This is a genomic window from uncultured Ruthenibacterium sp. (assembly GCF_963558415.1).
Taxonomy (GTDB): Bacteria; Bacillota; Clostridia; order Oscillospirales; family Ruminococcaceae; genus Ruthenibacterium.
In genome coordinates this window covers 1-43,525 of sequence record NZ_CAUWGY010000017.1, presented here as the reverse complement: position 1 = coordinate 43,525, position 43,525 = coordinate 1, and the positions used below count along the sequence as shown (strand labels likewise).

At 58.3% G+C, this 43,525-nt stretch carries 41 protein-coding genes, 1 riboswitch and 1 other annotated feature; of the genes, 27 read left to right on the top strand and 14 right to left on the bottom strand.

All coding sequences use genetic code 11. The features are described 5' to 3' along the window. The 8 genes from AB5H98_RS04830 to AB5H98_RS04795 form a co-directional block, all read left to right on the top strand. The coding region (locus AB5H98_RS04830; protein WP_367924792.1) for a phosphoribosylformylglycinamidine synthase subunit PurQ at positions 1-644 on the top strand (644 nt) is incomplete at its 5' end. A 28-nt stretch (positions 645-672) separates the two neighbouring features. Continuing rightward, positions 673-2,109 carry an adenylosuccinate lyase gene (gene purB, locus AB5H98_RS04825; protein ID WP_367924791.1) on the top strand — a complete coding sequence of 479 codons (1,437 nt, stop codon included), beginning with the start codon at positions 673-675 and terminating at the stop codon, positions 2,107-2,109. A gap of 108 nt (positions 2,110-2,217) precedes the next feature. Continuing rightward, the gene (locus tag AB5H98_RS04820) at positions 2,218-3,210 is read left to right on the top strand and encodes an AraC family transcriptional regulator (RefSeq protein WP_367924790.1); all 993 of its coding nucleotides are present in this window, start codon (positions 2,218-2,220) and stop codon (positions 3,208-3,210) included. Positions 3,211-3,305: 95 nt separating this feature from the next. Then, entirely contained in the window at positions 3,306-4,709 is a 1,404-nt protein-coding gene (locus tag AB5H98_RS04815; protein WP_367924789.1) for an MFS transporter, read from the top strand. Continuing rightward, positions 4,706-6,976, top strand: a complete 2,271-nt coding sequence (locus tag AB5H98_RS04810; RefSeq protein WP_367924788.1) for a glycoside hydrolase family 2 protein — start codon at positions 4,706-4,708, stop codon at positions 6,974-6,976. Before AB5H98_RS04815 ends, AB5H98_RS04810 begins: the two co-directional genes overlap by 4 nt. A 35-nt stretch (positions 6,977-7,011) precedes the next feature. Continuing rightward, positions 7,012-7,266 (top strand) — a binding site (T-box leader). A 51-nt stretch (positions 7,267-7,317) separates the two neighbouring features. Beyond that, the gene (locus AB5H98_RS04805) at positions 7,318-8,061 is read left to right on the top strand and encodes a methionine ABC transporter ATP-binding protein (protein ID WP_367924787.1); all 744 of its coding nucleotides are present in this window, start codon (positions 7,318-7,320) and stop codon (positions 8,059-8,061) included. A 3-nt stretch (positions 8,062-8,064) separates the two neighbouring features. Then, positions 8,065-8,733, top strand: coding sequence for a methionine ABC transporter permease (locus AB5H98_RS04800; RefSeq protein ID WP_367924786.1), 669 nt, complete (start codon positions 8,065-8,067; stop codon positions 8,731-8,733). Positions 8,734-8,755: 22 nt separating this feature from the next. Beyond that, positions 8,756-9,574: a MetQ/NlpA family ABC transporter substrate-binding protein gene (locus tag AB5H98_RS04795; RefSeq protein ID WP_367924785.1), complete on the top strand. Its 819-nt coding sequence runs from the start codon at positions 8,756-8,758 to the stop codon at positions 9,572-9,574. 40 nt (positions 9,575-9,614) lie between these two features. On the opposite strand, the gene aroF is transcribed toward AB5H98_RS04795, so the two are convergent. Continuing rightward, positions 9,615-10,628 carry a 3-deoxy-7-phosphoheptulonate synthase gene (gene aroF / locus AB5H98_RS04790; protein WP_367924784.1) on the bottom strand — a complete coding sequence of 338 codons (1,014 nt, stop codon included), beginning with the start codon at positions 10,626-10,628 and terminating at the stop codon, positions 9,615-9,617. 972 nt (positions 10,629-11,600) lie between these two features. On the opposite strand from aroF, the gene uxaC reads away from it, so the two are divergent. The 13 genes from uxaC to AB5H98_RS04725 all read left to right on the top strand — a co-directional run bounded on the left by uxaC (position 11,601) and on the right by AB5H98_RS04725 (position 24,817). Then, a complete protein-coding gene (gene uxaC / locus AB5H98_RS04785; protein WP_367924783.1) occupies positions 11,601-13,016 on the top strand; it encodes a glucuronate isomerase in 1,416 nt (471 codons plus the stop codon). A gap of 17 nt (positions 13,017-13,033) precedes the next feature. After that, a complete protein-coding gene (locus tag AB5H98_RS04780) occupies positions 13,034-14,527 on the top strand; it encodes a tagaturonate reductase (RefSeq protein ID WP_367924782.1) in 1,494 nt (497 codons plus the stop codon). 64 nt (positions 14,528-14,591) lie between these two features. Further along, positions 14,592-16,061, top strand: a complete 1,470-nt coding sequence (locus AB5H98_RS04775; RefSeq protein ID WP_367924781.1) for a UxaA family hydrolase — start codon at positions 14,592-14,594, stop codon at positions 16,059-16,061. Between the two features lie 125 nt (positions 16,062-16,186). Next, positions 16,187-17,203 carry a sugar kinase gene (locus AB5H98_RS04770; RefSeq protein ID WP_367924793.1) on the top strand — a complete coding sequence of 339 codons (1,017 nt, stop codon included), beginning with the start codon at positions 16,187-16,189 and terminating at the stop codon, positions 17,201-17,203. Positions 17,204-17,270: 67 nt separating this feature from the next. Further along, complete coding sequence (locus tag AB5H98_RS04765; RefSeq protein ID WP_367924780.1) at positions 17,271-18,176, top strand: sugar MFS transporter; 906 nt, start codon at positions 17,271-17,273, stop codon at positions 18,174-18,176. Next, the gene (locus AB5H98_RS04760) at positions 18,169-18,408 is read left to right on the top strand and encodes a hypothetical protein (protein WP_367924779.1); all 240 of its coding nucleotides are present in this window, start codon (positions 18,169-18,171) and stop codon (positions 18,406-18,408) included. The genes AB5H98_RS04765 and AB5H98_RS04760 overlap by 8 nt, the downstream gene beginning before the upstream one ends. 1 nt (position 18,409) lies before the next feature. Continuing rightward, positions 18,410-19,264 (top strand): EamA family transporter, encoded by an 855-nt coding sequence (locus AB5H98_RS04755; protein WP_367924778.1) that lies wholly within the window; start codon positions 18,410-18,412, stop codon positions 19,262-19,264. A 50-nt stretch (positions 19,265-19,314) separates the two neighbouring features. Continuing rightward, positions 19,315-19,419, top strand: a riboswitch (TPP riboswitch). A gap of 62 nt (positions 19,420-19,481) precedes the next feature. Continuing rightward, a complete protein-coding gene (thiM, locus tag AB5H98_RS04750) occupies positions 19,482-20,303 on the top strand; it encodes a hydroxyethylthiazole kinase (protein WP_367924777.1) in 822 nt (273 codons plus the stop codon). Next, complete coding sequence (gene thiE, locus AB5H98_RS04745; RefSeq protein WP_367924776.1) at positions 20,290-20,931, top strand: thiamine phosphate synthase; 642 nt, start codon at positions 20,290-20,292, stop codon at positions 20,929-20,931. Before thiM ends, thiE begins: the two co-directional genes overlap by 14 nt. After that, positions 20,928-21,578: an HAD family hydrolase gene (locus AB5H98_RS04740; RefSeq protein ID WP_367924775.1), complete on the top strand. Its 651-nt coding sequence runs from the start codon at positions 20,928-20,930 to the stop codon at positions 21,576-21,578. Before thiE ends, AB5H98_RS04740 begins: the two co-directional genes overlap by 4 nt. Before the next feature lie 81 nt (positions 21,579-21,659). After that, positions 21,660-22,469 (top strand): bifunctional hydroxymethylpyrimidine kinase/phosphomethylpyrimidine kinase, encoded by an 810-nt coding sequence (gene thiD, locus AB5H98_RS04735; RefSeq protein WP_367924774.1) that lies wholly within the window; start codon positions 21,660-21,662, stop codon positions 22,467-22,469. Further along, entirely contained in the window at positions 22,466-23,638 is a 1,173-nt protein-coding gene (gene cytX, locus AB5H98_RS04730; protein ID WP_367924773.1) for a putative hydroxymethylpyrimidine transporter CytX, read from the top strand. Before thiD ends, cytX begins: the two co-directional genes overlap by 4 nt. Positions 23,639-23,875: 237 nt before the next feature. Then, on the top strand, positions 23,876-24,817 hold the full coding sequence (locus AB5H98_RS04725; RefSeq protein ID WP_367924772.1) for a site-specific DNA-methyltransferase: 942 nt from the start codon (positions 23,876-23,878) through the stop codon (positions 24,815-24,817). Between the two features lie 35 nt (positions 24,818-24,852). On the opposite strand, the gene AB5H98_RS04720 is transcribed toward AB5H98_RS04725, so the two are convergent. From AB5H98_RS04720 to metA, 3 genes are all read right to left on the bottom strand, one after another. After that, complete coding sequence (locus AB5H98_RS04720; protein ID WP_367924771.1) at positions 24,853-25,404, bottom strand: hypothetical protein; 552 nt, start codon at positions 25,402-25,404, stop codon at positions 24,853-24,855. Between the two features lie 105 nt (positions 25,405-25,509). Next, complete coding sequence (locus AB5H98_RS04715) at positions 25,510-25,974, bottom strand: hypothetical protein (RefSeq protein ID WP_367924770.1); 465 nt, start codon at positions 25,972-25,974, stop codon at positions 25,510-25,512. 12 nt (positions 25,975-25,986) lie between these two features. Beyond that, on the bottom strand, positions 25,987-26,907 hold the full coding sequence (metA, locus tag AB5H98_RS04710) for a homoserine O-succinyltransferase (protein ID WP_367924769.1): 921 nt from the start codon (positions 26,905-26,907) through the stop codon (positions 25,987-25,989). A gap of 108 nt (positions 26,908-27,015) precedes the next feature. Between metA and AB5H98_RS04705 the strand changes: the two genes are divergently transcribed. Further along, positions 27,016-27,633 carry a flavodoxin family protein gene (locus tag AB5H98_RS04705; RefSeq protein ID WP_367924768.1) on the top strand — a complete coding sequence of 206 codons (618 nt, stop codon included), beginning with the start codon at positions 27,016-27,018 and terminating at the stop codon, positions 27,631-27,633. Between the two features lie 6 nt (positions 27,634-27,639). Next, a complete protein-coding gene (gene aac(6'), locus AB5H98_RS04700) occupies positions 27,640-28,083 on the top strand; it encodes an aminoglycoside 6'-N-acetyltransferase (RefSeq protein WP_367924767.1) in 444 nt (147 codons plus the stop codon). Between the two features lie 12 nt (positions 28,084-28,095). On the opposite strand, the gene AB5H98_RS04695 is transcribed toward aac(6'), so the two are convergent. After that, on the bottom strand, positions 28,096-29,466 hold the full coding sequence (locus AB5H98_RS04695) for an MATE family efflux transporter (protein ID WP_367924766.1): 1,371 nt from the start codon (positions 29,464-29,466) through the stop codon (positions 28,096-28,098). 182 nt (positions 29,467-29,648) lie between these two features. On the opposite strand from AB5H98_RS04695, the gene AB5H98_RS04690 reads away from it, so the two are divergent. The 4 genes from AB5H98_RS04690 to AB5H98_RS04675 all read left to right on the top strand — a co-directional run bounded on the left by AB5H98_RS04690 (position 29,649) and on the right by AB5H98_RS04675 (position 33,425). Beyond that, positions 29,649-30,350, top strand: coding sequence for a zinc metallopeptidase (locus AB5H98_RS04690; RefSeq protein ID WP_367924765.1), 702 nt, complete (start codon positions 29,649-29,651; stop codon positions 30,348-30,350). 128 nt (positions 30,351-30,478) lie between these two features. Beyond that, positions 30,479-32,083 carry an ABC-F family ATP-binding cassette domain-containing protein gene (locus AB5H98_RS04685; protein ID WP_367924764.1) on the top strand — a complete coding sequence of 535 codons (1,605 nt, stop codon included), beginning with the start codon at positions 30,479-30,481 and terminating at the stop codon, positions 32,081-32,083. Positions 32,084-32,095: 12 nt separating this feature from the next. Next, positions 32,096-32,932 carry a Cof-type HAD-IIB family hydrolase gene (locus tag AB5H98_RS04680; protein WP_367924763.1) on the top strand — a complete coding sequence of 279 codons (837 nt, stop codon included), beginning with the start codon at positions 32,096-32,098 and terminating at the stop codon, positions 32,930-32,932. Position 32,933: 1 nt separating this feature from the next. Continuing rightward, a complete protein-coding gene (locus tag AB5H98_RS04675) occupies positions 32,934-33,425 on the top strand; it encodes a hypothetical protein (RefSeq protein ID WP_367924762.1) in 492 nt (163 codons plus the stop codon). Between the two features lie 42 nt (positions 33,426-33,467). On the opposite strand, the gene AB5H98_RS04670 is transcribed toward AB5H98_RS04675, so the two are convergent. From AB5H98_RS04670 to AB5H98_RS04630, 9 genes are all read right to left on the bottom strand, one after another. Continuing rightward, the gene (locus AB5H98_RS04670) at positions 33,468-34,412 is read right to left on the bottom strand and encodes a GTP-binding protein (protein WP_367924761.1); all 945 of its coding nucleotides are present in this window, start codon (positions 34,410-34,412) and stop codon (positions 33,468-33,470) included. 2 nt (positions 34,413-34,414) lie between these two features. Further along, the gene (locus tag AB5H98_RS04665) at positions 34,415-35,491 is read right to left on the bottom strand and encodes a GTP-binding protein (RefSeq protein ID WP_367924760.1); all 1,077 of its coding nucleotides are present in this window, start codon (positions 35,489-35,491) and stop codon (positions 34,415-34,417) included. Between the two features lie 63 nt (positions 35,492-35,554). Further along, complete coding sequence (locus AB5H98_RS04660; RefSeq protein ID WP_367924759.1) at positions 35,555-35,836, bottom strand: hypothetical protein; 282 nt, start codon at positions 35,834-35,836, stop codon at positions 35,555-35,557. 156 nt (positions 35,837-35,992) lie between these two features. Continuing rightward, entirely contained in the window at positions 35,993-37,597 is a 1,605-nt protein-coding gene (locus AB5H98_RS04655) for a DUF3825 domain-containing protein (protein WP_367924758.1), read from the bottom strand. Positions 37,598-37,734: 137 nt separating this feature from the next. Beyond that, a complete protein-coding gene (locus AB5H98_RS04650) occupies positions 37,735-38,538 on the bottom strand; it encodes a glycosyltransferase family 2 protein (protein ID WP_367924757.1) in 804 nt (267 codons plus the stop codon). Between the two features lie 64 nt (positions 38,539-38,602). After that, positions 38,603-39,229, bottom strand: a complete 627-nt coding sequence (locus AB5H98_RS04645) for a bifunctional precorrin-2 dehydrogenase/sirohydrochlorin ferrochelatase (protein WP_367924756.1) — start codon at positions 39,227-39,229, stop codon at positions 38,603-38,605. A 51-nt stretch (positions 39,230-39,280) separates the two neighbouring features. After that, positions 39,281-41,044, bottom strand: a complete 1,764-nt coding sequence (locus AB5H98_RS04640; RefSeq protein ID WP_367924755.1) for an ABC transporter ATP-binding protein — start codon at positions 41,042-41,044, stop codon at positions 39,281-39,283. 56 nt (positions 41,045-41,100) lie between these two features. Further along, positions 41,101-42,555 (bottom strand): nicotinate phosphoribosyltransferase, encoded by a 1,455-nt coding sequence (locus AB5H98_RS04635; RefSeq protein WP_367924754.1) that lies wholly within the window; start codon positions 42,553-42,555, stop codon positions 41,101-41,103. A gap of 53 nt (positions 42,556-42,608) precedes the next feature. Continuing rightward, positions 42,609-43,525 (bottom strand): D-alanyl-D-alanine carboxypeptidase family protein (locus AB5H98_RS04630; protein WP_367924753.1); only part of this gene is annotated, 917 nt, incomplete at its 5' end.

Sequence of the window (43,525 nt, the reverse complement as noted above, 5' to 3'; positions counted from 1 at the left end):
TCGGGCGCAGCCAGATGATCTTCCTGCCGGGCGGCTTCTCCGGCGGCGACGAGCCCGAAGGCAGCGCCAAGTTCATCACAGCGTTCTTGCGCAACCCGGCGCTCACCGAGGCAGTCCACAAGCTGCTGGACGAGCGCGACGGCCTGATGCTGGGCATCTGCAACGGCTTCCAGGCGCTGATCAAATTGGGCCTTGTGCCCTTCGGCCACATTGTCGAGACCGACCGAAGCTGCCCCACCCTGACCTTCAACACCATCGGCCGCCACCAGAGCATGCTGGTGCGCACCCGCGTGGCCTCCAACATGAGCCCGTGGCTGTCCCGCTGCAAGGTGGACGACGTGCACACCGTGGCCATCAGCCACGGCGAGGGCCGGTTCGTGGCCAGCGACGAGACGCTAAAGCCCCTTGTGAAAAACGGTCAGGTGGCCACCCAGTACGTGGATTTGGCGGGCGAACCCACCATGGACGTGCGCTTCAACCCCAACGGCAGCTATCTTGCCATCGAGGGCATCACCAGCCCGGACGGCCGCATCTTCGGCAAAATGGGCCACTCCGAGCGCTCGGGCGACAATCTGTACAAGAACGTGGACGGCAACAAACTGCAGCAGATCTTTGAGGGCGGCGTGGACTACTTCAAGATTTGAGCATCATCGATGTAAAGGAAGGTTTTTTATGGCACAACACGACCGTTATATCTCTCCCTTCGAGACGCGCTACGCCTCAAAGGAGATGCAGTATATCTTTTCCGAGGACAACAAATTCCGCACCTGGCGCCGGCTGTGGATCGCTCTGGCCAAGGCCGAAAAGGAGCAGGGCCTTGCCATCACCGACGAGCAGATCGCCGAGCTGGAAGCCCACAAGGACGACATCAACTACGACGTGGCCATCGCCCGGGAGAAGGAGTGCCGCCACGACGTGATGAGCCACGTCTACGCCTATGGGGTCCAGTGCCCCAAGGCGAAAGGCATCATCCATCTGGGCGCCACAAGCTGCTACGTGGGCGACAACACCGACGTGCTCATCATGCGCGAGGCCATGGACCTTGTGCAGAAAAAGCTATTGGGCGTCATGGGCCTTTTGGCGGACTTTGCCCGCAAATACAAGGGCATGCCCGCGCTGGCCTACACCCATTTGCAGCCCGCTCAGCTCACCACCGTGGGCAAGCGCGCCACTTTGTGGCTGAACGAATTGTACATGGACTTGTGCGAGCTGGAGCACCGCCGCGCAAGCCTTGCGCTGCTGGGCTCCAAGGGCACCACCGGCACCCAGGCCAGCTTTGTGGAGCTGTTCGACGGCGACGCCGCCAAAATCAAAGCCGTGGAGGCGTTCATCGCCAAAGAGATGGGCTTTGACAAGGTGGTGCCCGTGTCCGGCCAGACCTACTCCCGCAAGGTGGATTACAACGTGCTCAGCACGCTTTCCGGCATCGCCCAAAGCGCCATGAAGTTCGGCAACGACGTGCGGCTTTTGGCAAACTTCAAGGAGATGGAGGAGCCCTTTGAAAAACAGCAGATCGGCTCTTCCGCCATGCCTTATAAGCGCAACCCCATGCGCTGCGAGCGCATTTGCAGCCTGGCCCGCTACGTGATGGCGGACGTCATCAACCCCGCGTTCACCGCCGGCACCCAGTGGTTCGAGCGCACGCTGGACGACTCCGCCAATAAGCGCGTGGCCGTGGCCGAGGCGTTTTTGGCCACCGACGCTATTTTGAACATCCTTTTGAACGTGTGCGACGGTCTGGTGGTGTACCCCAAGGTCATCCGCAGCCGCATCATGGCCGAGCTGCCCTTCATGGCCAGCGAGAACATCATGATGAGCGCCGTGAAAAAGGGCGGCGACCGCCAGGAGCTGCACGAGAAGATCCGCGTCTACGCCCAGCAGGCCGCCAAAGTGGTCAAGGAAGAGGGCGGCAAGAACGACCTCATCGAGCGCATCTGCGCCGACCCGTCGTTTGGCCTTGACTACGACGAAGTGGAGGCCATTTTGAGACCCGAGGACTTCACCGGCCGCGCCGAGCAGCAGGTCGAGGAGTTTTTGGCCGAAGTCATCGACCCGCTTTTGGCAAAACACGCCGACGCATTGAGCATCCGCGCAGAACTTTCCGTATAAGCCATCCAAGGCGCCCCCTCAGGCGAGGGGGCGCCTTTTTGGTCCGGATGTGTTATAATCAAAAAAAGGCGGAATGTGCGCCTGCGGGCGCGGTTTGAGAGGCGGAACATGAAAATCAAAACATACGAACAGCTAAAGGAGTATCTGGACCGGCAGGAGCGGGAAGGGGCCGTGTGCTTTCACGGCTTGGATGAAAAGACCCTGAGCAAGGTGGTGGTGGGGCTGGACAGCCATCAGGTGCTCACTTCCATCCCCAACGAGGAGGTCAAAACCCAGAAATTTGTGGTGCGCCAAAAGACCCGCAATTATTCCACGCCTCGGCACCGCCACGAGTACATTGAATTCATCTATGTGATGAACGGCCAAGTCACACAGGAGATCGAAGGCCGGCAAATCGTCATGCGCCCGGGCGATCTGTGCCTTTTGGATTGCAACGTGAGCCATTCCAATCAGGCTCTGGGCGAAGGGGACTGGGCGTTCAACCTCATCATGACCACCGACTTTTTCGACACCCTCTTTCAGGCGCTGCTTTCGGAAGAAAACTACGTGTTTACGTACATTGTCAACAGCCTTTACTCTGAAAGCAAGGACAGGCACTACGTTTTGCACCATCTGCCGGAACAAAGTTTTGAAGCGGAGCTGATGCGTCAGATTTTGTGCGAATACTATTCCGAGGACGGGGGCAACATGGGGCGCATGGTCAGTTGCCTTTCGCTTTTGTTCATCGAGATCTCCCGGGATCTGAGCGTGGACAGCGCCGAACAGATTTTGCAAAAGACAAAGCATCTGCGGGACAGCGTGATGGACTATCTTCAAAAGAACTACCGGGATGCCACGTTGCTTTCCACGGCCGAGCATCTGCATTTTCACCCCAATTATCTGAGCAATCTCATCAAGCGGGAGACAGGAAAAGGGTTTAAGGACATGCTCACGGACATCCGCCTGGCCGAAGCTCAGCGCCTTTTGCGCTCTACCGATTGGAAGATCGGGCGCATCGCCGAGCAGGTGGGCTATGCCAACGAAGGGCGCTTTTATAAGGTGTTCCAGCAAAAATACCGCATTTCCCCGGGGGAATATAGGCGCGAGAGGGAAAAATCTTAAAAACAGACAGGATCATCTGTATTTTTTGCATGATGAAAATTTTTCTTGTTCTTTATAATGTAGCTAGAAAAAATAAGTCAAGGAGGAATTTTCTTATGCAAAAGGCGGAAAACAGTGCTCCCAAGCGGGAAAATCTCCGCGTGATCATGACGCCTCTGGGTTCGGCGGCGTCGAACGTGTTTTATCTTTTGAACCTGACGTTCTTTTTGGCGTACTGCACCGAGGTGCTGGCGCTGAACGTGATGGTGGTGGGCTTTCTCATGACGGCCATGCGCCTGTTCGACGGCATCACCGACCCGCTCATTGCGTCGGTCATCGACCGCACCGAGACGCGGTTTGGCAAATTCCGGCCGTTTTTGGTCATCGGCTCGCTGGTAATGATCGTGTCCAGCCTGGCCATTTACATGTTGTCCATGAACATCCCTCAAAGTTTGCGGCTTGTGTGGATCGTTGTCTGGTACGCCATTTGGGTGCTGGGTTACACCTGCATGACCACCGTCAATAAATCGGTGCTGGCCATCGTGACAAAGAACCCGAAAAAGCGGCCTTTGTCCGGCATTGCGGGCGGCATTTACAGCACCGTGGTGGGGGCGCTGGTCACCATTCTCATCGTTCCCATGCTGAACAAATTCGGCGGCATGAGCTCGGCCAAGGGCTGGGCGGTGGTCATCACCGGCGCGGTGGTGCTGCACTTTGTGCTGCTGCTGGGCGCATTGTATGCCATCAGCGCCGCAGATAAACCGGAAAATTACAAGGACGCCGCCACAAAACCCGTGGAAAAAGGCGTGTTCAAAAAAAGCTTTGCGCTGTTGCGGCAAAACCAGCCTTTGCGCATGCTGCTGATCGCCACTTCCACCGATAAGTTGGCCGCCACCATGCAGAGCGCAGGCACCGTTTATTTCTACATGTACGCGGTCCAGAATCTGGATCTGCAGCCGCTGGTCAGCGGCCTGTCCACCCCCATCTCGCTGCTGGGTGCCTTTGTGGCGGGTTTTGTGGCCGTGAAAATGGGCTGCAAACGGGCCTCTCTGATGGGCTCCATCACCAACTTTGTTTTGGAAGCGCTTTTGATCGTGTTCCGTCCCTTCGGAGACAGCACGCTGCTGGTGTTCATCGTGCTGATGGCCGCCAACGCCATGTTCCGCCGCTTCTCGGCCCAGAACGTAGACCCGCTCATCGCCGAGATCATCGACTATCATCAGATGAAGACCGGCGAATTCATGCCGGCGCTCATCGGTGCATCCTTCACGCTTTTGGATAAGATCATCAGCTCGTTCGGCTCTTCTCTGGTGGGCATCATGATGGGCCTGGCCGGCTATGTCTCCGGTGCGCAGCCCACCACAGCGCTTTATGTAATGACCATTGCCATCTTCCTGGGCGCGCCGCTGCTGGGCGATTTGGCCAGCATCCTGTCCTTGCGCCGCTACGGCATCACACAGGAGGATTATGAGAAGATGTACCATCTCAAATCCGCCCGTCAGGAAAAGGTGAGCGCATGATTGAGACCATTTGCCTGAACGAGGGCTGGACACTGAGCCGGGACGGCTTTGACGAAGAAGTGGTGAACCTGCCCCACTCCTGGAACGGCCAGGACGGGCAGGCCGGCGCCATGTGGAAAGGCGTTGGGCAGTACCGGCGCACGTTTTTTGTGGATGAGCAGATGCTGAAAAGGCCTCTGTTTCTCGAGGTCAACGGCGCGGCCATGACCAGCGCCGTGTCGGTCAATGGCGTCGAAATACATCGGGACGACTGTCCCTATTCCATGTACCGCGTGCGGCTCAACGGCTGCGTCAATGCCGGGGAAAACACTGTGTGCATCACGGCGGACAACACCCCTTCGGAAAAAATCTATCCCCAGACGGCCGACTTTTCCTTTTACGGCGGCGTGTACCGGGACGTAAACCTCGTTTTGGGCACTCCGCTGGGATTTGACGTTTTGGACCAAAGCCGGGACGGCGTGCGCCTGTTTGCCCAGATGGAAAACGGCGGGTGGCTTTTGCGCGCCACCGGCACGCTGGTCAGCGAGCTTGCCTGTGCGCAGGCCGAAGTGTGCTGCCGCGTGCTCAGCCGTCAGGGCGATGTGGCGGCAAAGCAGACGCAAACCGTTTTGCTTTCGCCGCAAACGCCCTTTGCCATGGAGCTGCGCTTGGATGCGCCCCATCTCTGGCAGGGCGTTGAGGACCCGTATCTCTACACGGTGGAACTGTCCGTGTCCGCACAGGGCCGCCTTTGGGACGCTCGCCAGATTCCGTTTGGTTTCCGCACGCTGACGCTCGACGCAGAGCAGGGCGTGTTCTTGAACGGCCGCCCCATCAAGCTGAAGGGCGTGGCCCGGCATCAGGACTTCGGCGGCGTGGGCCCCGCCCTGACAAAGGCCCATATGGACCGGGACATGGAGCTGATTTTGGAGCTGGGCGCCAATACGGTGCGCCTTTCCCATTACCAGCACGACGACTATTTCTACCGCCTGTGTGATGAAAAGGGCATTCTGGCCTGGGCCGAGGTGCCGTTCATCAGCACGCTGTCCAAGGACCCGGCGGCCTTTGACAACATTCATCGCCAGCTTGAAAAACTCATTGCGCAGTGCGCAAACCATTGCAGTGTGTACTGTTGGGGCGTGCAAAATGAATTGACCATTCTGGGCCATACCCCGGACATGGATCGGCAAGTACAGCAGATGGTCCGCCTGGCCCGTCGGCTGGACCCCACCCGTCCCACCGCGCAGGCCAATCTCTATTCGCTGGAAAACGAAAGTTCTCTGCACGCACTCACGGACTTGACCGGGTACAATTTGTACTATGGCTGGTATTACGGGGAAAAAGAGGGCCTGCAGCAGCGTCTGGACGCCTTCCATGCCCAGAACCCCGGGGTGCCTGTGCTGGTCAGTGAGTACGGTGTAGACACCAATCCCGCTTATCACACCTATGCGCCCAAGGCCAAGGACTACACCGAGGAGTATCAGCTTTCGTTCTGCGACAATGCGCTGCGGGCTTTTGCGCAAAGACCCTTTGTGCTGGGCAGCTACGCCTGGAATCTGGCGGATTTCGGCAGCGACGGCCGGGACGAGGGCGGCCGCAAAGGCCAGAATATGAAAGGGCTTGTGACCATCGACCGCAAGCTGAAAAAGGATGCCTTTTACCTGTACAAGGCCCACTGGTCCGGCGAGCCGTTTGTAAAGCTGGCCGGGTCCCGGTTTGTGCATCGGCACCAAGAGAAAAACGATGTGACCGTGCTGTCCAATCTGACAAAGCTGGAGCTTGCGCTCAACGGTGCGGTCGTGGCGGTGTGCAGCGATGTGCAGCCCATGACCGTGTTCCCGAACGTGTGCCTTTCCATGGGCAAAAACCAGGTTTTGGTCCGCGGCTGGGACAAAAACGGCCAAATCTGGGAGGACCGGATGGACCTGGTGCGCACGGCCGAGGCCGACCCGTCCTACCTGGCGCCTCAAAAGCCGGACGGCCGCGCCCTGGTGGCCAACTGGTTCGAAAAGCTGGACTTGTCCGGCCCGGAATTGACAAAGCTGGACCCTGCGTGCTACTCCACCAAAGATACGTTGGAAGTGCTGCTCAAAGACGAGCGCTCTGCCGCTGTGGTGATGAAATTTTTGGGCCCGCTGCTCAAGGACCCGCGCTTTCGCCGCGCAGGGGAGATGAGCGTGAGCGATTTGGCCAAGATTCCGGTGCTGCGCTTGCCCAAGGAGCTTGTGCCGGCCATGGACCGGGAGCTCAATCAAATTCCCATCCGGCCCGAAGAAAAGAACTCTTGACAAACCGGAGAAAGTTTGTATAATAGCAGTATACGCCAAAGACTGCGACGGAAAGAGTACGTCCTGAGAAGCTTCCAAAGAGAGCCCCGGCTGGTGAAAAGGGGCGAAGGGGACAGGGCCGAACATGGTTCCCGAGTCGTGCGGGCGAGCCGAAAGGTAAGTTCGCGACGGGTGCACCCGTTATCGTGCCGCGCTGTAAGCCTGTCTCATTCGCAGGCCGCAGTGGATGAGACCGCCGGCTGCAAAGCGGCGGGAAAACAAGGTGGTACCGCGATTTTATCGCCCTTGGAGCAATGCTCTGAGGGCGTTTTTTATTGCCTTGAAAGGGAAAGGTGAACGTTTTGATCGAAATAGAACATCTCACAAAAGTGTTTGGCCAGGGGCAGCAGAAAGTCACGGCTCTGGAAGATGTGAGCCTGCAAGTGCAGGACGGGGACATCTTCGGCATCATCGGCATGTCGGGCGCGGGCAAGTCTACGCTTTTGCGCTGTTTGTCCATGCTGGAAAAACCCACCAGCGGCAAAATCGTGCTGGACGGAAGCGATTTGGCAGCCCTCAGCGGGGCAAAGCTGCGGGCCGAGCGGCGCAAAATGGGCATTGTGTTCCAGGGCTACAATTTGCTCATGCAAAAGACCGTGGCCGAGAACGTGGCCTTTCCTTTGAAGCTGGAAAAAGGGTTCGACAAGGCCGCTGTGGCTGCCCGGGTGGACGAGCTGTTGGAGCTGGTGGGCCTTTCCGACAAGGCAAACTCCTATCCGGCGCAGTTATCCGGCGGGCAAAAGCAGCGCGTGGCCATTGCCCGGGCCCTGGCCACAAAGCCGGAGATCCTTTTGTGCGACGAGCCCACCAGCGCTCTGGACCCGTTGACCACCAAGGCCATGCTGGGGCTTTTGGCGGACATCAACCGCAAGCTGGGGGTCACCATTCTCATCATCACCCACGAATTGAGCGTGGTGCGGCGCATCTGCGGCCGGGTGGCGGTCATTTGCGACGGCCGGGTGGCCGAGACGGGCCCCGTGTCCGAAGTGTTCCAAAATCCCCGCAGCGACGTGGCAAAACAATTGCTCAGTGAAAAGGAGGCGTAAAGCATGGGCGCGTTTTTGACAGAATACGGTTCTCTTTTGTGGGCCGGTACCCTCGAGACCCTTTATATGACGCTGGTGTCGGCCTTTTTCGCCTATGTGCTGGGGCTTCCCATGGGCGTTGTGCTCACCATCACAAAGCCCGGCGGCATCGCGCCGGCGCCCCGGTTCAACGCAGTGTTCGGCTGGGTGGTCAACATTCTGCGCAGCCTTCCGTTTATTATTTTGATGTTCTTCATCATCCCCTTCACCCGGGCTCTGGTGGGCACGTCCATCGGCGCCACGGCAGCGCTGGTGCCGCTCACCATCTCGGCGGCGCCCTTCATCGCCCGCATGGTGGAGCAGAGCTTAGAGGAGATCGACCACGGCGTTCTGGAGGCCGCCCAGTGCATGGGCGCCACCAAATGGCAGATCGTCACCCGGGTGCTTCTGGTGGAGAGCGTGCCCAGCCTGTTGCGGGGGCTGTCCATCAGCCTCATCACCATTCTGGGCTACACGGCCATCACCGGCAGCGTGGGCGCAGGGGGCCTGGGCAACATTGCCTTCCGGTACGGCTATCAGCGTTACCAGACCACGGTCATGTACGCCACTGTGGTGCTTTTGATTTTGCTGGTGTGCATCATTCAGATTTTCTTTGACCGCCTGGCCCGCCGGGCGGACAAGCGAAACAAATAAAACCAAATAGGAGTGGAGAAAGATGAAAAAAGTATTTGCTTTGGCGCTGGCTTTGGTGCTGGCGCTGAGCCTGGCCGCTTGCGGCGCAGGCGAAAAAGTCCAGATCGGCATTCCGGCCGACGCTACCAACGGAGCCCGCGCTCTGCTTTTGCTGCAAGACCAGGGCCTCATCACCCTGAAAGAGGGCGTGGGCCTCGAGGCGACCGAAAAGGACATTGCCGAAAACCCCTACAACATTGAGATCGTGCCCATGGAGGCAGCCAACCTGCCCGCCAGCCTGCCGGATCTGAACCTGGCGGTCATCAACGGCAACTACGCCTCGGGCGCGGGCATCGCAGATAAGGTGCTGCTCACCGAAGCCGCAAAGACCTACGGCAATGTGATTTGTGTCAAAGAGGGCAACGAGAACAATCCCGCGGTGCAGGCGCTGGTGGCGGTGCTCATGAGCCAGGACGTGCAGGACTGGATCAGCCAGAACTACAACGGCGTGGTCATGCCCATGGGTGCTCAGGAGCTGGACATCCCCGAGATCGCAGAGCCCGTGACCTTGAAGGTGGGCGCATCTCCCAGCCCCCACGCAGAGATTCTGGAGTACGCAAAACCCATTCTGGAACAGTACAATGTGAATTTGGAAATCGTGGAGTTTGACGATTATGTCATGCCCAACACCGGCGTAGAGGACGGCAGCCTGGACGCAAACTACTTCCAGCACCAGCCGTATCTGGACGATTTCAACGCCGAGCAGGGCACGCACCTGGTCAGCGTGGCCACCGTGCACTACGAGCCCATGGGCCTGTACCCGGGCAAGAGCGCCAGCGTGGACGAAGTAAAACAGGGTTAAACAAAGAAAGCGGACGGCAGTTTGCCGTCCGCTTTTTTACTCAGTTCAGCTCTTTGCCAAAGAAGGATACCGCGCCTTTTACCTTGTTCATCAGCCCGTCGAATTGGGCGGGGGTCAGGCTCTGGGCGCCGTCGCTCTTGGCGTGGGGCGGGTCTTTGTGCACTTCCACCATCAGCCCGTCCGCCCCGGCCGCAATGGCCGCCATGGCCAGCGGCTCCACCATCCAGGCAATGCCCGCCGCATGGCTTGGGTCCACCACCACCGGCAGATGGCTCTTGGCCTTCAGCATGGGGATGGCGCTGACGTCCAGCGTGTTGCGCATGCTGGTCTCAAAGGTGCGAATGCCCCGCTCGCACAGCACTACGTTCTCGTTGCCGCCGGCCATAATGTACTCGGCGCTCATAAGAAATTCTTCCAGCGTGCTGGACAATCCCCGCTTGAGCAGAATGGGCGTTTTCAGCTTGCCCAGTTCTTTCAAAAGTTCAAAGTTTTGCATGTTCCGGGCGCCCACCTGAATCATGTCCACGTCCTCGAACAGACCGATGTGCTCGGTGTTCATGATCTCGGTCACAATGGGCAGACCTGTGGCCTCCCGGGCCTTGCGCAGCAGCGTCAGCCCCTCGGCCCGCATGCCCTGGAAAGAGTAGGGAGAGGTGCGCGGCTTGAAGGCGCCGCCCCGCAAAAGGCCCGCGCCGCTGGCTTGTACGTCCCGGGCAACGCCCACGATTTGGTCGGCGCTCTCCACGCTGCACGGCCCCGCCATCACCGTGAAGTGTCCGCCGCCGATTTTGTGCCCCGCCACGTCCACCACCGTGTCCGCCGGATGAAATTTGCGGTTGGCTTTTTTGTAAGGCTCCGACACGCGCTTTACGTCCTCTACGATGTCGTTGGCGCGCACCAGATCAATGTCCACGCTGGACGTGTCGCCAATCAGGCCGATGAGATGAGTGTGTTCGCCCTCAGAGTTGTGGATCTTCAGCCCGTCCTGCTCAAAGCGGGCGCAAAGCGCTTTCACCTTTTCGGGGGATGCGTTCGGTTTGAAAATGACGATCATAACAAGATACCCTCTTTCCCATAAACAAATAAAAAGGGCCGGCAGCGTACCCCGCTGCCGGCCCTTAGAACTGCGTTCGATACAGTCTTAAAGCGCCACGACAAACAGGGCCATCCCCGGGTAATAGGAATAGCCATAAAAGCGATATGCAAACTGATTGTTCGTACCGCGCATCGAAAACCGCACCTTTCTTGATTTGGTTCGAGTATACGCGCCCAAGAGCGCGCTGTCAAGTGTTTTTTTAAAACGCCCCGGCCGCGTCCATCCCATGACCCGTATTTTTGCGTCCCAGTGCGGCACATGGCCGCCCCGGGTCCTGCACGCAAAAACCCCGGCCCTCGCAGAGCCACAAGCAAGGCGGGCGTTTTTCTTCGAAAAACCGGGCGGCCGGTCAGGACTGCCGCAGGCAGCCCTGTTTCTCGCCCCGGACCGGTGCACGGCCCCGCTCCAGGTCCCCGCTCGAAACCCCGGCCCTCGCAGAGCTTAAGTCGCTCTGCGTTTTTCTTGCGAAAAACCGGGCAAGCCGGTTCCGGGCCATCCCATGGCCCGTATTTTTGCGTCCCAGTGCGGCACATCGCCGCCCCGGGTCCCGCACGCAAAAACCCCGGCCCCACCGCTTTGCGTACAGTGGAATCGGGGTTCTTGCGCCGATTTTTGGAACACCTTTATTTTACCAGCCTTTTGCGAATTTTTTTTGTAGAAATTTTGTAAAAATTGTGAGGTCTTTTTTTGTGAAAGAACGACAATAAAAAATCGTACAAATAATAAATTTACCTGTTTATATGTCTGATATCTGAAAAAGGAAGCGCTTTCATTTTCAGCGAACCGTGAAAATAGAGGCCAAGAATCGCAAAGAATTGCACAAAAAATCTGCTGTACAAGCCGGAAAGCTGTGCTATAATACTGTTGTTAGGAAAAAACGCGCCGGGAAAAGGCGTGAAATCATCATACAAATGTAAGGAGAGGACTCGAATGAAACAGTTTATGGACGACAATTTCCTTCTGGAGACTGAAACCGCCCGCCGGCTGTACCACGAGCACGCGGCGAAAATGCCCATCATCGACTATCACTGCCACATCAATCCGCAGGAGATCGCTGAGGACAAACGCTACGACTCCATCACCGAAGTGTGGCTGGGCGGCGACCATTACAAATGGCGTGCCATGCGCTGCAACGGCGTGCAGGAAGCCGACATCACCGGCTCCAAGGACACCGATCCGTACCGCACCTTTGAGAAATGGGCGGAGACTCTGCCCCGCGCCATCGGCAACCCCCTGTATCACTGGACGTATCTGGAGCTGAAGAAATACTTCGGCATCACCGAGCCTTTGAACGGCAAATCCGCCAAGGCCATTTACGACAAGTGCAATGCCCGCCTGAAAGATGCGGACATGTCCGTGCGCGGCATCATCGATCAGTCCAACGTAAAGCTGATCTGCACCACCGACGATCCTGTGGACAGCCTGGAGTGGCACAAGAAGATCAAGGCCGACCCCACCTGCAAGGTGAAAGTTCTGCCTGCCTTCCGTCCGGACAAGGCGTTCAACATTCACAAACCTGAGTACGCTTCCTACATGGCGAAACTGGCTGAGGTCTCCGGTGTGGAGATCAAGAATTTTGCCGACGTGGTGAAAGCTCTGTACAACCGCATCGACTTCTTCAATGAGATGGGCTGCCGTGCATCCGACCACGCGCTGGATTATGCCGTGTACGCCGATGCCACCGAAGAAGAGCTGAATGCCATCGTGGCCAAAGGCTTGGCCGGCGGCGCCATCAGCGCAGAAGAGCTGAACAAATACAAGACTGCGTGCCTGTTGGCCGTGGCGAAAAAATACAAAGAGTACGGCTGGGTCATGCAGATTCACTTTGGCTGCATCCGCGACAACAACACCGCCTGGTACAAGAAACTGGGTCCCGACACGGGCTTTGACGCAGTTTCCAACACCCACGGCGCAGACGATTTGGGCAAACTGATGGATGCCATGGCAATGACCGGCGATCTGCCCAAGATGGTGCTGTACAGCCTGAACCAGTACGACAACGAGACCATCATGACCCTGGCGGGTGCTTTCCAGGTCGACGGCCAGTGCGCCAGCCAGATCCAGATGGGTTCTGCTTGGTGGTTCAATGATACAAAGACCGGTATGGAGAAACAACTGACCGACTTTGCGAACCTGGGCGTTCTGGGCAACTTCATCGGTATGCTGACCGACTCCCGCAGCTTTTTGAGCTATACTCGTCACGAGTATTTCCGCCGCATTCTGTGCAACTGGATCGGCAATCTGGTGGAGAACGGCGAGTATCATGCTGATATGGAAACTCTGGGCCAGCTCGTGGAGGACATCAGCTACAACAACACCGTGAAGTTCTTTGGTTTTGACGTTTGATGGAGGGAAAGAAAGTCATGAACAAACTGTCTTACAAAACCCTGGAAGAAATGGGGTATGACGGCTATCTTTTGAAGGATGCTCCCGAGAAAGTGCTGCAGTTCGGTGAAGGCAACTTCTTGCGTGCCTTCGTGGATTATTTCTTTGATATGGCCAATGAGAAATGTGGCTTCAACGGCAAAGTGGTGCTGTGCCAGCCCATTGCTCCGGGCCTTGCCGACATGATCAACGAGCAGGAAGGCCTGTATACGCTGTATCTGCGCGGCTTTGAGAACGGCCAGAAGGTGAATGCAAAGCGCATCATCTCCTCCGTGTCCCGCTGCTTGAATCCGTACAAGGACTTTGGCTCTCTGCTGGAGTGCGCAAAGAATCCGGATCTGCGCTATCTTGCCTCCAACACCACCGAGGCAGGCATTGCCTACGACCCGGCTTGCAAGTTTGACGACGAGCCCCCTGCATCCTTCCCCGGCAAGATGACCCGCTTTTTGTATGAGCGCTATAAAATCTTCGGCAAAGAGAAGGGCAAAGGCTTTGTGATTTTGTCCTGCGAGCTGATCGACAACAACGGTCAGGAGCTGCGCAAATGTGTGCATCAGTACATCGACCAGTGGGGTCTGGGCGAAGAGTTCGCCAAATGGGTGGACGAAGAGAACCTGTTCTGCTCCACGCTGGTGGACCGTATCGTTACCGGTTATCCCCGCGCTGAGGCTGCCAAGCTGAACGAGGAGAACGGCTACGAGGACAATCTGCTGGATACTGGCGAGGTGTTCGGCTTCTGGGTCATCGAGGGACCGGAATGGCTGGAAGAGGAGCTGCCCTTCAAGAAGGCGGGCCTGCCGGTCATCGTGGTTCGCGACCACACTCCGTACAAGAAACGCAAAGTGCGCATTCTGAACGGCGCACACACCAGCATGGTGCTGGGTGCTTACCTGGCTGGCCAGGACATCGTGCGCAACTGCATGCAGGACGAGGTCATCAAGGGCTTCATGAACAAAGCTCTGTACGATGAGATCATCCCGACCCTGACCCTGCCCAAGCAGGAGCTGATGGACTTTGCCGCCGCAGTGGCAGACCGTTTCAACAACCCGTTCATCGACCATGCGCTGCTGTCCATCGCGCTGAATTCCACTTCCAAGTGGAAAGCCCGCGTAATGCCCAGCTTCAAGGCTTATTTGGAGAATGAGGGCAAGCTGCCTGCATGCCTGACCATGAGCCTGGCTGCTTACATCGCGTTCTATTCCTGCAACGTGCAGGAGCTGACCGATGAGGCTCTGATGTGCAAACGTCCCGCCGGCGACGTGTACGCCGTGAAGGACGACCGCGCAGTGCTGGAGTTCTACTATGCGCACAAGGACGACGACGCCAAGACCTTGGCGACGGCTGTTCTGTCCAACGAGAGCTTCTGGGGCGAAGATCTGACCAAAGTGGCTGGCCTGACCGAGGCTGTGGCCGCCGATTTGGAGACCATCCGCACCAAAGGTGCCTACGAGGCCATGAAGAGCGTTCAATAATCTGTCACGGGGCCGCCGCACGCGCTGCGGCGGTCCTTACTTTTGAGAGAAAAGGAGCATTTCCATGACGAAACTCATCCAGATTTCTCCCGCCGACAACGTGGCGGTGGCTCTGCATCCGGTGGCAAAAGGCGAGGAGTTCGCCGGTGTCGTCGCCGCAGAGGACATTCCCCAGGGCCATAAAATGGCGCTGCGCCCCATTGCCGCAGGCGAGAATGTGGTCAAATATGGCTTTGCCATCGGCCACGCCACCCAGGACATCGCCCCGGGCTGCTGGGTGCATGTGCACAATACGAAAACCAACCTGTCCGAAGAGGGCGAGTATACGTATGAGCCCGCGGTGAAACCCGTGGAGCCCGAAACGCCCGAGACCTTTATGGGCTTTGTGCGGGACGACGGCCGCGCCGCCATCCGCAACGAGATCTGGGTCATCCCCACGGTGGGCTGTGTCAACGGCGTGGCGCAGAAGCTGTGCCGTGACAACCAGCACTTGGTGAAAGGCACCGTCGAGGGCCTGTACACCTTCCCCCATCCCTTCGGATGCAGCCAGATGGGCGACGACCACGCCCAGACCCGTAAGCTGTTGGCCGCATTGACCCGCCACCCCAATGCCGGCGGCGTGTTGGTGCTGAGCCTTGGCTGCGAGAACCTGACCCATGAGCAGTTCTTGGAAGAATTGGGCGATTACGATGAGAACCGCGTCAAATTCCTGACCTGCCAGGACGTGGAGGACGAGTTCGAGGCCGGCGCGAAACTGCTGGCAGAGCTGGCCGAGTACGCAGGCAAGTTTGAGCGCAAACCCATCCCCGTGTCCGAATTGGTGGTGGGCATGAAGTGCGGCGGTTCGGACGGCTTGTCCGGCATCACCGCCAACCCCACCGTGGGCGCGTTCAGCGACCTTTTGATTGCCCGCGGCGGCTCCACCGTGCTCACCGAGGTGCCCGAGATGTTCGGCGCCGAGGGCATTTTGATGAACCGCTGCGTCAACAAAGAGGTGTTCGACAAGGCCGTGAAGATGATCACGGACTTCAAGCACTATTTCACCAGCCACAATCAGGTGGTGTACGAGAACCCGTCTCCGGGCAACAAAAAGGGCGGCATCACCACTTTGGAGGACAAGAGCTGCGGCTGCGTGCAGAAGGGCGGCACCGCTCCCATCGCCGACGTCATTGGTTACGGCGACCCTGTGGTGACCAAGGGCCTGAACATGCTGTCCGGCCCGGGCAACGATTTGGTCAGCGCCACGGCCCTGACCGCTGCCGGCGCCCATCTGATTTTGTTCACCACCGGCCGGGGCACGCCGTTCGGCGCGCCGGCTCCCACGGTGAAGATCGCCACCAACACCCAACTGTTTGAGAAGAAGAGCGGCTGGATGGACTTCAACGCCGGCCCCGTGGCCGACGGCGAGCCCATTGCCGAGGCAGGCAAGCGCCTTTTGGAGAAGGTCATTGCCGTTGCCAGCGGCGAAAAGACCAAAACCGAGCAGCAGGGCTACCGTGAGATCTCCATCTTCAAGGACGGCGTGGTGCTGTAAGCGTTCCGCATTTCGGAAATTTTGCCGCGCCGCTGGAAAAATGCTTTCCGGCGGCGCGTTTGTCTGTTATACTGAAAAGAAAGAGGCCGGCTCATCCGGCTGCAAAATACAGGAGGAACCTGTCAATGGAAAAAAAGGCCTTCGATTTGATTACTTTCGGCGAGATCATGCTTCGCCTTTCGCCGCCGCGCCATGCCCGCATCGTGGACGGCGACGTGTTTGAAAAACGCGCCGGCGGCGCAGAGCTGAACGTGGCGTCCGGCGTGGCGCTGCTGGGCTTGCGCACAGGCATCATCTCCCGGCTTCCTCAAAACGAGCTGGGTACCTTTATCAAAAACCGCATTCGTTTCGTGGGCGTGTCCGACGACTTTTTGAGCTACGACGACAGCCCGTCCGCCCGTTTGGGCATCTATTATTACGAGATGGGTGCGGCGCCCCGCAAGCCGACCATCGTGTATGACCGGTACAACGCATCGGTGTGCGGACTCACCTTGGCCGACATTCCCGAAGAGGCGTTCACCTCCGCCCGCATGTTCCACACCAGCGGCATCAGCCTGGCTCTGGGCACCCGGGACGTGGCCATCGAGACGCTGAAAAAGTTCAAAGAGCACGGCACCAAGATCTCTTTTGACGTGAACTACCGCGCCAATCTGTGGGGCGAGGACGAGGCGAGAGAGACCATTCAGAAGATTTTGCCTTTGGTGGATGTGCTGTTCATCTCCGAGGAGACCAGCCGCCGCATGTTCCACAAAACCGGCGATTTGCACTCCATCATGAAGAGCTACGCCGACGAATATGGGGTTTCCATCGTGGCCACCACTCAGCGCACGGTCATCAGCCCGCGCAAGCACGACTTCACCTCGGTGATTTACTCTGCCAAAGAGGACCAGTTCTATACCGAAGCCCCCTACACCAACATCGACGTCATCGACCGCATCGGTTCCGGCGACGCCTACGTTGCAGGTGTGTTGTTCGGCCTTTTGAAATACGACGATCCCCACAAGGCCATGCAGTTCGGCAACGCCACTTCCAGTGTAAAGAACACGGTGCCCGGCGATTTGCCTTCTTCGGACTTCAAGGAGATCGACCGCATCATCCGCGAGCACAATGCCACGGGTCCTGTCAGTGAAATGAACCGGTAATCCGGATGTTTGAAACGCGCCGCCGTATGAAAGTACGGCGGCGTTTGTACGATGGGAGGAATCCAAGTTGGCCACTGTTTTTTTGGCCCTGATTTATGCATCCTTTGTCAGTCTGGGCCTGCCGGACGCCGTGCTGGGCGCAGCCTGGCCTGTCATGGGCAAGGAATTGGCGGTCCCCGACGGGTACGCCGGCCTTTTGTCCATGACCGTGGCCGGAGGCACCGTGGTGTCCAGCTTGCTGGCAGACCGGCTTTTGAGCCGGTTCGGCACCGGACGCGTCACCGCCGCCAGCGTGGCGCTGACCGCGGCCGCCCTTTTGGGCTATTGCTTTGCGCCTGGCTTTTTCTGGCTGGTGGTGCTGGCCGTGCCTTTGGGCCTGGGCGCCGGCGCCGTGGACGCAGGGCTCAATAACTTTGTGGCGCTGCATTACGGTGCCCGGCACATGAACTGGCTCCATTGCTTTTGGGGCCTGGGCGCTATGCTGGGTCCACTGGTGCTCACGGGCGTGGTGGAAAAACCCGGCGGCTGGCGCATAGGCTACGGCATCGTGTCCGGTTTGCAGTGGGTGCTGGTGGCGGTGCTGGCCGCAACGCTGCCTTTGTGGAACCGGTTTGAACACCGGCCCGCCCCGTCCGAACAGGCTCCCCGGCCCGTTGTGGGCACCGTCGTACATCTGCCGGGTGCGGCGCAGCAGATTTTGGCCTACTTTTTCTATTGTTCCATCGAGGCCACCGCGGGGCTCTGGGCCGCCAGTTGGCTGGGTGTCGATGTATTATTTGGGCATCACCGCCGGCCGCTTTCTCAGCGGCTGCGTCACCCGGCGCTTTTCCACCCTGACGCTGATTCGTCTGGGCGAAGGGGTGTGTATGGCAGGCATGCTGGTGCTGGCCTTTGGTCCGGCGTTTTTGTGCCCCGTGGGTCTGGGCCTGGTGGGTCTGGGCTTTGCCCCGGTGTATCCGGGTCTCATGCATGAAACACCTCGCCGCTTCGGCCCGGTGTATTCTCAGTCCATGATCGGATTGCAGATGGCCGGCGCGTATCTGGGTTCCACGTTGATGCCGCCGGTGTTCGGCGCCTTGGCCGCCCGTGTGGGCGTAGCGTTTTTGCCTTGGTTTTTGCTGGCCGGCGCGCTGCTTTTGACCATCTGCGGCGAGCAGGCGGTCCGCCGCAGCCGCGTCAACGTGCTGGACGAGGAAGGCGATTGATATGTGGCTTTTCTTTGCGCTGGGCTCGGCGTTTTTCGCCGGCCTTACGGCAGTGCTGTCCAAGTGCGGCGTGCGCCGCACCGACTCGGACGTGGCCACGGCCGTGCGCACGGGCGTGGTGCTTTTGTGCGCTTGGGTCATGGTGGCCGTCACCGGCGTGCCTTTGGGCCCTGTGCCCGCCCGCACCGCGTGGTTTCTTTTGCTTTCAGGCCTTTCCACAGGCGCGTCCTGGTTGTGCTATTTCCGGGCGCTGGCCGCCGGCGACGTCAGCCGGGTGGCCCCTGTGGACAAATGCAGCACCGGCCTGACCGTGGTGCTGGCTTTTCTTGTGCTGGCAGAGCCGGTCAGCGTTTGGAAATTGGCGGGCCTTGTGCTGTTGCTGGCCGGCGCCGTGCTATTGGCGCTGCGGGACGGGGAAAAGCGCGCTTCAAAGGGCGCCTGGCTGCCCTGGGCGGTGCTGTCCGCGGTGTTCGCCAGCCTCACTTCCATTTTCGGCAAAATCGGCGTCACGGACATCGATTCAAACCTGGCCACAGCCCTGCGCACGGGCGTGGTGCTGGTCTTTGCCTGGGCGCTGGTGCTGGGCAAAGGCAAGGGCGCGCTGGCAAAGCACATTCCCGCAAAAGAAGCAGGGTTTCTCTTGCTTTCGGGCCTTTCCACAGGCGCGTCCTGGCTGTGTTATTACCGGGCGCTGCAAACCGGCCCGGCCAGCGCCGTGGCCCCTGTGGACCAGTTGAGCATTCTGGTGACCATGGCCTTTTCCGTGTGGGTGCTCAAGGAAAAACTCACCCGCCGGGCCGCCGTGGGCCTTGTGTGCCTTTGCGCCGGCGTTTTGTGTATGCTGATTGAAAATTGAGTCTTGAAAAATAAGTCCAAACGCAGTATAGTAGGAAAAGACAAACGGATCATCTTTCAAAAGGGAGCTCGCAAACGGGCTGAGAGGAAGCTGTGCGCTTCGACCTGTGACCTGATTTGGGTAATGCCAACGTAGGGAAATATTCCACGCTGATTCATCGCGGAGCACATTCCTTGCGGAAAGGTGCTCCGCGATTTTTTGATTGGAGGAATTTTCAATGTTCGGAACTTGCCTTGAAAACGTGCGCACCCGCTCACCGCTGGTGCACAACATCACCAATTACGTCACGGTCAACGACGTGGCCAACATCCTGCTGGCCAGCGGCGCCAGCCCCATCATGTCCGACGACATCGGCGAGGTGGAGGAGATCACCACCATTTGCTCCGGTCTGAACATCAACATCGGCACTTTGAACGCCCGCACCATCCCCGGCATGTTCGCCGCAGGCCGCAAGGCCGCCGAGCTGGGCCACCCGGTCCTGCTGGACCCGGTGGGTGCCGGCGCCAGCAGCCTGCGCACCAACACCGCCCGGGAATTGGCCGCTCAGATTCCCTTCACGGTCATCCGCGGCAACATCTCCGAAATCAAAGCCCTGTCCGCAGGCGCCGGCACCACCAAGGGCGTGGACGCAGACGTAGCCGACGCAGTCACCGAGGAAAATTTGGACGCAGGCGTGGCTTTTGCCAAAGCGGCGGCCGCCCAGTTCGATGCCATCGTGGCCATCACCGGCGCCATCGACCTGGTGGCCGATGAGAACACCTGCTACGTGATTCGCAACGGCCGGCCCGAGATGGGCCGCATCACCGGCACCGGATGCCAGTTGTCCGGCCTTCTCACCGCGTATTTGGCGGCCAACCCCGGCAATGAACTGGAGGCTGCCGCAGCCGCCGTGTCCAGCATGGGTCTGGCGGGCGAGTTGGCCTTTGCCCGCATGGCCGAGGGCGACGGCAACTCCACTTACCGCAACCGCATCATCGACGCCATCGACCACATGGACGCCGAGACCCTGAACAAAGGAGCCAAGTATGAAGTGCGATAAAAAAGACCTGCTTTTGTACGGCGTCACCGACCGAGCCTGGCTGCGTGGCCGGGACTTGGCGGACGTAGTGGAACAGTCCATTCAGGGCGGCGTCACCATGGTGCAACTGCGGGAAAAAGACATGGACCCCGAGGCATTTTTCGAAGAGGCAAAGCGCATCCAAGCGGTGTGCCGTCGCCACGGCGTGCCCTTTTTGATTGACGACGACGTGGACCTGGCCGCCCGGGTGGGCGCAGACGGTGTGCACGTGGGCCAGCACGACATGGAGGCCGGGCTGGTGCGCTCCAAGGTGGGCGAGGGCATGCTGCTGGGCGTGTCCGCCCAGACCGTGGAGCAGGCGCTTCGTGCCCAGGCCGCCGGCGCGGATTATTTGGGCGTGGGGGCCGTGTTCCCCACGGGCACCAAGACCGACGCAGACTCCGTCAGCTACGACACGCTGAAAGCCATCTGCGAAGCCGTGGACATCCCGGTGGTGGCCATCGGGGGCATCGGCCCGGACAATGTGGACAAGCTGGCAGGCAGCGGCATCTGCGGCGTGGCCGTGGTCTCGGCGCTGTACGCTCAGGACGACCCCTGCGCTGCGGCCCAAACGCTGGCCGCGCGCACCAAGGCCATGGTGGAAGCATGAACCTGGCCGGCGCGATTTTTGATTTGGACGGCACGCTGGTGGATTCCATGGACCTGTGGGACCGGGTGCCGGGCATGCTGGTGCAAAGCTTTGGCAAAGAGCCTGCACCGGACCTTGCCGCCCGGCTGGCAGCCATGGACCTGCCCGAAGCCGCTCAATATTTGATTGAAACATACCGCTTGCCCTGCACGGTGCAAGACGTGCTTTCCCGAGTGGACCAGATGGTGGACGAGGAGTACCGCTGCCATGTGGCGCTGAAACCCGGGGCCGGCCGGCTTCTGGAGGCCCTTTCTAAAAAGGGCGTGCCCATGTGCATCGCCACCGCCAGCGAGGAGCACCAGGCCCGGCAGGCCATGGAGCGGCTGGGTCAGCGGGAGCACTTTTCCTTTGTGCTTTCCTCGTCCCAGTACGGGCCCAAGACCCGGCCGGACATCTATCTGGCCGCTGCCCGGCGGCTGGGCGCCCAGCCCGACCGCGTGCTGGTGGTGGAGGACGCGCTGCACGCGGCCCGCACCGCCAAACAGGCAGGCTTTCTGGTGGCCGGCGTGTACGAGCCATCCCAAGCGGCCGACGCACCCGCCCTGCGGCAGGTGTGCGACTGGTATCTTCCGCGCTTAGACGACGAGGCGTTTTTGGCGCGGCTTTGACAAGTGAATACGCGGCAGACCGGGGGCACCACTCTCTGTCGCGCTACAAAAATAGTGCTGAATACGAAGGGAGTAAAAAACATGAGAACAGCATTATCGATCGCCGGAAGCGATTCCAGCGGAGGCGCCGGGATTCAGGCAGACATCAAGACCATGCTGGCAAATGGCGCATTCGCCATGACCGCCATCACGGCCCTGACGGCCCAGAACACCACCGGCGTCCGAGACATTCAGGAAGCGACCCCCGCCTTTTTGGCCGGGCAGATCGACGCGGTGTTCGAGGACATCCGTCCGGACGCAGTCAAGATCGGCATGGTCTCTTCGACACCGCTCATCGACGTCATCGTCGAGCGGCTGACTTTTTATAAAGCGAACAACATTGTGGTGGACCCGGTCATGGTGGCCACCAGCGGTTCCGAGCTCATGCGCAGCGATGCGGTGGACGCTCTGCAAAACCGCCTGATTCCTCTGGCCACGGTCATCACCCCCAACATTCCCGAGGCACAGGTTCTGTCCGGTTTGACCATTCACACCGAGCAGGACATGGTGGACGCGGCCAAGGCCATCGGTGACGCGTGCGGCTGCGCCGTGCTTTTGAAGGGCGGCCACAGCGTCAGCGACGCCAACGACCTTTTGTACGACCAGGGCGCAGTTCAGTGGTTCCGGGGCCGGCGCATTCCCAATCCCAATACCCACGGCACCGGCTGCACGCTGTCCAGCGCCATCGCGGCCAACCTGGCCAAGGGCTTTTCTCTGGCCGAGTCCGTGGAGCGGGCCAAAGCCTACATCTCCGGGGCGCTGGGCGCCATGCTGAATCTGGGCAAGGGCAGCGGACCCATGGATCACGGGTTCGATTTGCACAGCGCTTTTGCCGAGGAGGCCCGAACATGAGCGAGAAACGTACTTCTGTGTTTGAAAACGGCCTCATTTGGTTTGGCGCGGCCGTGTCCATCGCCGAGATTCTCACCGGCACCTATTTTGCGCCTCTGGGCTTTGCAAAGGGTTTGGCGGCCATCCTCACGGGCCACGTCATCGGCTGCTTATTGCTGTTTTTGGCCGGGTACATTGGCGGCAAGGCGCGCAAAAGCGCCATGGAGACCGTGAAAATGAGCTTCGGCCATACGGGCGGACTTTTGTTCTGCCTTTTGAATGTGCTTCAGCTTGTGGGCTGGACCGGCATCATGATTTACGACGGCGCTTTGGCCGCCGCCGGCATCTTTGACCCGGGAAACTGGGTCTGGTGTGTTTTCATCGGCGCGCTGATCGTTTTGTGGATTTTGGTCGGTGTGCGCGATTTGGGCAAGCTGAATACGCTGGTCATGGCCGTGTTGTTTGTGGCCACGCTGGTGCTGAGCTTTCTCATTTTCGGCTCCGCCGGCACGCTGCCCGCCGGAGATGACAGCCTTTCCTTTGGCGCGGCTGTGGAATTGTCCGTGGCGATGCCCTTGTCGTGGCTTCCGCTCATCAGTGACTACACCCGCACAGCCGAAAAGCCGGGCAAAGCATCTGCCGTCAGCGCGGCGGTGTACGGCGTGGTCAGTTGTTGGATGTATCTCATCGGCATGGGCGCGGCTCTGTTCACGGGCGAGTCCGACGTGGGCCAAATCATGAGCAAAGCGGGCCTGGGCGTGGCCGGGCTGGTGATCGTGGTGCTCTCCACCGTGACCACCACGTTTTTGGACGCCTACTCCGCAGGCGTGTCCACCGAGTCCCTGTCGCCCAAAATCAAGGGCAAGTGGATGGCCGTGGCCGCGGCGGTGCTGGGCACCGTGGGAGCCATCGTGTTCCCCATGGACAACATTACCGATTTTCTGTATTTGATCGGGTCGGTGTTCGCCCCCATGATCGGCGTGCAGATCGCGGATTTTTACATTCTGCACCGGGACCGGGACGACCGGGCCGTGGATGTGCGGGGCCTTGTTTTGTGGGCCATCGGCTTTGCAGCGTACCGGGGTTTGATGCTGGTGGATTTGCCTTTGGGCAGCACCATCCCGGACATTGTGCTCACGGTGGCACTGTGCGTGGTCGTGGATAAGTTGACGCAAAAAACGAAGGTATGAGAAAAAAGCGTGCAGAGGAAGATTTCTCTGCACGCTTTTTTTGATGGGTTGCAAAAGGATTTTTGCTTGCGAAACCATGTGCGATGGGTTATTATTTTAAACGGGGTGAACAATGGGTTCTCGCCATGGAAAACAGGCAGCCGAAAAGCATGGGTGCCGGCGGCATAACGGCCAAAAGGCATCCATGGGCACAGAACGGATCACCTCGAGATCATTGAGCGTTATTGAGGTGTCAACATGGCAGGATATTCCACAAAATTGGGAACGTGTATGCAGGGGGACAGTTTGGATGTGCTGCGCACTTTGCCGGATCACAGCATTGATTTGATCGTAACTTCTCCGCCCTTCAGTTTGCAAAGGCATAAAAGCTATGGAGAGGTGGAGCAAAACCAGTACGTAGATTGGCTTTTGCAATTCGGGGCTGCTGCATACGATAAATTGAAAGATACAGGCTCTTTCGTGGTAGACATTGGGGGAGCTTATCAAAAGGGGCAGCCCATACGGTCGCTGTATCCGTTTCGTTTTATGCTGCGCATGTGTGACGAATTGGGATATTGCTTGGCGCAGGATTTTTACTGGCACAATCCGTCGGCGCTGCCAACGCCCATCGAGTGGGTCAACAAGCGCAAACTGCGGTGTAAAACTTCGGTGAATACGGTGTGGTGGTTCAGTAAAACAAACCAGCCCAAATCGGACATTCGGAACGTGCTGGTCCCCTATTCGGCCCGCATGCAGGATTGGATCGACAGGCCGCAGGACTTTGTGAAAAAAGAGGGCACTTTGCGCCCGTCCGGACATAAAATGAGCATCAAATCCTGGGCCAAGGACAACGGCGGCGCCATTCCGCCGAATTTGTTGCAAATCAGCAACAGCGACAGCAACAGTCCGTATCTGCGCTATTGCAAGCAGCTTGGCATCAAAGGGCATCCGGCCCGGTTCCCGGTAAAGCTTCCGGAATTTTTCATCAAGATGCTGACGGATGAAAACGACTTGGTGATGGATTTGTTCAGCGGTTCCAATACCACCGGACAGGCGGCCGAGAATTTGGGCCGCAGGTGGCTGAGCGTGGACATCAACTTGGAATATGTGGCCAGCAGTGTGTTTCGTTTTATGGACGATGTGGAGCAGGCAGAAAAGAATTTTCACGCGATCATGGCGCAAAAAGAGCTGTATTTATAAACAAACGGGAGTGCCCGCAGGGCGCTCCCGTTTTCTTATAACACTTTTAATACTTCGGCAGGGTCCAAAGGGGTGGCGACCGGATATACTTTGACGCCCACCGCCTTCACATATGACAAAGAGATTTTTGGATTGTTCATGTGAGGATTTTCTGTTTTTTTCTCTATTTTTTTTAAAATCTTTCGTTCCCACTCAGAGAAATACTTTTCCAAATCGCGGGGATTGACCACGTACACTTCCTGCAACTGGATCCCCTTGTAAGAGCTGAACATCCAGCGTTCCTGCCGGAAAAGGGCGATGCGGCTCAAGTTGGTGTGATGATTGGTGGAAAAGGAATGGGTAAGGTTGATGTTGAGCGTTTTCAGCTCCCAGTCGTGGCCGTATCGGTCAATGGCGTCGCTGCCCTCGCGGCCGGGCTGATTGGTCAAATCAAACAGCACCAAAGTCTGCAAAAGTTTCAAATTGTTGTCTTGTGCAATGTCCTGAATGTGATGCTTTGCTGCCAGTTCTTCCAGTTCATCCAGCTTTGCCCACATCCGGCTGAAATCCTTGATTTGCTCTTGATGCGCACAGTCAAAAAATGCCATACTGAGTCCTCCAATGACGACATAAAACAACAAGAATCTGCGAGAAATTATATCATATTTGCCTGTGGCTGGCAAATAAAACCGGCATGGAAAAAGCCATGCCGGTCAGTGAATGCTGTCTTCTATAAGAGCAACGGTGTCCCGCAGCTTTTGCACAAGGCCATCCCCGTCGCCCAGGTCCGCTTCGGGCACAGGCACGCGCAGAATGTAGTCCTGCCGGGCGGGGTTTTGCGCCATCGCAAAGGGCAGGCCGCGCAGTTGTTCGTGCCAGCGGCACTGCTGCGCGCGGTTATAACCCGAAAGCCATACTTCCAGCGAAAAGGTGCGGTGAACAAAGACCACCGTCAGCTTCAACCCCTGGCTTTTCAGCGCCGGGCAGGTGCATTGGAAATAGGAATAATCCATGGCGTTTTCCGTGATGCCGGCCTGAAACGTGTGATCCGGCAGTTCTTTTTCCATCTGGACACGCAAAAACCGAAACAGCCGCACAAATTCGCCGTACCCGTCGGCAAGACGGGTGGTGCATAAAAGCTGGTGGTATTGTTCCAAAAGGTCCCGGTCAAAGGTCATGAATGTTCCTCCTCAGGGCGTCAGTTGTTCCAAATCGTAGGGAGTGGTCTGGTATACATAGTAGTTCAGCCAGTTGGAGAACAAAAGGTTTGCATGGCTGCGCCAGCGGAAGATGACGTCCTTGGCCGGATCGTCGTCGTAAAAATAGTGTTTGGGCACGTCGATGGGCAGTCCCTTGGCCAAATCCCGCAGGTACTCGGTCTTAAGGGTGTCCTTGTCGTATTCCATGTGGCCCAGAATGAAAATCTGGCGGCCGGAGTCCGTGGCCAGCAAATGCAGCCCCGCCTCGTCGCTCTCGGCCAGCACGCGCAAAGCCTCCACCTTGTCCACGTCGGCCCGGCGCACTTCCGTGTGGCGGGAATGCGGTGCGTAGAATACCTCGTCAAAGCCACGCACCAGCGGATTTTTCGGCCGGGTAACTTTGTGGGGAAACACGCCGAACACCTTTTTTTTCACCGGATACTTGGGCACTCCGTAGTGGTAGTACAGCGCCGCCTGAGCGCCCCAGCAGATGTGCATGGTGCTGTACACGTGGGTGCGGCTGTAATCCATCACAGCGCACAGTTCGGGCCAGTAGTCCACTTCTTCGTAGGCCATCTGTTCCACGGGCGCACCGGTGATGATCATGCCGTCGAACCGCTCGTTTCGAATCTCGTCAAAAGTCTTGTAAAAAGCCTCCAGATGGGCCCCGGACACATGGGTGCTCTCGTGGGAGCCCATGCGCAGAAGGGTCAAATGCACCTGCAAAGGGCTGTTGGCCAGCACGCGGGCAATTTGCGTCTCGGTGGCGATTTTGGTGGGCATCAGATTGACTAAAAGAATGCGCAGCGGCCGGATGTCCTGGCTGATGGCCCGGGCCTTGTGCATTACAAATACGTTTTCGTCCTCCAGCGCCTCAAAGGCGGGCAGTTCTTTAGGAATGATGAGCGGCATGAAGGTTCTCCTTTCAAAAGTACACTGTTTATTGTACGAGAACCGCGGTGTTGCGTCAAGCGTATTGACCGAACGTGGTATACTGAAAGAAAAAAAGGAGCGTTTGTCATGAATGTATTGATGCTGAATGGAAGTCCTCACCGGGACGGCAACACCGCTCTTGCCTTAAAAGAGATGGAAAAGGTGTTTGTGGCTCAGGGCGTACACACCGAAATTTTGCACATTGGCGGGCAGGCCATCCGCAGTTGCATCGCCTGTGGAAAATGCCGCGAGAGCGGGCGGTGCGTGTTTGACGACGCGGTCAATGCCGCAGCTTCCAAGTTTGAGGCCTGTGACGGTCTGGTGGTGGCAAGCCCCGTGTACTATGCGGCTGCCAATCCCACGCTGACGGCTTTTCTCACAAGACTGTTTTACAGCACCCGGTTCGATAAGACCATGAAAGTGGGCGCGGCGGTGGTGTGCGCCCGCCGGGGCGGGCTGTCGGCCGCTTTTGACGAATTGAACAAATTCTTCACCATCAGCGGCATGCCCGTGGCCTCCAGCCAGTATTGGAACAGCATCCACGGCCGGGTGCCGGGAGAGGCGGCTCAGGACGCCGAAGGTTTGCAGACCATGCGCACGCTTGCGCGGAACATGACCTTTTTGATGAAGAGCATCGCCCTGGGCAAAGAAGCCTTTGGGCTGCCGGAAAAAGAGCCGGTCCAAAGCACTCATTTTATTCGTTGAAAGGAGATGCAAAACGTGGTCCAAAAGGCAGGAGAAAAGGATTTGCCGGTGCTCGCCGAGTTGGCCGTTTTGTTGTGGAACGAGCACTCGGTGGCCGAATTGACCCAGGAGTTTTCGCAAATTATGGCCAGCGCCGACGCGCAGTTTTTTATCAAGTACGACGAGGGCCGGGCCGTTGGCTTTGCTCAGTGCCAGTTGCGACACGATTACGTAGAGGGAACTACGACCACACCCGTGGGCTACTTGGAAGGGATTTTCGTCAAAGCCGACTGCCGCAGAAAGGGCTATGCCAAAGAGCTTTTGCATGCCTGCGAAGCGTGGGCAAAGGAGCGCGGATGCCGCGAGTTTGCCAGCGATTGCGAGTTGGAAAATGAGGAGAGCCGGCGTTTCCACAGGGCAATGCAGTTTGTGGAAGCAAACCGGATCGTGTGCTTTGCAAAACCTTTGTGACAAGCAGCCGGTTTACAATCGAGAAAATCGGGCTTTCCATGCGCCTGCCAGGTATCGGGCGCTCAGCCAGACGCAGCGCAGTACGTTGTCCGCGATCATGCAGGCCCACACCGCCTGCAATCCCAGTCCCAGCCACCGCACGCATACAAACGTCATGCACACCCGCACCAGCCACATGCATACCATAGAGCACACAAACGGGCCTTTGGTGTCGCCGATGCCCTGAAAAATGCCCTCGCAGATGATGTACCCCGCGAACAAAGGCTCCGACACGGCCACCATGCGCAAAAGTCCCGCGCCCGTGCGCACCACTTCGGCGTCGGGGGTGAACAGGGACATAATGCGGTCCGGGAACAAAAACAGACCCAGAGCCATCAGGCTCATCACGCCCACAGCCAGTGTGAGCGAAGCGCGGGCCACGCCGGCCAGTTCCCGTGGGTCGCGGCGACCCAGCGCGTTGCCCGACAAAGTGGACGTGGCCGCCTGCATGCCGTATCCGGGCACATAAAAGGCCTCTTCGGCGGTCAGGGCAATGGAGTGGGCGGCCGTGGCAAGTGTTCCAAGGCCCGCCACCAGCGAGGTAAATACCACCTGACCCAGGCAGTTGACCACGCGGTTCAGCGTCACGGGCAGGCCGATGCGCACGATTTGTTCCAGCACCGGTTTGTCCACCCGCAGCTCTTTTGGCCGCAGGCGAACAAGGGGGTGGCGCGCCATGGCCAAAAACATGGCCATGCCGCCCAAACACAGGGACACAGCCGTGGCAACGGCAGCACCCACAATGCCCCAGCCGGCGCCGGGAATGTGCACCGAAAGGCCCAGTATCGAAAAGGTTTGCCCGTTGGAAATCAAAAGTTGATTGAGCAAAATGTTGCACAGGTTCATGGCGCCGTTCACGACCATGGGCGTTTTTGTATCGCCCACCGCTCGCAGCACCGCGGCAAAAATCACCGAGAAGGAGCGGAACAGCATAGGCGCGCAGATGATGGCAAAGTACAGCGAGGCGTCCCGGTGCAAAGCCCGGTCCGCGCCCATCCAGCCCGGCAAAAAGGGGCTGATGCCCAGCGTCAGCGCTCCCAGCAAAATGCCCAGAACCAGTGCGATCCACACCGCCTGGCCGGCCGCCGCCCGGGCTTTGTCCAAATCGTTTTCTCCGATGGACTTTGCAATCAGCGCCAGCACTCCCACGCCCATGGCAAATAAGGGACTGGTCACCAGCCACGTCACCGTGATGGTCAGTCCCACCGCAGCCGAAGCCTGCGCTCCGATTTGGCCCACCATGGCCGTGTCCGCATACTGCACCACGGTTTGCAGTGCCTGTTCGATCACGGTAGGCCCTGCCAGCAGGAACAAGGTACGCAGCATAGACGATTTTCGGTTCACGTGCACTGCCTCCTCTCAAAGTGCCCGTCCGGCGGGTATTTTGCGTTTCCAGCCACATTCTAGCATGGGCCAAAATCCCTGTCAAACAGAGCATTGTTTACGCATTGTCTTTTTCTTTTCCACATTTTTTTGACAATTCAATGGCATACTAAAAGAAAACACGTGTAAAGGAGTTTGGAATCATGCCCTTTTTCTTTTTGCCGGACCGGTACTACATTTTGCTGGTCATTCCGGCGATGCTGGTGGCGCTGTGGGCTCAGATGCGGGTCAAAAGCGCCTTTGCCCGATACAGTGCTGTGGGCATTCGCAGCGGACTCACCGGGGCCCAGGCGGCCCGGCGCATTTTGGATGCCAATGGATTGCAAAACGTGCAGGTAGTGGAAATCGACGGCAGCCTCACGGACCATTATGACCCCACCCAGCGGGTGGTGCGCCTGTCCCGGGACGTGTACGGCCGCAGCACCGTGGCAGCGGTGGGCGTGGCCGCCCATGAGACGGGCCACGCCGTGCAGCACGCCACCGGTTATGCGCCCCTGACGCTGCGCAATGCCATCATCCCTTTGACCAACATCGGCTCCACCATTTCCATTCCGCTGGTGCTGCTGGGCTTTGTCATGGGCATTCAGTCTTTGGTCAGCTTTGGCATTTTGCTGTTCAGTCTGGTCACGGTGTTCCAGCTCGTCACCCTGCCGGTGGAGTTCAACGCCAGCCGCCGGGCCCTGGCCACGCTGGACGCATACAATATGGTCACGCCCGAAGAGCACGACGGTGTGCGCAGCGTGCTGAGCGCCGCGGCTCTGACGTATGTGGCCGCGCTGATCGTCAGTTTGGCAAACCTTCTGCGTTTGATTTTGCTGTTCGGCGGCCGGCGCAGAGACAATTAAAAATGTGTATGAGACCGGTGGGGCACTCCAGGCCCGACCGGTCTTTCTTTGCGCTTTACGAACAGACCGGCTTTATGGTATGATAATTTCAATTCTGCGCCCTTTTGCGGCGTTTTTGGAGGAACTTTATGTTAACAGTGACAGACGTCAGTCTTCAGTTTCAGGGCTCTACCCTGTACAAGCATGTAGATTTAAAATTCACCCCGGGCAACTGCTACGGCATCATCGGGGCCAACGGCGCGGGCAAATCCACGCTTTTGCGCATTTTGTCCGGCGCGCTGGAACCCACCACCGGGTCGGTGTCCATGGGCGCGGACGACCGCATGAGCGTTTTGGAGCAGGACCATTACAAATACGACGAGTACACCGTGATGGACACGGTCATTCAGGGCAACCGCCGTCTGTATGAGATCATGAAGGAAAAAGAGGCGTTGTACGCAAAACCCGACTTTTCCGAAGAGGACGGCGAGCGCGCTGCCGTTCTGGAAGGGGAGTTCGCCGAGATGAACGGCTGGGACGCGGAGACCGAAGCCGACCAGCTACTCAATGGCCTGGGCGTGCCCATGGAGCTGCACAACGCACCCATGTCTTCTTTGGACGGCCGCCAAAAGCTCAAGGTGCTGCTGGCACAGGCTCTGTTCGGCCAGCCCACCATCATTTTGCTGGACGAGCCCACCAACGGTTTGGACATCGACGCCATCGACTGGCTGGAGGGCTTTCTCATCGACTATCCCTACACCATCATCGTGGTCAGCCACGACCGCCATTTTCTGAACGCCGTGTGCACCCACACCGTGGACATCGACTACAATAAGGTGCAGATGTACGCGGGCAACTACGATTTCTGGTACGAGTCCAGCCAGCTCATGCAGCAGCTCATCCGCAACCAGAACAAGAAAAAAGAGGAAAAGATTCGGGAATTGCAATCCTTCATCCAGCGGTTCTCGGCCAATAAATCCAAGTCCCGGCAGGCCACCAGCCGCAAAAAGATTCTCGACTCCATCGCTCTGGAGGAGATGCCGGCCTCCAGCCGCAAATACCCGTTTGTAGGCTTTTCGCCCGAGCGGGAGGCTGGCAAGGACATTCTGTTCGTGGAGGGCCTCACCAAGACCGTGGACGGCGTGAAGGTGCTGGACAAAGTCAGTTTCATCGCCAACAAAAACGACAAAATCGCCCTGGTGGGGGACAACGAGGCCGGCAACACGGCCCTGATGAAAATTCTCATGGGCGAGATGGAGCCGGACGAGGGCAGCTTCAAGTGGGGTGTGTCCACCAGCCAGAGCTATTTCCCTCAGGACAACTCCGCCTTTTTCGAGGGATTTGAGGGCAATTTGATCGATTGGCTGCGCCAGTACAGCGAGGACCCGGCCGAGACGTTTTTGCGGGGCTTTTTGGGCCGGATGCTGTTCAGCGGGGACGAGGTGTACAAGCCGGCCAAGGTGCTCAGCGGCGGTGAAAAAGTGCGCTGCATGCTCAGCCGCATGATGATGACCCACGCCAATGTGCTGGTGCTGGACCAGCCCACCAACCATTTGGACTTGGAGAGCATTCAGGCGCTCAGCAACGGGTTGGCCGCGTTCAAGGGCAATCTGCTGTTCTCTTCGCACGACCATCAGTTCATCGATGAGATTGCCAACCGCATCATCGAGATTCCCCTGGGGCAGCCGGGCTGCTTGGACCGTCCGGGCACCTACGAGGAGTTTTTGGCCTGGAAGCATTCCCGGCAGGCATAAGGAGGCTTTTTTGTGAACATTCGTCTCATCGGTCTGGATTTGGACGGCACGGTGTTCGACTCGCACAAACGCATCACACCCCGCACAAGGGCCGCCATCGCGGCGGCTTGTGCCCAGGGCGTGGCAGTGCTGCCCGTCACCGGCCGGCCCCGGGCGGGGTTGCCGGCGGAATTTCTGTCCATTCCCGGGGTCAAATATGCCATCACTTCCAACGGAGCGGTGGTGTGCGAGGCAGCCACCGGCCGGGTGCTGTCCCAGTCTCCCATGGCGCTGGAACACGCTTTGTGGGGGCTGGAGATGGCCGAAGAGCTGGGCGCGCTGACCGATGTGTACGTAGACGGCCGGGCCTATACCAAAGCGGCCACATTCCACTCGCTTTTGCAGGCTGCGCCGGAGAATATGAAGGAGTATTTCCGCGTTACCCGGGTGCCGGTAGAAGACCAGCGCCTCTGGCTCATGCAGCAAAAGGGACCGGTGGAAAAACTGACCATGCTGTTCACCAGCGAAAGCCAGCGGCAAAAGGCCTGGACTTTGTTTCGGGACAGCGGCCGGTTCGAGGCCACCAGCAGTTTACAAAACAATCTGGAGCTGAACGGCAAGGGCGTGGACAAGGGAAAGGCGCTGTTGGCTCTGGCGGCGCTGTTGGGGTTTTCCCAAAGCCAGGTCATGGCCTGCGGGGACTCCACCAACGACCTTGCTATGCTGCAGGCAGCGGGCCTCAGCGTTGCCATGGGCAACGCCTGTCCGCAGGTGTTAAAGGCGGCCCGGGTGCGCACAGCCACCAACGACCAAGACGGGGTGGCACTGGCCATTGAGCAGTATGTGCTGAACGGGAAAGGAGCGGATTGACATGGACCCCAAGGCATTTTCCAAAGACGGGTATCTCATCGACCAAAGCCGCCTTGCGCAGGTGCCTTACGGCCGTTTTTCTTCGGCCCGGTCTGGGTGCGGCTGGGTGGCCGGCTACAACATTTTGCAGGCGGCGGGGTACGCGCCTGATGCAGACCGGGTGCGCCGCGGCATGGAAAAGGGCCTTTTGTGGGGCGGTGCGCTGGGCACCAATCTGTTCTTTCTTTTGGCCTGGCTGCGGGCCCAGGGCCTGCGGCCCCGGCTGCGTCTGTCGCCGCTGGCCGCGTCGCTTCGCATGCGCCGGTGTCCGGCGGGGTTTGTGTATTACTTCACCGGCCGCGGCTTGCATTTTGCGGCTTTTGTTCCGGCGGGAAAAGGCAAGTTCCGGTTTTTGAACGCGGTGTGCGGCCGGCCGCCTGTGTGTACGCTCGAGGAGTTTTTGGAGCGGTACACCCGCTTTCCCGTGCGGTTTGTGTTTTGTGTAGAAAAATAAGAAAGGCCGGTCAAGCCTATGCTTGACCGGCCTTTTTTGTTCTCAACGCAAAAAGTAGACCAGTTCATCCTGGGGCGGCGTGGTGGGAACCACTTTGCTCGCCCGCAGATACGGGCCTTCGCCCTCGTAAATTTCGCTTTTTGTCACATCCAGCTCCGCAGTCAGCTCCACCCAGCTTCGGTGGGGCAACTGCGCCGCGTTGTCCGCCTGGCACAACACGCCGATGAAGGAGATGTCCTCGGCACAGCAGGTCATGCCAAAGCGCCCTGCCACAAAGCAGCCTTTGGGCGCGTGCTTTGTCTGGCAAACGTATGCTTTGCAGTGAATGTGTTTGCCCCGGTACTTGTCGGGGTTTTCCATCGCGTCCAGGTACCAGATGCCAAAGTCCTCGTCCCGCAGTTCGATCACCGGGGCCTTCAAATCGAAGGGAAGTTCGTCCTCGATGTCGTCCGGCCGGACACTTCCGTCCATGTATTCGTACAAAATCTGTGCCCGGCGGTTCACCATCCGCACCGCCCGGTGCAGATAAGTGCGGTCAGTCTGGTCGGTGCAGCGGTTGAAAATCACCACTTCCGGGTCCTGAAGCTTGTCCACCGCAAGCTGGCGCAGATTGTTCATATACGAGGCAAAGGTGGTGGAGTCCGCCGTCAAAAGAATCTGGTAGAACTCCCAGCCCTTGGGCAAAGCGTCGTACAGCGTCTGCATATTCCACATGCCGTTGTACTCGATGAGCACCCGGTCAATGCGGCGCTGTTTTGCCTGTCCGGCCAAAAAGTCCCGGGTCAGGTCCTCTTCGTTTTCCACCTGCACAATGGTCACGTTGCCGCCGGCAAATTTCTTGGGCTCCAGTTCGATCTCGCCCTCTTCGCACAGCAAAAGAAGCGTCTTTTCCCCGGTGCAAAAATCCGGGTCTTCCAAAGTTTCCTGCAAAAAGGTGGTTTTGCCCGACTCCAAAAACCCTGTAAACAGATAAATGGGAATGGCCATGCTCATTCCTCCTCGCCGAACAGCGCATCCAATGCGGCCGTGTCCAAATGCGCGCCAATCACGCACAAGCGGCCCGTGTAGTCCGCCGAACCGGTGCGCACATTCTGTTCGCCCGGCACATAGTCAAAGTGCAGCCAGGTGCCATCCACGGCCGGCACAATGCCCTTGGCACGCAGCACGGTGCCGTATTTGCCAGTGTCCAGAGCGTCCAGCAGTCCCAACAGCCGCTCGCGGGTGTATTTGCGCGGCGATTGCGTTCCCCAACTGGTGAACACTTCATCCGCGTGGTGATGCCCCTCGTGGTCGTGATGATGTTCGTGCTGGCAGCTTTCGCAGGTGCAGCCTTCTTCGTGGTGGTGCTCGTGCTCATGGTGATGCTCATGCTCGTGCTCATGCTGGCAGCTCTCGCAAGTGCATCCCTCTTCGTGATGATGCTCGTGGTTGTGGGCGTCCTGAGCGACCAAACGCATCAGCTCTTCTTCCAGATGGTTTTTCTGCTCCATGGCATCCAGAAGCTGGGCGCCGGTGAGCTGCTCCCAGGGGGTGGTCACAATGGGGGCCTTTTCGTTGTGAGCGCGCAGCAGATCCACCGCGGTTTTCAGCCGGTCCTCGCTGATGGAGTCGGTGCGGCTGAGGATGATGGCGCTGGCGTGCTCGATTTGGTTGTTGTAAAACTCACCGAAGTTCTTCATATACATGCGGCACTTGGTCGCGTCCACCACGGTCACAAAGCCAGCCAGCTCCACGTCGGCGTGCAGATTCTGCACAGCGCGGATCACATCGCTGAGTTTGCCCACGCCCGAGGGCTCAATGAGGATGCGGTCAGGGTGGTACTGGTCCAGCACCTTTTGCAGGGCCTTGCCGAAATCGCCCACCAGACTGCAGCAGATGCAGCCGGAGTTCATCTCGGTCACCTCAATGCCTGCTTCTTTCATGAAGCCGCCGTCGATGCCGATCTCACCGAACTCGTTCTCAATGAGAACCAGTTTTTCGCCGTTGTAGCCGTCGGCAATCAGCTTTTTGATGAGCGTGGTTTTGCCTGCGCCCAGAAATCCAGAAAAAATCGTAATTTTTGTCATAAAAGAGTCATCGTTCCTTTCCATGCTAAAAAAAGCGCCGCAGCGCTGCTGCGGCAAACGGGGTCAGCCCCGGCAGCCCAAATCGTCCCAGTCCTGAAAATCTTCTGCTAAGGCGATCTGCAAAGGGTCCAGCACCGGCCCGTTTTCCGAAGCCGGGGAGGGGTTGTCCACGGGATTCACATTGGGGCCTTGGTCCGGCTGGTTGTGCTGGGCCAAAATCTCAGCAAGTTCGTCTTCCTGTGGCTGAGCCTTTTTTTGGCCGTGCCGCAAAGCCGCCAGCACACCCAGCACCGCGCCTGCGGCCAGTGCCGCGCCCAGTGCAAGAGCTTTGTGCCGTCGCTCCATATCGGTTCGCCTCTCTTTTCAAAAGGGTTTCGGCGCAGTGCGGCGCCGTTCTTTTTATTATATACCACCCCGGTGCAAAGATGCAAGCAAAGGGGCCCGGGGCAGCCGTTTTTTGCGCAAAAAAACGGGCAGGCGCACACCTGCCCGAAGGCTTTTTCAATCCATGGATAAAAAGTCCTCTTCCTCGCCGATGTCCTCGATTTTTTCGGGGTTCAGCCAGGTGTCGTCGGGCTTGCAGATCACCCGGGCGTTGTTGTACGCCCACGCCAGCTCCAGCACGGTTTCGGGAATGTAGAATTTCTGTTTGCCCAGAACGCTCTCGCTCAAAACCAGCACAAAGTCGGGGGACTTTTCAAAGTTGGGCGCTCCCCCAAAGGAGTCTTTGGGCATGTAGATGGGCATTAAAAACTGAATTTTGTTTCCCTTGGCCGACACACGGTACTGGGGAACCACGTATTTGTAGTTGCGCCTTGCAATCTTGACCGCCTGTTCGATGGCGGATTTGAACTTGTTGGTCAGCCCCACCAAATCGCCGCGGCGGTACTGCTCCACGCAGTCCCGGGGGAAGCGGTTGCGCTGAATGCCCTCATCGATGCAGTGATGCAGTTTCTCTAGATTGTCCGTGTCCACATCGACGGTGGCGTCGTAGACGATTTGGGAGACATCCTTGAAAAAGCTGACCATATCCACTTCGGCGGCGGAGGCATCGAACCCCTTTCGCGCCAGGGTGCTCTTTCCGCCGGTCACGATTTCGGGGTTGGAGATATTGGAGATGAGAAAAGTACCGCTTTCGCTGTCAATGCGGCCGTACGCCTCGCCCACGATCCGGATGTCCGTGGCATAGTTGGACAAAAGCCCTGTGTTGAACAAAGCGTACTTGTGGTCCTGGGAAAATTTGATTTTTCCGTAATTCAGGCTTTCGGGGCGATCGTTTTCATCCAAAAGCGCGAAGAGCACCGTGCGCAGATAGGATTCCAGAATTTCATACTCGGTTTTTTTGCGCAGCGGGTTTGGGGCGGGCTTTGCATATTTCCAGGACTCGCCCGGCAGCAGCCGCTCTTTGAGGCGGACGATAAAGTCATTGGCCGCCGCATAATTCCAAAAGGACAGCGCACCGATCCGATAGGAGTTCAGCCGGTCAAAGATCTGTTTTTCCGTGTTGAAATAGATTCCCATCCACCCCTGGGTTTTTCGGCTGTACTGCACATACAGGGCAGCTCCGTCCGAATCTTGCAACCCGGTGGGAAGGGCAAAGCACATGGTCCTGCGCGAAAAGGCCGGCCGCTGCACCGGATCTCCGTTTTCGTCGTACTCGTGATACAGCAGTTCGCCCTGGTCGTAGGCCTCTTTCATCCGCCGTTCCAGCGCATCCCGGTCAAAGGCGACTTTCCGGGACAGATTTTCCAGCGCCTTTTCCAGATTGGGTACGTATCCCAGCGCCATCAAAGGGGATTTCCCCTGTTCAAAAGGCGGCTTTTGCGCGGTGCAAGCCTTGGGCACAGCATCGGTCAATTCTTTGGGCCGGGCATAGAACACCGGCGGCTTTTCCTCTGTGGTTTCGCTGCGAAAATCCAGCACATCCTGAAACTGTTCCAAAAAAGGCCGCAGCTTTGAAAAGCCGAAAGCCTTGTAGTTCACGCCGGCCGCCGCCAGAGGTGCGCCCACACGGGCCAGATCCACCCAGTCCTGCCCGTCGGCCTGCAAATTTCGAATCAGTGCAATCAAAATTTCCGACAATCGATTTTTTTCCGATACGTCCACATTCACCGCTCCCTTTTCAAAGCCCATCAAGGATTTCAGCTTCATTTTATCATACGAAAAAGGGCGAATCCATAGGCACCGGCAAATTTGGGGGCGCAAAAAAGGGAGCACCCCTGCGGATGCTCCCTTTTTTCGTCTCAACCCCGGCTGGCCGTGGCAATGAGATATTTGTAAATTTGGGTTTTGTATTTTTCATACAGCCCCAGTTGCTCGTACAGATGTTTGTAATAAGGGAATAAGGTGGCCTTTGTCTTGACCACGCTGATCAGATCGATTTGAGAATTTGTGATGCTGCCCCGGTTTTTCACATAGTAGTACACAGGCGTTTCCAGCGCCGCAAAGCGCCGGGCGTACCGGATGTACTCCAGATTGAACAGAAAATCTTCGCTCCAGTTGATCTCCTCGTGGCAGCGCACGTGGTTTTCCTGCAACAGTTCGGCCCGGTACAGTTTGTTCCACAGAACGCCGTAGTAAAAGCTGGCCGGCTCCTCCATCAACTGGCGGGCAAAAGCAAGCTGGTCCATCACGCCGGTATCCCGCAAAAAGCCGTGTTTTGTAATGGCGTCTCCCTTGACGCGGTAATAGTGGGCCACCACCAAATCGCAGTCGTCCGCCAGCGCCCGGTCCACCAAATCTCTTGTGGCATTTTCGGGCAGATAGTCGTCGCTGTCCAAAAACTGGATGAATGCGCCTTTGGCCCGGTCCAGCGCGTCGTTGCGGGCGGCGGAAACACCTTCGTTTTCCTTTTCCAGCACCCGAATGCGCCGGTCCACCCGCTCGTACATACGGCAGATGGGGCCGGACGTGTCGCTGGAACCGTCGTTCACCAGCAAAAGCTCCCAGTTTTCGTAGCTTTGTTTTCGTACGCTCTCAATGCAGCGGGCCAGATCCGGCGCCGCGTTGTACACAGGAACGATGATGGAAACAAGGGGATCGTTCACACAAAAACCTCCTTTTTGCAAAGCATACCCCAAAAACGCCACAAATTTTGGCCAAATGGGGGGCTTATTGGGCTCGGCCTGCCCAAAAATCTGCGCACAGTGCCTCGAGCTGCGCCCGGGTCAGCTCCGGGTCTTTGTCCAACGCCTCGCGCAGCACCTCGATCAGGGCTTCGGCGGCCTTTTGCCCCTGTGAGCGCACCGCGGGCCGCTGGCTCTCCAGTGCGTTCAGCACGGCGCCGTCCCGGGCGGGAATGGCTTTTTCCAGCTCTTTGCGCAGCGCCCGGGTGTAAAAGGGAGCCTTGCCCGCGCCGCACAGGCCCACCACCATCTCGCCCCGGCGCACGAGCGCCGGAAAGTAAAAGGTGCACGCGTCCTTGTCGTCCACCGCGTTCACCGGAATGCCTTTGTCCTGGGCCAGCCGGCTGACAGCATGGTTCAGCGCCCTGTCGCCCGATGCGGCGATCACCAGCGCCCAGGGCCGGTCCCACAGCATGGGCTCATCGCCTTGCAGCACCGCAGTGATGCGCCGCGCATCCACTTCTTCCCAGCCCTGGCAAAACGTTGCGGCCACCGCCGTGATGCGGCAGCCAAAGGGCGCAAGGCTGTGCGCCTTTCGCAGGGCCACGGCCCCGCCGCCCACGATCAGCACATCCCGCTGTGCAAGCGGGACAAACAGGGGAAAATATGGCATAAAATGCTCCTTTTCTTCATTATAGGCCAGCGGCCGGGCGGTTTCAACCGGTCAGAACGTGGCCCTGTTCAAACTCTGGGCCCGGTTCCACAGCCGGCTGTAAGCGCCGCCCGCTGCCAGAAGCTGTTCATGCGTGCCCTCTTCCTCGATGCCCGTTCCGCCCAACACCAGAATCCGGTCGGCGTTCTGAATGGTGGTCAGCCGGTGGGCAATGGTCAAAGTGGTGCGGCCCTTGGCCAGCCGCGCAAGGCTCTGGGTCACCACGTATTCGCTCTCGTTGTCCAGGGCGCTGGTGGCCTCGTCCAGCACCAGCACCGGGGGATCTTTCAAAAACACCCGGGCGATGGAGATGCGCTGCTTTTGTCCGCCGGACAGTTTTACACCCCGTTCCCCTACGTAGGTGTCGTACCCGTCGTGCAGACCGGTGATGAACTCGTGGGCGCCTGCCAGCTTGGCCGCAGCCACCACCTGGTCCCGGGTGGCGCCGGGCCGGCCGTAGGCGATGTTTTCGTACACCGAACCGCTGAATAAGTACACGTCCTGCTGCACAATGCCGATGGCGCTGCGCAGAGAGGCCAGCGTCACCTTGCGGATGTCCTGTCCGTCCAGCAAAATGCGTCCGTCCGTTGGGTCGTAAAAGCGGGGGATCAGGTTGCACAAAGTGGTCTTTCCGCCACCGGATGGCCCAACCAGCGCAATTTTCTCGCCGGCCTTCACGTGCAGCCGAATGTGGTGCAGCACTTTGTTGTGGTCATCGGGGTATTCAAAGCTCACATCCTCAAAGAGGATGTCGCCCTTCACATTTTCCAAAGGCCGGGCGCCGGGCTCGTCCAGAATGTCGATGTCCGCGTCCATGATCTCGCAAAAGCGCTCCACGCCCGTCAGTCCCCGGTAAAACTGCTCGGTAAATTCGATGATGCGCCGCACCGTGGTCAAAAGAGTGGTCACGTACATCATGTAGGCCACCAGATCCCCAGGCTGAATGCGGCCCGCCTTCATGAAAAAGCTGCCTGCGGTCAGCACCACCAGATACAAAAGCCCGTCAAACAGGCGGGTGGTGGTGTTGAACGCGCTCATCCAGCGGTAGGTCTCCTGCTTGATGGAAAAGAATTTGGCGTTGTCCCGGTCAAATTTTTCCTTTTCCACCTCTTCGCCGGAAAAGGCCTTCACCACCCGCTCGCCCAAAAGCGAGTCCTCAATGCGGGCGTTCAATTCGCCGATTTGGCGGCGCTGTTTTTGGAATACGCTGCGCATTTTGTGGTTGAACAAGGCGCAGCACACAGCCATCACCGGAATCAGCGCAAATACGATGCAGGTCAAAAGCACGTTGGCCTGCGCCAGAATCACAAAGGAAATTACGATTTTCAGCACTGCGATGAACAGTTCCTCAGGGCAGTGGTGGGCAAACTCGGTCACATCGAACAAATCGTTGGTGATGCGACCCATAATTTGCCCCACTTTGGTGTTGGCAAAGTAGGCGTCCGAAAGTTTTTGCAAATGGGCAAAGGCGTCCCGGCGCATGTCGGTCTCAATGCGGGCGCCCATCACGTGGCCCGTGTTGGACATGAAGTAGTTGGCCGCCGCGTCCACAATGCGCAGCGCCCCGTACACGGCCACCATGCGCAGAATAAAGGCCGCGGTCAGTCCGGCGGGGTTTTCGGCGCCCATGTTGGTCACGGCGCGCACCATCAGCGGCAGCACCAGTTCGCAGATACACGTCAGCGCTGCGCACACAAGATCAAAAATCAGGATGCCCTTGTACCGCAACAAATAGGGCAAAAAACGGCGCAAAGGCGCCGGCTTTGTCTGGTTCATGATTTCACCTCATAAAAATTGCCGCGGGCGGCGCACCGTCCGCGGCAAATGCTGCGTTAGTCTTTTCCGAATTCGTCCAGCAATCGCTGGCGTTCGTCCCACAGTTTTTGGGACAGATCCACGTAGTACCGGTGGGGGTTTTCAAAGCGGGTCACTTCGTCCCACAGCGTGTCCACCTGAGATGCGCAATACGCGCGGATTTCGCTGAGTTTCGGGCTCTGGTACACCCGCTTGCCGTCCTTGTAGATCAGCGTGTTCAGCTTTTTGGCGTGCACGTTGTGGAAGGTGCGCTGTTTCCAGGTCTGCACCGGGTCAAACAGAGTGATGCCCTCGGACACGTCCACCTCTTCGTCGTACATGGTGATGTAGTCGGCCATGGCCTTGCCGGTCTCGTTGTCGTAGATACGGTACAAATTTTTCAGATGGGGCGTGGTAATTTTCTCCGCGGACTCGCTGATTTTGATTTTCGGGGTGTACACATCTCCGTCCTTGACCGCGGCCAGCTTGTACACGCCGCCGAACACAGGCGTGGATTTGGAGGTGATCAGGTTTTCGCCAATGCCGAAGGAGTCGAGCTTAGCGCCCTGTACCAGCAGATCGCGCACGATGTACTCGTCCAGAGAGTTGGACGCGCAGATGGTGCAGTCGGGATAGCCGGCCTCGTCCAGCATGCGGCGGGCCTTTTTGGACAGATACGCAATGTCGCCGGAGTCGATGCGCACGCCCTTGGGCCGTTTGCCCATGGGGGCCAGCACCTCGTTGAACACCCGGATGGCGTTGGGAATGCCGCTGCGGGTCACGTTGTAAGTATCCACCAGCAGGGTGCAGTTGTCCGGGTACAGCTCGGCATAGCGTTTGAAAGCCTCGTACTCCGATGGGAACATCTGTACCCAACTGTGGGCCATGGTGCCCAGAGCAGGAATGCCGTACTGCCGGTCGGCCATGACGCAGGCCGTGCCCACCACGCCGCCGATGTACGCCGCCCGGGCACCCAGCACCGCCGCGTCGTAGCCCTGGGCCCGGCGGGAGCCGAACTCCATGATGGGCCGGCCCTTGGCCGCCCGCACAATGCGGTTGGTTTTTGTGCAAATCAAGCTCTGGTGGTTGAAGGTGACCAGCAGCAGCGTCTCAATGAGCTGAGCCTCGATGGCGGGTCCCTCCACAATGACGATGGGCTCACCCGGGAAAATGGGCGTGCCCTCTTCCACGGCCCAGATGGTGCAGTGGAAGGTAAAGTGACGCAGATAATCCAGAAAACGCTCCGAAAAGCAGCCTTTGCCGGCCAGATATTCGATGTCGCCTTCGGAGAAGTGCAAATCGTCGATGATCTGGCAGAACTGTTCCAGTCCCGCCGCAATGGCAAATCCGCCGTCGTCGGGGATTTTGCGGAAGAACATGTCAAATACGCCCACCTTGTCGGTGTAGCCTTCCTCAAAATAGCCCGCGGCCATGGTCAGTTCGTAAAAATCCATCAAAAGGGTCAGGTTGCGCTCTTCGTTGATGTTGGTCATGAGAGATCCCTTTCTTTCCGTTTCGGTTTATTGTGCCGCCCGAGGACGGTTTTTTACACATTGCGGGGCCCGCCCTTGCGGGGGCCGCCCCGGCGCTTTGCCCGGCGCTCGGCCTCTTTTTTGTTCACGTACCAGAACAAAAAACCGTAGCCCGAGAAGAACAGCACCGTCAATACCGCCACGACCTTTACATAGGTGCTGGTCAGGGCCTTTTTCACCAAAGCCAGCCCGTACAAAAACAGACTGCGGCTCACGTCCTGTCCGGCCACCAGGTCCACGGTACCAATGACCTGGCCCGACAAACTCAGCGTCAGCGTGCCCACCTTGTCCCCTTGGGACAAAGGCGCGTCGACGCCCTCTTCGGGCACATCGAAGGTGTATTCCATCAAATCTTCACTGTCGTTGGGCAGAATGGTTTTCATGTCGCTGGAAGGATACAGTTGCAAAGTCTCCACGTCCGCAGAGTAGTTCACCTTCACCTCGGTGATGGGCACGTCCGTCTCCAGCGCCGGGCGCACGGAAAAGTTGTCAAACACCCAGTCGTACAAAGCGGCAGTGTCGTGGAAACTGTAAGCGTAACCGTCCTCGGCCGCGTCCCAGGGACAGCCCAGCACCACCGCAATGAAGCTCTCGCCCTCGTCGTTCACCGCGGCGGACACAAAGTTGCGCCCGGCCGCGTAGGTGGAGCCGGTCTTGATGCCCTTGATGTAGCTGCGGTACACTTCGGAAGAGGGCTGGATCATCCGGTTGGTGGTGGTGATAAAATAAGAGGCGTTCGGGTTCTGGTCCGGGTACTGGGCCGTTGAGTGCTTGGGGGTGTCCGTGATGGGCATCCAGTACAGAGTGGTTCCGCACACGGTGCGGAAAATTTCGTGTTTCCAGCACTCCTGCGCAATCAAAAACAAATCGTGGGCCGTGGAATAGTTGCCCTCGTCCATATCCACCAGGCCGTTCGTGCTCACAAAATTGG

Coding starts and splice junctions, on each gene's coding strand:
- purB (WP_367924791.1), top strand. CDS start 673: ATGGCACAACACGACCGTTATATCTCTCCCTTCGAGACGCGCTACGCC.
- AB5H98_RS04820 (WP_367924790.1), top strand. CDS start 2,218: ATGAAAATCAAAACATACGAACAGCTAAAGGAGTATCTGGACCGGCAG.
- AB5H98_RS04815 (WP_367924789.1), top strand. CDS start 3,306: ATGCAAAAGGCGGAAAACAGTGCTCCCAAGCGGGAAAATCTCCGCGTG.
- AB5H98_RS04810 (WP_367924788.1), top strand. CDS start 4,706: ATGATTGAGACCATTTGCCTGAACGAGGGCTGGACACTGAGCCGGGAC.
- AB5H98_RS04800 (WP_367924786.1), top strand. CDS start 8,065: ATGGGCGCGTTTTTGACAGAATACGGTTCTCTTTTGTGGGCCGGTACC.
- AB5H98_RS04795 (WP_367924785.1), top strand. CDS start 8,756: ATGAAAAAAGTATTTGCTTTGGCGCTGGCTTTGGTGCTGGCGCTGAGC.
- aroF (WP_367924784.1), bottom strand. CDS start 10,628: ATGATCGTCATTTTCAAACCGAACGCATCCCCCGAAAAGGTGAAAGCG.
- uxaC (WP_367924783.1), top strand. CDS start 11,601: ATGAAACAGTTTATGGACGACAATTTCCTTCTGGAGACTGAAACCGCC.
- AB5H98_RS04780 (WP_367924782.1), top strand. CDS start 13,034: ATGAACAAACTGTCTTACAAAACCCTGGAAGAAATGGGGTATGACGGC.
- AB5H98_RS04775 (WP_367924781.1), top strand. CDS start 14,592: ATGACGAAACTCATCCAGATTTCTCCCGCCGACAACGTGGCGGTGGCT.
- AB5H98_RS04770 (WP_367924793.1), top strand. CDS start 16,187: ATGGAAAAAAAGGCCTTCGATTTGATTACTTTCGGCGAGATCATGCTT.
- AB5H98_RS04760 (WP_367924779.1), top strand. CDS start 18,169: ATGCATGAAACACCTCGCCGCTTCGGCCCGGTGTATTCTCAGTCCATG.
- AB5H98_RS04755 (WP_367924778.1), top strand. CDS start 18,410: ATGTGGCTTTTCTTTGCGCTGGGCTCGGCGTTTTTCGCCGGCCTTACG.
- thiM (WP_367924777.1), top strand. CDS start 19,482: ATGTTCGGAACTTGCCTTGAAAACGTGCGCACCCGCTCACCGCTGGTG.
- thiE (WP_367924776.1), top strand. CDS start 20,290: ATGAAGTGCGATAAAAAAGACCTGCTTTTGTACGGCGTCACCGACCGA.
- AB5H98_RS04740 (WP_367924775.1), top strand. CDS start 20,928: ATGAACCTGGCCGGCGCGATTTTTGATTTGGACGGCACGCTGGTGGAT.
- thiD (WP_367924774.1), top strand. CDS start 21,660: ATGAGAACAGCATTATCGATCGCCGGAAGCGATTCCAGCGGAGGCGCC.
- cytX (WP_367924773.1), top strand. CDS start 22,466: ATGAGCGAGAAACGTACTTCTGTGTTTGAAAACGGCCTCATTTGGTTT.
- AB5H98_RS04725 (WP_367924772.1), top strand. CDS start 23,876: ATGGCAGGATATTCCACAAAATTGGGAACGTGTATGCAGGGGGACAGT.
- AB5H98_RS04720 (WP_367924771.1), bottom strand. CDS start 25,404: ATGGCATTTTTTGACTGTGCGCATCAAGAGCAAATCAAGGATTTCAGC.
- AB5H98_RS04715 (WP_367924770.1), bottom strand. CDS start 25,974: ATGACCTTTGACCGGGACCTTTTGGAACAATACCACCAGCTTTTATGC.
- metA (WP_367924769.1), bottom strand. CDS start 26,907: ATGCCGCTCATCATTCCTAAAGAACTGCCCGCCTTTGAGGCGCTGGAG.
- AB5H98_RS04705 (WP_367924768.1), top strand. CDS start 27,016: ATGAATGTATTGATGCTGAATGGAAGTCCTCACCGGGACGGCAACACC.
- AB5H98_RS04690 (WP_367924765.1), top strand. CDS start 29,649: ATGCCCTTTTTCTTTTTGCCGGACCGGTACTACATTTTGCTGGTCATT.
- AB5H98_RS04685 (WP_367924764.1), top strand. CDS start 30,479: ATGTTAACAGTGACAGACGTCAGTCTTCAGTTTCAGGGCTCTACCCTG.
- AB5H98_RS04675 (WP_367924762.1), top strand. CDS start 32,934: ATGGACCCCAAGGCATTTTCCAAAGACGGGTATCTCATCGACCAAAGC.
- AB5H98_RS04670 (WP_367924761.1), bottom strand. CDS start 34,412: ATGGCCATTCCCATTTATCTGTTTACAGGGTTTTTGGAGTCGGGCAAA.
- AB5H98_RS04665 (WP_367924760.1), bottom strand. CDS start 35,491: ATGACAAAAATTACGATTTTTTCTGGATTTCTGGGCGCAGGCAAAACC.
- AB5H98_RS04660 (WP_367924759.1), bottom strand. CDS start 35,836: ATGGAGCGACGGCACAAAGCTCTTGCACTGGGCGCGGCACTGGCCGCA.
- AB5H98_RS04645 (WP_367924756.1), bottom strand. CDS start 39,229: ATGCCATATTTTCCCCTGTTTGTCCCGCTTGCACAGCGGGATGTGCTG.
- AB5H98_RS04640 (WP_367924755.1), bottom strand. CDS start 41,044: ATGAACCAGACAAAGCCGGCGCCTTTGCGCCGTTTTTTGCCCTATTTG.
- AB5H98_RS04635 (WP_367924754.1), bottom strand. CDS start 42,555: ATGACCAACATCAACGAAGAGCGCAACCTGACCCTTTTGATGGATTTT.